Annotated in this window: 50 protein-coding genes and 1 other RNA gene (2 of these 51 only partly in view); 31 read left to right on the top strand and 20 right to left on the bottom strand. The window is 39.8% G+C overall.

Annotation, left to right across the window (positions count from 1 at the left end):
• The 7 genes from F984_RS13980 to F984_RS13950 form a co-directional block, all read left to right on the top strand.
• Nucleotides 1-1,246, top strand: partial view of a phosphomannomutase/phosphoglucomutase gene (locus tag F984_RS13980; RefSeq protein ID WP_004710232.1) — the 3' portion only. The gene continues 173 nt to the left of window position 1, outside the view; only the last 1,246 of its 1,419 coding nucleotides appear in the window; the start codon falls outside the window, past its left edge; its stop codon occupies nucleotides 1,244-1,246.
• 14 nt (nucleotides 1,247-1,260) lie between these two features.
• Complete coding sequence (gene argB / locus F984_RS13975) at nucleotides 1,261-2,169, top strand: acetylglutamate kinase (RefSeq protein ID WP_002052003.1); 909 nt, start codon at nucleotides 1,261-1,263, stop codon at nucleotides 2,167-2,169.
• Nucleotides 2,170-2,287: 118 nt separating this feature from the next.
• Nucleotides 2,288-3,070, top strand: a complete 783-nt coding sequence (locus F984_RS13970) for a GNAT family N-acetyltransferase (RefSeq protein ID WP_004710230.1) — start codon at nucleotides 2,288-2,290, stop codon at nucleotides 3,068-3,070.
• Between the two features lie 108 nt (nucleotides 3,071-3,178).
• Nucleotides 3,179-4,027 (top strand): class II glutamine amidotransferase, encoded by an 849-nt coding sequence (locus F984_RS13965; RefSeq protein WP_009505210.1) that lies wholly within the window; start codon nucleotides 3,179-3,181, stop codon nucleotides 4,025-4,027.
• Nucleotides 4,028-4,279: 252 nt separating this feature from the next.
• Nucleotides 4,280-4,735 carry a bacteriohemerythrin gene (locus tag F984_RS13960; RefSeq protein WP_004710228.1) on the top strand — a complete coding sequence of 152 codons (456 nt, stop codon included), beginning with the start codon at nucleotides 4,280-4,282 and terminating at the stop codon, nucleotides 4,733-4,735.
• 152 nt (nucleotides 4,736-4,887) lie between these two features.
• On the top strand, nucleotides 4,888-5,955 hold the full coding sequence (locus F984_RS13955) for an SLC5/6 family protein (RefSeq protein WP_004710227.1): 1,068 nt from the start codon (nucleotides 4,888-4,890) through the stop codon (nucleotides 5,953-5,955).
• The gene (locus F984_RS13950; protein ID WP_002052062.1) at nucleotides 5,955-6,278 is read left to right on the top strand and encodes an RnfH family protein; all 324 of its coding nucleotides are present in this window, start codon (nucleotides 5,955-5,957) and stop codon (nucleotides 6,276-6,278) included. Before F984_RS13955 ends, F984_RS13950 begins: the two co-directional genes overlap by 1 nt.
• A 55-nt stretch (nucleotides 6,279-6,333) precedes the next feature.
• On the opposite strand, the gene F984_RS13945 is transcribed toward F984_RS13950, so the two are convergent.
• Nucleotides 6,334-6,732 (bottom strand): outer membrane protein assembly factor BamE, encoded by a 399-nt coding sequence (locus F984_RS13945; RefSeq protein WP_001170994.1) that lies wholly within the window; start codon nucleotides 6,730-6,732, stop codon nucleotides 6,334-6,336.
• A 111-nt stretch (nucleotides 6,733-6,843) separates the two neighbouring features.
• Between F984_RS13945 and fur the strand changes: the two genes are divergently transcribed.
• Nucleotides 6,844-7,281, top strand: coding sequence for a ferric iron uptake transcriptional regulator (gene fur, locus F984_RS13940; protein ID WP_002052029.1), 438 nt, complete (start codon nucleotides 6,844-6,846; stop codon nucleotides 7,279-7,281).
• 69 nt (nucleotides 7,282-7,350) lie between these two features.
• Here the strand turns inward: fur and F984_RS13935 are convergent, their stop codons facing one another.
• Both F984_RS13935 and F984_RS13930 read right to left on the bottom strand, forming a co-directional pair.
• Nucleotides 7,351-8,469: a PilT/PilU family type 4a pilus ATPase gene (locus F984_RS13935; protein WP_002052019.1), complete on the bottom strand. Its 1,119-nt coding sequence runs from the start codon at nucleotides 8,467-8,469 to the stop codon at nucleotides 7,351-7,353.
• Nucleotides 8,470-8,496: 27 nt separating this feature from the next.
• Nucleotides 8,497-9,534, bottom strand: a complete 1,038-nt coding sequence (locus tag F984_RS13930) for a type IV pilus twitching motility protein PilT (protein ID WP_006581387.1) — start codon at nucleotides 9,532-9,534, stop codon at nucleotides 8,497-8,499.
• Nucleotides 9,535-9,660: 126 nt separating this feature from the next.
• Here F984_RS13930 and F984_RS13925 point away from each other — a divergent pair, with 126 nt between their 5' ends.
• Entirely contained in the window at nucleotides 9,661-10,353 is a 693-nt protein-coding gene (locus F984_RS13925; RefSeq protein ID WP_004710226.1) for a YggS family pyridoxal phosphate-dependent enzyme, read from the top strand.
• 107 nt (nucleotides 10,354-10,460) lie between these two features.
• Complete coding sequence (locus F984_RS13920; protein ID WP_004710225.1) at nucleotides 10,461-11,303, top strand: undecaprenyl-diphosphate phosphatase; 843 nt, start codon at nucleotides 10,461-10,463, stop codon at nucleotides 11,301-11,303.
• A 121-nt stretch (nucleotides 11,304-11,424) separates the two neighbouring features.
• On the opposite strand, the gene F984_RS13915 is transcribed toward F984_RS13920, so the two are convergent.
• Together F984_RS13915 and F984_RS13910 are read right to left on the bottom strand one after the other, a co-directional pair.
• Nucleotides 11,425-15,021: an AAA family ATPase gene (locus tag F984_RS13915; protein ID WP_004710224.1), complete on the bottom strand. Its 3,597-nt coding sequence runs from the start codon at nucleotides 15,019-15,021 to the stop codon at nucleotides 11,425-11,427.
• Between the two features lie 9 nt (nucleotides 15,022-15,030).
• Nucleotides 15,031-16,299 (bottom strand): exonuclease SbcCD subunit D, encoded by a 1,269-nt coding sequence (locus tag F984_RS13910; RefSeq protein ID WP_004710223.1) that lies wholly within the window; start codon nucleotides 16,297-16,299, stop codon nucleotides 15,031-15,033.
• A gap of 164 nt (nucleotides 16,300-16,463) precedes the next feature.
• On the opposite strand from F984_RS13910, the gene F984_RS13905 reads away from it, so the two are divergent.
• A complete protein-coding gene (locus tag F984_RS13905; protein ID WP_025469336.1) occupies nucleotides 16,464-16,937 on the top strand; it encodes an OsmC family protein in 474 nt (157 codons plus the stop codon).
• A gap of 74 nt (nucleotides 16,938-17,011) precedes the next feature.
• Here the strand turns inward: F984_RS13905 and F984_RS13900 are convergent, their stop codons facing one another.
• Nucleotides 17,012-17,389 (bottom strand): VOC family protein, encoded by a 378-nt coding sequence (locus F984_RS13900; RefSeq protein ID WP_001059437.1) that lies wholly within the window; start codon nucleotides 17,387-17,389, stop codon nucleotides 17,012-17,014.
• A gap of 379 nt (nucleotides 17,390-17,768) precedes the next feature.
• Between F984_RS13900 and F984_RS13895 the strand changes: the two genes are divergently transcribed.
• Together F984_RS13895 and F984_RS13890 are read left to right on the top strand one after the other, a co-directional pair.
• A complete protein-coding gene (locus F984_RS13895; RefSeq protein ID WP_002052009.1) occupies nucleotides 17,769-18,221 on the top strand; it encodes an ABZJ_00895 family protein in 453 nt (150 codons plus the stop codon).
• An 83-nt stretch (nucleotides 18,222-18,304) separates the two neighbouring features.
• Nucleotides 18,305-19,210, top strand: a complete 906-nt coding sequence (locus F984_RS13890) for a TIGR01777 family oxidoreductase (RefSeq protein WP_004710219.1) — start codon at nucleotides 18,305-18,307, stop codon at nucleotides 19,208-19,210.
• Here the strand turns inward: F984_RS13890 and F984_RS13885 are convergent.
• Together F984_RS13885 and hemB are read right to left on the bottom strand one after the other, a co-directional pair.
• A complete protein-coding gene (locus tag F984_RS13885; RefSeq protein WP_004710217.1) occupies nucleotides 19,202-20,317 on the bottom strand; it encodes an NAD(P)/FAD-dependent oxidoreductase in 1,116 nt (371 codons plus the stop codon). The genes F984_RS13890 and F984_RS13885 overlap by 9 nt on opposite strands.
• A 25-nt stretch (nucleotides 20,318-20,342) precedes the next feature.
• The gene (gene hemB, locus F984_RS13880) at nucleotides 20,343-21,356 is read right to left on the bottom strand and encodes a porphobilinogen synthase (protein ID WP_025469335.1); all 1,014 of its coding nucleotides are present in this window, start codon (nucleotides 21,354-21,356) and stop codon (nucleotides 20,343-20,345) included.
• Between the two features lie 142 nt (nucleotides 21,357-21,498).
• Between hemB and F984_RS13875 the strand changes: the two genes are divergently transcribed.
• The 11 genes from F984_RS13875 (at nucleotide 21,499) to qatD (ending at nucleotide 34,180) form a co-directional block, all read left to right on the top strand.
• Entirely contained in the window at nucleotides 21,499-21,996 is a 498-nt protein-coding gene (locus F984_RS13875; protein WP_004710212.1) for a thioesterase family protein, read from the top strand.
• 267 nt (nucleotides 21,997-22,263) lie between these two features.
• The gene (locus tag F984_RS13870) at nucleotides 22,264-23,415 is read left to right on the top strand and encodes an EmrA/EmrK family multidrug efflux transporter periplasmic adaptor subunit (protein ID WP_004710210.1); all 1,152 of its coding nucleotides are present in this window, start codon (nucleotides 22,264-22,266) and stop codon (nucleotides 23,413-23,415) included.
• A gap of 6 nt (nucleotides 23,416-23,421) precedes the next feature.
• Nucleotides 23,422-24,945, top strand: coding sequence for a DHA2 family efflux MFS transporter permease subunit (locus F984_RS13865; RefSeq protein WP_004710206.1), 1,524 nt, complete (start codon nucleotides 23,422-23,424; stop codon nucleotides 24,943-24,945).
• Nucleotides 24,946-25,248: 303 nt separating this feature from the next.
• Nucleotides 25,249-27,234, top strand: coding sequence for a gamma-glutamyltransferase (gene ggt, locus F984_RS13860; protein WP_004710204.1), 1,986 nt, complete (start codon nucleotides 25,249-25,251; stop codon nucleotides 27,232-27,234).
• A gap of 162 nt (nucleotides 27,235-27,396) precedes the next feature.
• Nucleotides 27,397-27,756, top strand: a transfer-messenger RNA (tmRNA) gene (gene ssrA / locus F984_RS22540).
• Nucleotides 27,757-27,952: 196 nt separating this feature from the next.
• Nucleotides 27,953-29,371 carry a DUF6035 family protein gene (locus F984_RS13855; RefSeq protein WP_004710202.1) on the top strand — a complete coding sequence of 473 codons (1,419 nt, stop codon included), beginning with the start codon at nucleotides 27,953-27,955 and terminating at the stop codon, nucleotides 29,369-29,371.
• A gap of 98 nt (nucleotides 29,372-29,469) precedes the next feature.
• On the top strand, nucleotides 29,470-29,613 hold the full coding sequence (locus tag F984_RS22830; protein WP_004710201.1) for a hypothetical protein: 144 nt from the start codon (nucleotides 29,470-29,472) through the stop codon (nucleotides 29,611-29,613).
• A gap of 5 nt (nucleotides 29,614-29,618) precedes the next feature.
• A complete protein-coding gene (locus F984_RS13850; protein WP_050560550.1) occupies nucleotides 29,619-31,334 on the top strand; it encodes a KAP family P-loop NTPase fold protein in 1,716 nt (571 codons plus the stop codon).
• Nucleotides 31,335-31,342: 8 nt separating this feature from the next.
• Entirely contained in the window at nucleotides 31,343-32,170 is an 828-nt protein-coding gene (qatB, locus tag F984_RS13845; RefSeq protein WP_004710197.1) for a Qat anti-phage system associated protein QatB, read from the top strand.
• The gene (qatC, locus tag F984_RS13840; RefSeq protein ID WP_004710195.1) at nucleotides 32,170-33,453 is read left to right on the top strand and encodes a Qat anti-phage system QueC-like protein QatC; all 1,284 of its coding nucleotides are present in this window, start codon (nucleotides 32,170-32,172) and stop codon (nucleotides 33,451-33,453) included. Before qatB ends, qatC begins: the two co-directional genes overlap by 1 nt.
• A gap of 1 nt (nucleotide 33,454) precedes the next feature.
• Nucleotides 33,455-34,180 carry a Qat anti-phage system TatD family nuclease QatD gene (gene qatD / locus F984_RS13835; RefSeq protein WP_004710194.1) on the top strand — a complete coding sequence of 242 codons (726 nt, stop codon included), beginning with the start codon at nucleotides 33,455-33,457 and terminating at the stop codon, nucleotides 34,178-34,180.
• A 133-nt stretch (nucleotides 34,181-34,313) separates the two neighbouring features.
• On the opposite strand, the gene F984_RS13830 is transcribed toward qatD, so the two are convergent.
• The 4 genes from F984_RS13830 to F984_RS13815 form a co-directional block, all read right to left on the bottom strand.
• Nucleotides 34,314-34,598 (bottom strand): hypothetical protein, encoded by a 285-nt coding sequence (locus tag F984_RS13830; protein WP_000675263.1) that lies wholly within the window; start codon nucleotides 34,596-34,598, stop codon nucleotides 34,314-34,316.
• A gap of 651 nt (nucleotides 34,599-35,249) precedes the next feature.
• Nucleotides 35,250-36,596 carry an OprD family outer membrane porin gene (locus F984_RS13825; protein ID WP_004710192.1) on the bottom strand — a complete coding sequence of 449 codons (1,347 nt, stop codon included), beginning with the start codon at nucleotides 36,594-36,596 and terminating at the stop codon, nucleotides 35,250-35,252.
• A gap of 77 nt (nucleotides 36,597-36,673) precedes the next feature.
• Nucleotides 36,674-38,059, bottom strand: a complete 1,386-nt coding sequence (locus F984_RS13820; protein WP_004710189.1) for an MFS transporter — start codon at nucleotides 38,057-38,059, stop codon at nucleotides 36,674-36,676.
• 172 nt (nucleotides 38,060-38,231) lie between these two features.
• Nucleotides 38,232-39,176: a dihydrodipicolinate synthase family protein gene (locus tag F984_RS13815; RefSeq protein WP_000050871.1), complete on the bottom strand. Its 945-nt coding sequence runs from the start codon at nucleotides 39,174-39,176 to the stop codon at nucleotides 38,232-38,234.
• 185 nt (nucleotides 39,177-39,361) lie between these two features.
• Here F984_RS13815 and F984_RS13810 point away from each other — a divergent pair, with 185 nt between their 5' ends.
• Nucleotides 39,362-40,252, top strand: a complete 891-nt coding sequence (locus F984_RS13810; protein ID WP_004710187.1) for a LysR family transcriptional regulator — start codon at nucleotides 39,362-39,364, stop codon at nucleotides 40,250-40,252.
• Between the two features lie 13 nt (nucleotides 40,253-40,265).
• Here the strand turns inward: F984_RS13810 and F984_RS13805 are convergent, their stop codons facing one another.
• Nucleotides 40,266-40,541 carry a hypothetical protein gene (locus tag F984_RS13805; RefSeq protein WP_004710184.1) on the bottom strand — a complete coding sequence of 92 codons (276 nt, stop codon included), beginning with the start codon at nucleotides 40,539-40,541 and terminating at the stop codon, nucleotides 40,266-40,268.
• Between the two features lie 316 nt (nucleotides 40,542-40,857).
• On the opposite strand from F984_RS13805, the gene F984_RS13800 reads away from it, so the two are divergent.
• Together F984_RS13800 and F984_RS13795 are read left to right on the top strand one after the other, a co-directional pair.
• Nucleotides 40,858-41,565: a YoaK family protein gene (locus F984_RS13800; RefSeq protein WP_004710183.1), complete on the top strand. Its 708-nt coding sequence runs from the start codon at nucleotides 40,858-40,860 to the stop codon at nucleotides 41,563-41,565.
• A 148-nt stretch (nucleotides 41,566-41,713) separates the two neighbouring features.
• Nucleotides 41,714-43,627: a lipase family alpha/beta hydrolase gene (locus F984_RS13795; protein ID WP_004710180.1), complete on the top strand. Its 1,914-nt coding sequence runs from the start codon at nucleotides 41,714-41,716 to the stop codon at nucleotides 43,625-43,627.
• A 51-nt stretch (nucleotides 43,628-43,678) separates the two neighbouring features.
• On the opposite strand, the gene F984_RS13790 is transcribed toward F984_RS13795, so the two are convergent.
• The 7 genes from F984_RS13790 to betI form a co-directional block, all read right to left on the bottom strand.
• On the bottom strand, nucleotides 43,679-45,013 hold the full coding sequence (locus tag F984_RS13790) for a basic amino acid/polyamine antiporter (protein ID WP_004710179.1): 1,335 nt from the start codon (nucleotides 45,011-45,013) through the stop codon (nucleotides 43,679-43,681).
• Nucleotides 45,014-45,018: 5 nt separating this feature from the next.
• Nucleotides 45,019-45,897, bottom strand: coding sequence for a homocysteine S-methyltransferase family protein (locus tag F984_RS13785; RefSeq protein ID WP_004710177.1), 879 nt, complete (start codon nucleotides 45,895-45,897; stop codon nucleotides 45,019-45,021).
• Between the two features lie 213 nt (nucleotides 45,898-46,110).
• On the bottom strand, nucleotides 46,111-46,581 hold the full coding sequence (locus F984_RS13780) for a hypothetical protein (RefSeq protein ID WP_004710174.1): 471 nt from the start codon (nucleotides 46,579-46,581) through the stop codon (nucleotides 46,111-46,113).
• Nucleotides 46,582-46,672: 91 nt separating this feature from the next.
• Complete coding sequence (gene mqo, locus F984_RS13775) at nucleotides 46,673-48,313, bottom strand: malate dehydrogenase (quinone) (protein ID WP_002054430.1); 1,641 nt, start codon at nucleotides 48,311-48,313, stop codon at nucleotides 46,673-46,675.
• Between the two features lie 510 nt (nucleotides 48,314-48,823).
• Nucleotides 48,824-50,482, bottom strand: a complete 1,659-nt coding sequence (gene betA, locus F984_RS13770) for a choline dehydrogenase (RefSeq protein WP_004710172.1) — start codon at nucleotides 50,480-50,482, stop codon at nucleotides 48,824-48,826.
• A gap of 95 nt (nucleotides 50,483-50,577) precedes the next feature.
• Nucleotides 50,578-52,050 (bottom strand): betaine-aldehyde dehydrogenase, encoded by a 1,473-nt coding sequence (gene betB, locus F984_RS13765; RefSeq protein ID WP_002054363.1) that lies wholly within the window; start codon nucleotides 52,048-52,050, stop codon nucleotides 50,578-50,580.
• On the bottom strand, nucleotides 52,043-52,666 hold the full coding sequence (gene betI / locus F984_RS13760) for a transcriptional regulator BetI (RefSeq protein ID WP_000166965.1): 624 nt from the start codon (nucleotides 52,664-52,666) through the stop codon (nucleotides 52,043-52,045). The genes betB and betI overlap by 8 nt, the downstream gene beginning before the upstream one ends.
• A gap of 264 nt (nucleotides 52,667-52,930) precedes the next feature.
• On the opposite strand from betI, the gene F984_RS13755 reads away from it, so the two are divergent.
• The 4 genes from F984_RS13755 to F984_RS13740 form a co-directional block, all read left to right on the top strand.
• Nucleotides 52,931-54,553, top strand: coding sequence for a BCCT family transporter (locus F984_RS13755; RefSeq protein WP_004710169.1), 1,623 nt, complete (start codon nucleotides 52,931-52,933; stop codon nucleotides 54,551-54,553).
• Between the two features lie 117 nt (nucleotides 54,554-54,670).
• The gene (locus tag F984_RS13750) at nucleotides 54,671-56,737 is read left to right on the top strand and encodes a choline transporter (protein WP_002054451.1); all 2,067 of its coding nucleotides are present in this window, start codon (nucleotides 54,671-54,673) and stop codon (nucleotides 56,735-56,737) included.
• 11 nt (nucleotides 56,738-56,748) lie between these two features.
• The gene (locus tag F984_RS13745) at nucleotides 56,749-57,363 is read left to right on the top strand and encodes a MarC family protein (protein WP_002054351.1); all 615 of its coding nucleotides are present in this window, start codon (nucleotides 56,749-56,751) and stop codon (nucleotides 57,361-57,363) included.
• 261 nt (nucleotides 57,364-57,624) lie between these two features.
• Nucleotides 57,625-57,671, top strand: the 5' portion of a protein-coding gene (locus F984_RS13740; RefSeq protein WP_002054353.1) for an acyl-CoA thioesterase. 469 nt of this gene lie beyond the right edge of the window; only the first 47 of its 516 coding nucleotides appear in the window; its start codon is at nucleotides 57,625-57,627; its stop codon lies beyond the right edge, outside the window.

Raw genomic sequence — 57,671 nt, 5'->3', positions numbered from 1 at the left:
CCCAGCTTATGCGCATTTAATTGAAGAGATATTAGTAGAGCAGGGCCTCACAGTTACAAACATTGGTTGTTGCTCAACTCCGATGATGTATTACATTGCACGTGAGTTTGGTGGTAATGGAATTATGGTGACAGCTAGCCATAATCCAAAATCAGATAATGGTATTAAGTGGATTTTAAGAAGCGAACCTCCATCTCCAGAAATGATTCAGCAAGTAGGTGAGTTCGCGCAAACTTATGTTCCTACTCATCCGATTTCATTATTAGAATTATCAACCCCTCAATTTAAATCAGAATTTTGCAAAAAATATCAGCAAGCCATCTTTGACGACATCCAACTGAAACGTCCATTAAAAGTAGTGCTGGATGGTTTACATGGTTCGGCAGGGCACTGTGCGAAACTGGTACTCGAAAAGATGGGCTGTGAGGTTATTGCCTTACGTACGACGCCAAATGGTGAATTCCCTGATCATGCGCCAGACCCTTCACATGCTGCACATTTGAAAGAGTTGCGTAAAACAATTGTCGAACAAAGTGCAGATATTGGTATTGCGCTTGATGGTGATGGTGACCGCGTCGTATTACTCGATGAAAAAGCCAACATACTTACAGCTGATCGGTTACTGTCGCTATTTGCACAAATGTGTCTTGAACAGCAGTCCGATAAAGAAATTGTATTTGATGTGAAATGTTCGCTTATGGTTCAAAGAACCGTAGAGCGACTCGGTGGTAAACCGAAAATGATTCGTACGGGTAGCAGTTTCCTCCGTTCATATTTGTCTAAGTCCAAAGGCCTAGCCATTTTTGGTGGCGAATATGCTGGCCACTATGTGTTTAATGACGGACGTGGTTTTGGGTATGACGATGGTATATATGCTGCACTGCGTGTAATGGAATATTTCACCGAGTCTAGTGCCGCAACAGTTTCGGATTTATTTTCTATTTATCCTGAAAGATGCTGTACCGAAGATACCTATATCAGTACTCACCAATCAGATCCTAAGCATGTACTGCAAGACATTGAAATTTTGAGCCATCGTTTAGGCGCTCATATTAGTAAAATTGATGGCGTACGTCTTGATTTTGATGATGGTTTTGGCATTATTCGAGCATCAAATACGGGTGAGTATTTTACCGTAAGATTTGACGCTGATAGTCCTTTGCGTTTAAAGGAAATCCAGCAAAAATTTATTGATATGTTGCAAGAGCGTTACCCGCAAATTGCACAAGAACTTTCTGAAGCCTAATAAGGAGAGGCGCAATGCCACAAGATCAGCATCTCGGCGTCGACAAAGCAAAAATCTTGATTGAAGCTTTGCCATATATTCAACGTTTTTCTGGTAAGACGCTGGTGGTGAAATACGGTGGTAATGCGATGACTGATCCGGAATTGGAAAGTTCATTTGCTCGCGATATCGTTTTACTTAAAACTGTGGGCTTAAACCCGGTTGTTGTACATGGTGGTGGCCCACAAGTTGACTCCTTCTTGAAACAATTAGGTCGTGAATCTGACCGTATTGACGGTATGCGTGTAACCGATGAAGCCACTATGGAAGTGGTTGAAATGGTATTAGGCGGTAGCGTAAACAAATCCATTGTCAATTTAATTAATAAACATGGTGGACGTGCGATTGGCCTCACGGGTCAAGACGGCAATCTTTTACGTGCCCGTAAATTATTAATGGAAAAGCACGAAGAAGACGGTTCTATCAAACATATCGACTTAGGTATGGTGGGTGAAGTGACTGGGGTAAAAACAGACGTATTGGAGATGTTTACTCAAAGTGACTTTATTCCTGTTATTGCTCCTTTAGGCGTTGATGAAAAAGGTAATACTTACAACATTAATGCTGACTTAGTAGCTGGTAAGGTTGCTGAAGCACTGGGCGCAGAAAAATTAATTCTGCTTACGAATATTACCGGTGTATTAGATGAAAATAAAAATCTCTTAACCGGATTAACAACACAAGAAGTTGACCGTTTAATTGAGACAGGTGTGATTTACGGTGGAATGATTCCTAAAGTAGGTTGTGCACTAGACGCTGTAAAAGGCGGTGTCGTGAGCGCTCATATTGTTGATGGCCGTGTACCGCACGCGACATTGCTTGAAATCTTTACAGATCATGGTGTAGGTACGCTTATTTCTAACCGTACTCATTCAGCCCACTAATATTATTATTTTCATTAAAAGATCACGCTAAGTGGTCTTTTTTTATGCCATTTAATTTTAGTCATTTTTTTGTCATGAGCTTTGACTAGTGTAGGGGGTGTCACTAGGAGCGTTCATTATGCTGGAAAAATTTAATCAATATCGCCAAACGTGGACTTTACCTCTAAATCGCCATAAGGCTACGAATCAAACACAATTTCGCTTTGAATGGGTTGATAATTTAAAAGAATTACAAGATGTACAACGGTTTCGTGCACAACAATTTAGTAAACAATTCGGTATTCATTTTGAAGATAACTTAGATCAAGATATTTACGACTTTAGCTGTGAGCATGCAGTATTACGTGAGAAATGGACGGGAGAGATTGTAGCTTATACACGCCTCAAACTCTTTCAGGGCCATGAAATTGCACAAAGCTATAGTGCTCATGAATTTGATATTGTTCCCCACTTATCACATTTGCCAAATGTATTAGAAATAGGGCGTACCTGTGTACATCCACGTTTCCGTAATGGAAAGGCCCTTTCAACATTATGGTTGAATCTTGCACCTAAAGTGTTGTGGTCAATGCGCGCTAAATATTTAATGGGCTGTGTCAGTATTCATCTGCAAGATAACTTGGCCAGAGCGTACTATACGCACCGTCAGATTCAGCAATTACCAGACAGTAAAACCATCGATATTCGTTCTAAAAAAATTTATGAACCTGAATATCCTGAGTTTAGCTTTCCTCAAGATGAGCGCATGCCAAAACTGTTTCAAATGTATTTGAGTATGCAGTCTAAACTATCTAAAGATGCCTTTTTTGATGCTGAATTTAACTGTCTCGACTATTTTGTATTTTTGGAAGTGAATAAAATCGCAACTTCTTTTGTAATGAACAAAATGGCTCAGCGATAAAGATATCTTATATTTTGTAATAGCGAGCGCATATTGGGATTTACAAGCTATTTTACTCTCATGCACAATAGTATGTATGAGGTAATGAAGCGAAAAGTTTAAAACAATATGTGCCAGCTATTAGGAATGAATTGTGCAACACCAACGGATATCACTTTTTCTTTCCGTGGTTTTTCACAGCGCGCAGGAATTACCTCTGACCATAGTGATGGTTTTGGTATAGCCTTTTTTGAAGACAAGGCATGCCGATTATTTGTAGACAACCAGTCTGCAGTTGAATCACCAATTGCTGATCTTATACGTAATTATCCTATCAAATCACGTAATGTAATCGCGCATATTCGTAAGGCAACCCAAGGCAAAATTACACTTGAGAACTCACATCCTTTTATTCGTGAGCTATGGGGACGTCACTGGATTTTTGCTCATAATGGCGATTTACATGATTTTAATCCACCCTTGAGTGGGCGTTTTACACCAGTAGGAAATACTGATAGTGAAAGAGCATTTTGTTATTTATTAGACCAGCTTGTAGAAGTATTTGGCTATGAAGAACCAAGTCTTGAACAGATATTTGAAGTGCTAGAGAAAATTTCTCCACAAATTGCAGAATATGGCACATTTAATTTCTGTTTATCTAATGGCAAAGCTTTATTTAGTTATGCAATTACTAAATTGCATTGGCTCGTTCGTGAATATCCATTTAATAATGCGCATTTAATCGATTTAGATGTCGAAGTCGATTTTAGTCAAGTAACGACTCCTGAAGATCGAGTTGCAGTAATAACTACTGAGCCTTTAACACATAATGAGACTTGGACAGCATATCAACCTGGTGAAATGATTTTATTTCAACATGGCCAGCCTATAAAAAAAGCAATAACACATGTTGAAAGATTAATACGTGAAGAAAAAAATCCTGAACTTAAACGTATTACTCGTGCAGATCAATATTAAATTTTTAGTAAAAATAAATGTAATTGCTTGACTAATATATATTTCACTTAATTAACAATAAAGTATTTTGTTTAAAAAATACTTTATTGTTTTAGTTGGTTAATATTATTAAATATTTTATAAATCAAAAACTTAATTAATTATTTATTTTTATTTATATAAAGCCGACAAAATAGGTTTGTTTTTATTTATACCCTTTAAAGATAAGATGCGTTTTATGCAACAGTCATTGAACATCATTGGGGGTGGTGTATGAAAATGAAATGGGCTTCAGAATATAATACGGGTATTGATGTTATTGATGAGCAACATAAACGAATACTCGATTATATTAATGAGATTGATGATGTAAAAGATGATGAAGATAGACGTCGTATTAAAGATGTTTTAGACAATATTATCGATTATACACAGTCACATTTTACCTTTGAAGAAAGTTTGCAAGAAGAAGCTGATTATAAATATAGAATACCTCATAAACGCGTACATGATTTGTTTATTAAAAAAATAGAGTTATATCGTGAGCGTTTTGAAATGGGGCATACTATAGAAGCTGAATTACAAGAAATTTTGGCTAAATGGTTAATTAATCATATTCAACATGATGATGCTGATTATGTAGGGGCAGTAAAAGAAAATATGATGGGGATTATTAGAGAAAAAGAAAAGAAGAAAGGAAAGAACTGGTTCGCCCGTTTTTTCTCATAAATTTAACTCGAAAAACTCTAATATACAGTTAGCGCGGCAAACTATCGTTTCGGTGGTTTGCTTTTTTTATTGTGCAGACTTTGATTTTCATGCATGAGACGGGCAAAATATCTAAAGACTTTTTCAAGGAATGCATAATGCAGGACATACCTATGTCACGTTGGTTATCGCCTCTTATGGCGTTTTGCTTATCTTTTGTCATCATGGCCACTTTGGCACCAACCATGGGCATCCAGATTGATCGTCAGCTCGATTTCTGGTTATTGTGGTTTGGCACAATGTTGTTATTGGCATTACCAGTTTGTTATTTGGAAATTGCTTTAGCAAAACGATCTAAAACAACCGCTTTAAATGCGTTATCGAGTTTAACTCGTGAAGCAGATAGTTCACCTAAATGGCGCGTGGTTGGCTGGCTTGCTGTTGTTTTTATTCCTTTCTTGGCGGGTAATGTGCTGAGTACTGCAAGCAATATATTAGTTGCGCAGTTTGCCCCAGGCGTTTCCGGTCAAATCATTTTTGCGGGCCTTGCAGTTGCTGCCTTGGTCTTATCATTTATTCCTCGTCAAATTCTTGTTTTGTTAATGACCATAGGGGTAATCGCTTCTATTGTGTTGGCAAATATGATGGGTACCACGTTACAGCCTTGGCATTGGACTAATGTAGAGTTTAAAGAGTGGGGTAATGCAACCGTACTTGCACTTGTAGCGAGCGGGTTAGGTTTAGGACTTTACTGGCAAAATAGTGTTGGTACTGTTCAGACTCAAGAAGGTGCAACTAAAACTGTTCTTCCAATTTGGTTGGCTCAGCTCATTGCTGTAATTGCTTTTGGTTTCTTCTCGCTTCAAGCTCAATTACCCGTCCTTACGTGGATATTTACTGGCGTGATGACATCAGCATTATTTGTGCAGTTAGCAAGAGAACAACTTGCTCAGCGTCAGCTTATGCCTGTTTTACAATGGGTGATTCTTATTGTTGCGATTGCAGTTTGGGCTGTGCCTGAACTTCATAACTTATTTACGCTGATTCTTATGCTTTGGGGCTTACTCATTAGTTTGATCTATGCAATTTTTGCAGGTTGGATTATGAAAATTAGTCACTTACGTAAATCGATGAATTTTAGCAATGAGCTTTTTTATAACCTATGGCGTATTGCTGTACGTATTGTGTTGCCACTTTCAATTATTGTGGCAATGATTGCTGTAATTGGGCAAAGTATCTAATGGAACGCATTCAACAAGTTTGGGTTGCGTTTGCAGCGCCAGAGCAACAGTTTCTAATCTCTGTTCCATTTGAAGAGGGAATGACTGCTTCACAGGCAGTTCAAGTCAGTGGTTTATCAAGTCAAGTTGACTTGCCTGAACCACTTCAGCTCGGCGTTTTTGGAGTAAAAGTAGAAGCTGATGCCGTACTACATGCAGGTGATCGAGTTGAGGTTTATAGACCTTTAACGATTAATCCAAAAGATATTCGTAGAAAACGTGCCGCGAAGAACCCTGTAGGCAGATACATTAAAGGCAATCGCTTTAAGCAATCAGCTCAATAAGCAAAACCCCTCAAGTTTTTTCACTTGAGGGGTTTCTTTTTATTAGAAAAAACGATTATAGTGGTGGGGCAGTTAAAATTGCTTCTTTAGAAGCAGGTAAACCTGGTTGCGATTCTGGAATAGTCTCTAAACCTTCAATTTTAGTTACAGTTCCAGTTCCATCAAAGTAAATTTTTAAATGCTGACCATGTGCTGCGGGGATTTTCGCTTTTTTAGCATATGTTCCCGGGATATAGTTGTAGATATAGTCCCAACGTTGTGGATTGAGGGGATCAGTCACTGTTGGGCTACCAAGCAAAAAGCGCACTTGCTGGAAATTCATGCCGACCTGTACTTGAGAGGCTTGAGCTTTAGTCAATGGAGTCCCTTGAGGAATATCAACCTTATATACACCAAAGATTGAACAACCAGCTAGGAGTGAAGTGACGAATAACGTCAGCACGAGTTTTTGCATTTTGCTACACTATCCCAATAAATTATGATGCATTTGATCAAAGGATAGATCATACTTCATATAAATTCTATTGCCTATTCCAACTTGAGATTTGTTGAGAGACCTTTTTTCATGCCTATTTCCAATCAAGATTTGCGCAAAGCTGGACTTAAAGTTACCCTTCCACGAATTAAGATTTTGGAATTATTAGAAAATTCAAAACAACATCATCTTAGCGCTGAAGATATTTACAAGACTTTGTTAGAGCAAGGGGAAGATGTCGGACTTGCGACAGTTTACCGTGTGTTAACACAATTTGAAGCTGCGGGTATTATTCAACGTCATCATTTTGAAAATAATCATTCTGTTTTCGAAATTATGCAAGAAGACCACCATGATCACTTGGTTTGCCAAAACTGCAATAAAGTTATTGAATTTACTAATGATGTTATCGAGAAAGAACAGCATTCTGTAGCAGAACAACATGGGTTTACCTTAACGGGTCACTCATTAAATCTCTATGGTTACTGTAATGAACCTGAATGTCAGGATGCATTGCGCAAGAAATAATCGTTTTCACACAAAGAAAACAAATAAAAAAGGAAGGTTACGTTTAACCTTCCTTTTTTTATGAAGAAATTACTGACGATCAAAAGTTAAATGCTGTTTTTCGTCTGTTATTTGATCAGGACCTTCATTTGCAAGTTTAATCGTTAAACGTAAATCGTTTGGTGAGTCGGCATGTTTAAGCGCATCTTTATAAGTAATTTGGCCGGCTTTGTATAAGTCGAATAAAGCTTGGTCAAAGGTCTGCATACCAAGCTCACGTGAGCGTTTCATCAAGTCCTTAATTTCATGAATTTCACCTTTACGGATATAGTCTGAAATTAATGGTGAGTTAATTAAGATCTCAATCGCTGCACGGCGTGAATTACCATCTGGTGTTGGAATAAGCTGTTGTGCAATCATGGCTTTTAAGTTAAGAGACAAGTCCATGTAGAGCTGGCTATGACGGTCACTTTCAAAGAAGTGAATAATACGGTCGAGTGCTTGGTTGGCATTGTTGGCATGCATTGTAGCTAATACAAGGTGTCCTGTTTCAGCAAAGCCAATTGCGTAGTCCATGACTTCACGAGAGCGGATTTCACCAATTAAGATCACATCTGGCGCTTGTCGTAACGTGTTTTTTAACGCAATTTCGAATGAGTCCGTATCAATACCGACTTCACGTTGAGTAATAATGCAGCCCGCATGTTCGTGAATAAACTCAATCGGGTCCTCAATGGTAATGATATGGCCTTTAGAGTTATGGTTACGATGGCTGATCATTGAAGCCAATGAAGTCGATTTACCTGTACCTGTTGCACCTACGAAAATAATAATGCCGCGTTTGGTCATCGATAAATCTTTAAGCACAGTCGGCAACTGTAAGTCATCAATTGAAGGAATTTTCGTTTCAATTCGACGTAGTACCATACCCGGCATGTCACGTTGCTGAAAAGCACTGACACGAAAACGCGCCGTTTTATCGCGGTTCATGATGGCAAAGTTACATTCACGAGTCTCTGCAAATTCTTTACGCTGTTTTTCACTCATGATGGAATGTAAGAGTTGACCAATTACTTCACCTGAAAGGCTATTTTTTGAAATTGGAACAATTTGCCCATTAATCTTCATTGATGGTGCAACACCATCTGTAATAAACAGATCGGATGATTTTTTTTCAACCATCAGATTGAGCAAGTCATTAAAATCCATAATTGTACTCTCGCTATTTTATTGTTTTTATAGGAATGATTCAGGCTGTTTCGCCGCTGTACGGGCTGTTTGTGGACTAATTACACCACGTGAAACCAAACCTTTTAGGCTTTGGTCGAGGGTTGTCATACCATGGTTAGCACCAGTCTGAATAGCTGAATACATTTGTGCGACTTTGTTTTCACGAATTAAGTTACGAATAGCCGGAATACCAATCATAATTTCATGTGCCGCAACACGACCACCACCATTCTTTTTAAGCAGGGTTTGTGAAATAACGGCTTGTAAAGATTCAGACAGCATGGCACGAACCATGTCTTTTTCTTCGGCAGGGAATACGTCAATCACACGGTCAATGGTTTTTGCAGCCGATGTGGTGTGAAGCGTACCAAATACTAAGTGACCTGTTTCGGCAGCAGTAAGTGCTAATCGAATCGTTTCAAGGTCACGCATCTCACCGACTAAAATAATATCTGGGTCTTCACGTAGTGCTGAGCGAAGGGCTTCATTAAAGCCATGTGTATCACGATGCACTTCACGTTGGTTAATCAGACATTTCTTGGACTGATGTACAAATTCGATTGGATCTTCCACCGTTAAAATATGGTCATAGCGGTTTTCATTAATATAATCGAGCATTGCTGCAAGCGTAGTTGATTTACCCGAACCTGTTGGACCTGTGACCAGTACAATCCCGCGAGGATAGTCGCAAATATCTTTAAAGATTTGACCTAAGCCTAAATCTTCCATGGTGAGGACTTTAGATGGAATGGTACGAAATACTGCACCAGCACCACGGTTTTGGTTAAATGCGTTTACACGGAAACGCGCAACATTCGGTACTTCAAAAGAAAAGTCAGTTTCGAGTTTTTCTTCATAGTCACGGCGCTGTTTATCATTCATGATGTCATAAACGAGGCGGTGGACATCTTTATGTTCTAAGGCTGGCAAGTTAATACGACGAACTTCACCATCGACACGAATCATTGGTGGCATACCAGCTGATAAGTGCAAATCGGATGCGCCATTTTTCACAGAGAAGGCGAGTAGCTCTGTAATATCCATAATTTCCCCAAGTAAATCAAAATATGTCATTATTTTGTAGAATAATATACGGCTTTCACCGAGGCTTACCAACACCTCGCTTTAGGTGAAAAGCAAAAAAGTTTTTTGAAAATGAGAACCTTGTCAATGAATTACCTGCAAGATGCGCGGCAGCACGTATTACAGCAAATCAGAACTGCTTGTGAACATGCTCAGCGTGCGCCTGAAACTGTGCAACTTTTAGCCGTATCTAAAACACATCCGAGTGAAAGGTTGCGTGAAATGTATGCAGCGGGACAAAGAGCATTCGGCGAAAATTATTTACAAGAAGCTTTGGATAAAATAGAAGCTCTGTATGACTTGGATATTGAATGGCATTTTATTGGACATGTTCAACGTAATAAAACCAAGCATTTGGCTGAAAAGTTTGACTGGGTACATGGAGTAGATCGTTTAATTATTGCAGAGCGCTTGTCTAACCAACGTGGTGATGATCAAGCTGCACTTAATATTTGTTTGCAAGTCAATATTGATGGGCAAGACACTAAAGATGGCTGCGCACCAGAAGAAGTTGCCGAATTGGTTGCTCAAATAAGTCAACTGCCGAAAATCAAGCTGCGTGGCTTAATGGTAATTCCGGCACCAGACAATATTGCTGCTTTTGCAGATGCTAAAAAACTATTTGATGAGGTGAAAGAGCAACATGCCCACGCGCAAGACTGGGACACGTTAAGTATGGGGATGTCAGGCGATTTGGATGCTGCAATTGTTGCAGGTTCAACTATGGTTCGTGTGGGAACTGCTTTGTTTGGAAAACGTGATCCTGTTGTAAAAAAATAACTTTTAAGGTTTAGTTAAATATTTTGTGGCGAAACTGTAATCGGTTAATTTAAATTTAATTTTCCTCATTTATAAACCAGATATTTTAATATTTGAGTGTGTAATGTATGGATTTGTTGCATGTTTTCATTCTGGCAATTATTCAGGGCTTTGCTGAATTATTGCCGGTTTCTAGTTCCGCACACGTTATTTTAGCTGAAAAGTTAATGGGGTATGATCCATCTGCACCTGACATGACCTTCTTACTTGTGATGTTGCACACAGGTACGATGTTTGCCGTGATCGTTTACTTTTGGAAATCTTGGAAAAAGACTTATTTTTCTTCTTGGGAAAGTTTTAAAAAACAAGCCTTCTATATTATTTTGGCAACCTTCATTACAGGCGTGCTCGGTTTAGCGCTCCAATCTATTATTAAACATGTATTCTTCGGCGGCGCGAGCAGTTTCGAAATTGAGCATTTGTTTAGTAACTCGAAATTAATGGCGGCTGCACTGATTTCGGCAGGTGTCCTGATTATTTTATCTTCGCGTTTAGATCGCGGACAATCAGGTGAAATCAGTTTGCGTAGTGCTTCTATTATTGGGGCAGTACAGGCGTTATGTTTACCTTTCCGTGGCTTTTCACGTTCTGGCGCTACAATTTCTACAGGATTATTTTTAGGGGTATCTCGCCAAAAAGCTGAAGAGTTCAGTTTTGCATTGGCTGTGGTATTAACGCCAGCAGTAATCCTAAAAGAATTATATCGTTTAGTTCACGCTCAAGGCTTACAAACCGTAGCTCATGGACAAGTATTCCATTCGATAGTTCCAAGCTTATTAGGGATGTGCTTTAGCTTTGGTGCTGGCCTTTTGGCATTAAAATGGTTGTCTTCATGGTTAGAACATGGCCGTTGGCATTTGTTCGGTCTGTACTGTATTGGTTTCGCAATTGTCGTACTCTGCGTGAATTAATTTTTTGATGTTTAAAAAATAAAAAATTAGTACAAGACCATACAATAAAAGAGGGGCGTAATTCATACGCCCCTTTGTTATATAAGATTCAATCAAATTTAAGATAACTATCTAGATTAAATTAACCTACGACTTCAATAGTGCTCGCGCCAGCGCCAAGTGGTTTCACCTGAATTTGTACTGGAATACGTTCATGCATTTCTTGAATGTGTGAGATGAGAATGACCTGACGTCCCTGATTTTGCAGTTGGTCCAAAGCATTCATCACCATGTGCAAAGAAGAAGCATCTAAAGTACCAAAGCCTTCATCAATAAACAGTGATTCAATTTTCATTGAACCCGACGCCATATTGGCAATTGCTAAAGACAAGGCCAGTGCAGTTAAGAATGACTCTCCACCAGATAAAGAAGCAACTGAGCGGGTTTCTCCATCCATGTCATGATCAATAATGGCAAGGCTTAAGGACTGATCTAGGCGTTTTAGCGTATAACGCTGAGAAAGCATCGCCAGTTGTTGGTTGGCATGTTCAACTAAAATATCTAGGTGATATTGCTGAGCGTAGTCGCGGAACTCTTTACCTTTGGCATCACCGATCAAGCCTGAAATTTTACTCCAGCGGTGTTCTTCTTGCTGAATATTTTGAATTTGCTCAGCGTATTTTTGCTGTTTGGCAAGGTTTTGCTGATGTAATTCAAGTTTCAGCTTTAGCCCGTCACGTACTTCAAGCTGTGCTTTGAGCTTTGCAATATTGTCTTGAATGAGTATAACGAGTTTTTCATATTCAATATCTGGCTGAGTTTGTAAGTGCTCGCTTAATTGCTCTTGCATCGTTTTAAGGGCAGAAGAGGCTTCACTTAATAAACGTTCGGCATGATTAAGACGGTTACGAATGTCTTGCTCTTGTGCAGAATTAATCTGTATGAGCGCCGTAAGATCAGATGCCTGAAAATCAGTATGGGCTTTTAACCAGTTTTGAATTTGCCCATCAATTTGCTGTTGATGTTGTGCAGTGTGTTGATACTGATGTTTAAGTTGATCGAGCACCTGTTTTTGCTGTTCAAAGTGTTGTCTGGTTTGTTCGAAACGCTGTTTAGCCTCATGATACGCTGTTTGTTGGTGCTGACGTTTAGCATCATGCTCAATTAACCATTCATGCGGTTTAATGTCTGTGCGGCCCGTCATTTGCTGAATGAGCGATACTGCTTTTTCATTATTTTGTTGACCTTTAAGCGTAATCTCTTGGAGGTTTTGATCGATCTCATCAATTTGCTTGACCATTTGTTCAAGACTAGCAGTCAACATTTTAAGTTCTTGCTGCTGTTGTTCAAAACGCTGTGAAAACTGTTCTTGTTGTTCAAGTTGCTTAGCACGTGCATCCAGAATAGCCCAAGTCTGCTTAGCTGTTTGGCTACTTGCTTGCTGCCATGCCTGCTGTTCGGTTTCCGACAAACACTCGACAATATGTTGAACTTGTTGTTGCCATTGCTGTGCCGTATTGAGCAAGCTTTCATTACGCTGAATCGTTTGAACAAGCTGATTGTGTTGTTTAATGGCTTGGGTTAAACGCACATTTTCTGAATCAAATGAACTTATGGCAGTTTGTGTCGCTTGTCTCAGCTCATTAAGTGTTTGTAAGATTTGTTCAGGTGCTTGATTAAGCTCAATGTGTAATTGATTGAGGTTAAACCCTTGCTCAAGTTCTTGCTGTAAGTGCGTTTGTTTTACTTGCAGTTGAGCTAGGTATTTCTGAACTTGTTCAAGCTCGGCACGGCACTGAGTAAGTACATGTTGCTGGGTTTGCCATGCATTAAACTTAGTTTGCTCGAGTGCAATAGCTTGTTGCTCTTGCTGTTGCTGCAAATCGAACAAGGCTTTGGAGACCGCACTGTCATCAACACGGTAGGGGTGATGGGTACTTCCACACACTAAACATGCTTCACCTTCTTTAAGATTGGCCCGTAACTGCTCAATATTTTCGGTGTGTAGTAAACGCTGCTGTTGCAGGATATGTTGTAGCTTTTCACGTTCAGTTTTTGCTGTTTGGTAGTCTTGTTCAGCTAACTGGTAAACGGTTTTAAGCTGCTCTTCTTGCGCGGAGGCTTGAGTATGTTTTTCAGAAAATTGCTGAAGCTCAGCATATAGCTCATGATAAATTTTTATTTTCTGTTGAATCAGATCTAACTGCGTGACTTGAGCAAGTTTCTGATCTTTATCTTTTCGCTGTTGTTCAAGCTCTAACTCAATCTGTTCAACGGTGCCTAGTGAATCTGTGAGTTGTTCGAGTTCACTTTTAGCTTCCGATAGCTTTTGGCGAGCAAGGGTAGGGTTTCCAATCTGTTGTTCAATCGTTTGGTAATTTTGAATAAATTGCCCAAGCTGATGTAGATGTGCTGAAAGACCCTTATCTAATACAGCATATTGCTGAGTCTGGATCAGCTGCTGTTGTAAATGAATTTTGTTCTGCTCAAGCTGTGCAATCTGCTGTTGTACAGCGTTTTGCTGTTGTTGCAATGGGCTTAGCTTTTGCTCAAGTACATGTCTTTTTTCTTTGCACTTTTTATATTCATCGGCAATAAAAGCGCGTTCTTGAATGGACTGTCGAACTTGATTTAAAGCTTGTTGATGCTGTTGCTCAAAATCGAGGGTTTGTTTGAGCTGTTGTTCTGCAAATTGATATTGTTTTTGTTCCGTTTCAAAAATTTGTAGCAGGTCATTAAACTTAGTTTGAGCTTGCTGAATTTGCGGCTCAAGTTGTTGTAGTGTTTGTAAATTTTGAGCTTGTTGAAAAACTTGTGGGCGTATTTCGGAGAAAACTTCAAGACGTTTTAATTGCTCACGCTCACTAGCCAGTTGTTGATAGTGATTTTGCTGAGTTTGAAACTGTTGCTGTTTCGCTTGAACTTCTTGTTCAAGTTTTGCTTTGCGTTCAAACCATTGTTGCTGTTTGTCTAAGACATGTTTTTGTTGTTCTAACTGTTGATAGTTTTGTTCGGCTTGCTGGTATTGCTCGGTAAATGCAGCAATCTCTTCATCAGACAAAATTTCAATATGACCTAAAAATTCTTCCAGTTGTTTACGCTGTTTTGCAATATCGGCTGTTTTACGAAAAGCCAGTTCACCAATTTTAGCAAAAATACTGGAGTTGGTTAGGTACTCAAGTAATTCACCGCGTTCGCTGTCTCGTGCTTTTAAAAATGCAGTGACTTCTGACTGAGCAAGTAATACGGCACGCGTAAACTGTTCAAAAGAAAGCTGAGTAATTTGTTTAACTTTTTCATCAACCGCTTTGGCTTTGTCAGCAAGTACCACCCCATCGGTTAGACATTTTAAGTGACGCTGCACACTTTGTAATTTGCCATTTGGGTTTTCACGTGCACGTTTAATTTCCCAACGAGCCAAATAACGTTTTTGATCTTGAGCAATAAAGCAAAGCTCAGCAAAACCATGTCCTGTACCACGACGTAAGACAGTTAAAGGTGAGTTAGTGAGTAACTCGGAACCATCAACATCTTTTAATTTACCGTCGCTGTCTTTAAGACGTGGAACCCGATTAAATAAGGCTAGACACATCGCGTCTAAAATGGTCGATTTACCTGCGCCAGTTTTCCCCACAATTGCAATAAGACCTGCATGGGCCAGAGGTGCGCTTTCAAAATCAATAAAATGTTCATCAGCAAGCGATGCCAGATTTTTTATTCGAATGGATAAAATTTTCATGACATATCCTTAATGGCTTGCATCATTTTCAAGATGTTTTTGTGCTTCTTGTACTAGGCTCAGAAAATCTTTTAAGACCGCATCATCGGCGCTGTAACCTTGTTTTTCCCAGATGTTTTGAAAGAGTTTTTCTGGTGTTGGCGGTTCAAGTGCAATGTGCTGGGTAGTATTTGAATTAGTGGTGTCTTTATTGACATATTGACGTGAAATACGCACTAAACGATAGCGGTCAGGTGGCAGGGCTGCTTCAAACTGCTGACGTAAATTGGGTTGTGGCGGCGTTAAACTATAATATTCAATATCGACATATTCACGGTGGTCAATATTTTCAATCACGCCGTGTGGTAAGGCTTTGAGTTGTTGCAGTACTTCGTTTAGCTCACCACGAATACGGTGCAATTGTATGCAGCGCGGAATTTCGATAGCTTCAAATTGCAAACGGCTATCTGTCTCTTGAGAAGGGTCAATTTTGACCTCAACTACTTGGTGTTTATAGTTAATTTCACTAAAAGAAAGTGGAATGGGTGAACCACTATAACGAATGTGCGGCTGGCCTACTTTTTGTGGTTTATGTAAGTGCCCTAAAGCGACATAGTCGACCGCATCTTCAAATAATGTCGTTGAAAGCGCCTCTTCATTACCAATAATAATTGGGCGTTCAGAGTCGGATGTCTCGCCACCTTGCATATGGGCATGTGACATCAAAATAAGCGCTTGATCCGGTGTCTTGCGACGTTTGGCTTCGGCAATGAGTTGCTGGTGCAAATAGGCAATCGCATTTTTGCTATTGGTGGTATATTCGTTAAAGCCCGTAATTTCGGCTGAGCGTAAAAAAGGCAGGGCAAGGCACCACGCCACAATATCTTGATTTTGATTATAAATAGGTAAAAGTAGTCGATCGAGATCTAGAGTTTTATCTTCATTCCAGCGAACTACGCCCACGGTTTTTGCATTGTATTTTTCTAAAAGTGGTTCGACCTGTTCAATACGGTAGCCTGAGTCATGGTTACCCGCAATCATGAGTGTTTGCATGTGTGGTGCAATGCGGTGCGCATCTGCTAAAAATTGGTAGAGTTGTTTTTGTGCCTGAGAACCCGGATTAATAACATCAAAAATATCGCCAGCAATAAGCAGAGCATGCGGTTGTTTTTCTTGAATTTGAGTGAGCAACCAGCTTAAAAATTGTTGGTGTTCGTAATGTCGTGAGTGATTATAAAAAAACTGCCCCAAATGCCAGTCAGAAGTATGTAGAAAATGTACGGACATAGAAACAGACATCAAGCCAAAATAAACACAGATACGTTAGCATAAATTGGCAGCAGATTTTATCAAGACATTTTAAAGTGCTCGTTATTTAAGCCCATAGTAAAACTTGAATTAAATTTTTCACTTTAAACTCTGCTTTGTTACTATCAGGTCAAACCATGAACTTTGAGAATAAAATGACTATTCATAAATACGAAGTAAAAATACAGTGGGAAGGCAATACGGGTACAGGCACTTCATCTTATCGTTCATATAAACGAGACTTTAGTATTCAGCATCCTCAAAAGACGACTATTCTTGGTTCATCAGACCCTGCCTATTTAGGCGATGTGACTAGATGGAACCCAGAAGATTTATTAGTCGCGTCAGCTTCTGCTTGTCATAAGCTTTGGTATTTACACCTTTGTGCAGTCAATCATATTCATGTCGTGAGTTATGTTGACCATGCACTTGGGTTTATGGAAGATACAGATCCGGTCAAACGTGGTCACTTTACTCAAATTATTTTAAGGCCCGAGGTTGTGTTAGAAAAAGGTGCTGACCCAGAGCTTGCAGCAAAATTGCATGAAGAAGCACATCACGAATGCATGATTGCCAATTCGGTAAATTTTCCAATTACATGTGAAGCCAGCTTTAGCTTTGTTGAATAATTAAAATAAAATAGCCACCGATAAAAAGCGGTGGCTATACATTAAAAATAAATTAGAGTTGTTAAATAAAATCTTTAAGCTGCATTTTCATCGACTTGGAAAATACCAAAAACGTTGTGGTCTAAATCGACAAAATAGCCATGCCAAGCGCGGCCCGGAATAGCGAATTTATCCATTGCGACAATACCACCTTGCGCTAAAATTTTTGCAGCTACCTCATCGAAATTTTCCACCTGAACCGAACAAGTAAATGCATTAGTGCCATATTCCATTGGCGGTGTTTGAGCAGGGCGTTTTAATAGACCACCCATAATTGAAGGTGTCTCTATGCGGTAATATTCAATAGGTAAGCTTTCATCGAGTTTAAATTGCCAGCCAAACACAGCTTGATAAAACTGCGCATCGCGGGCAGGGTTTGAAGACTGGATTTCAAAATAGGCAATATTGTTCATATTATTTAAATCGTATTTTTATGGTGTAAAAAGTATACGCATAGCCCTTATAGCCACGAAAGCACTATTGTGTATGGTGAGCGTAAAATAAATGAAAGTGCTAGAAAATAAAAACCGACGATTCGAGTGATGAGAGAATCGTCGGTCAAAGACTTCATCAAGGGTTTTGGCTGCTAACAAAACCTAATCCGAAGGAAGAAAGAGTCGTAATGAAAGGTCACCGAAACAATTTTGCGGATGCCGTGCAAAGGAAGTATTCGGTTGCTGCGACCTTGTTACCCTATATAACGTCAAGAGATCAGGATTGGTTGACAGAAAAATGAAAAAAAATCGAAAAAAATTTATAATTATTTTTTGAACCCATAAATTAGGCAAAAACATGACCAAATTACGCTCTTACTTTCTCTGGTTTTTTGCTTTGTGCCTCGTGCTTACCTTAATTGTAGGCGTGATTGCAGCACTATTACCAGCGAGTGTAGGCGGTATTTTAACAGCCGTTCCATATTTAGGCGCAATGATTTTTGTCTTATTTAGATTTTTAAAGAAAGAACGCCGTGCACCGACTGTACCAGAAAAAAAGAAATTTACTTTAGGCTTTACCCTCATATTTTGGGGCTATAACTTGTGTGGTGTTTTGTTCGGTCTGTTTTTATTTTCAAGAAAAGACCCTGAGATTTTGCAAAACTTTATGCTTTACCTCAAGCAGCCTCAGTTCTTAAGTATTATGGTCATTATGATTTTAATGTTGGCTATTCCGCTGTATTTAATTACTTACTGGTTTTATGGCAAACAGGCACAGCGTATGGCAGACAAAATGTTCAATGTGCAATAGATCACTACGAAAACTCATACGATTAAATATAAATGAGTCTTATACAATAAAATAAAACTTGAATCCTCAGCTTAGGAGGAAATATGAATAAGAATGTATTAATCACTGGTGCCAGTGGTTTTATCGGAACGCATTTAATTAGGTTCCTATTACAAAAAAATTATAACGTGATTGCGGTGACACGGCAGGCTGGAAGGGAATCTGACCATCTTGCCTTGCAGTGGGTACAAAAGTTCGAAGATATCTCGACCCGTCAAATTGATTATGTGGTGAATTTGGCAGGTGCCAATATTGGTGAGAAACGCTGGACCGAGTCACGTAAAAAACAACTCATTGAAAGCCGGGTAAATACGACCCGAAAACTTTATGCGTGGCTCAAGCAATCTCAAATTTTTCCCGAAGTGATTGTCTCTGGTTCTGCAATTGGTTATTACGGCATAGATGCTCAAGAAAAGTGGACAGAGGTATGCACTGAACAAAGCTCGCCACAACCTATTTTTATGTCCGAGCTTTGCCAAGAGTGGGAGCGCGCAGCGTTAGCAGACGCTCAGCAAAATACTAAAATTATTCGTTTAGGCGTAGTGTTCGGGCAGGGTGGTGGTATCTTGCCTAAAATGTTATTTCCTATACGACTTAATTTAGTCGGTCAAATTGGTCACGGGCGCCAGCCTGTGGTTTGGGTACATATTGAAGATGTGTTAAATGCCATCGAGTTTATATTTCAGCATCCTCAATCTGCTCAAATTCACAATGTCGTGGCACCAGAAAATGTGACCCAACAAGCTTTTGTTGAACAAGCTGCACAAGTTTTAAATAAGAAACCAATGTTGTCGGCGCCGAGCACAGTTTTCCGCTGTTTGTTAGGAGAGCAGTCGCAATTGATTTTGAATGGTCAATACGTTAAACCCGCTGCTTTACAAGCAGAAGGATTTGAGTTTGCTTATCCTCAATTAAAAATGGCTTTAGAGAATATATTGGCGTCAGGCTAAGATTTTATTTTGCAAACGCTCTGGTGAATATGCTTTGGCATCAACTAATGTTGGTTGACCCAGCATAAGCTGACGAAGCAATTGTGCAGAACCTGCGCCCATACACAAACCATTTCTAAAATGACCAAAGTTTGCCCACAGGTTATCCATTTCAGGCATTTTGCCAATATATGGAACACCGTTTGGTGAACTTGGTCTGAGTCCTGCCCAGCGATGTACAATCGGGAAATTGGCTAGTTCAGGCACCATTTCTAAACAAGCTTCTAAAATATTGTGCTGGGTGGTTTCGTCGGTAGAGGTGTCAAAGCCACGATGTGCCATGCTAGACCCACACACAATATGACCGTCCATACGTGGAATCAAATACATGACTCGATTCATACACATGGTCGGTAGCCAGTGAGCAGGGGTTTTAAATAACAGCATTTGACCTTGCACAGGTTCGACTGGAATTTCGAGCTGTAATTGAGAGTTCCAGTAATGGCTCCAAGCGCCCGAAGTTATTACAAAATGGTCTGCTGTATGTTTGCGGCCATCTTCAGTTTGGAGCGCTTGTATGGCATCACCTTGTTGAATCAGTTTTTTAACAGGAGTGTGTTCAAAAAACTCAACATTTGGATGTTGTTTTAAATAGCGAATCAGCGACTGTAATACGCGTGGGTTGCGAATATTAGATAGTTCAGGGAAATAAATCGCTTCTTGAAACTGATCGGAAATATGCGGATTGACTTGCTCTAGCGCATCTCGCTGTAAATATTCACAGCGCTGCATTGGCTCTTGATGCTGCTCGGCGTAGGAAAGCCCGACGTCAAAATCTTCTTCATCAAAAATCAGCATGCCTGTGTCATGAATTTCAAAATCAATCCCTGTAATAGGGTAGAGCTTTTGGTTCCATGCTTGATAAGAGGCTTTGCCAAATTGGGCGAGTTGGTTCACTGCATGCACATAGCGCCACGGGTACATCGGAGAGAGAATACCTCCGCCAGCCCAAGAGGCTGCTTGTCCCGCTTGTTGTTGATCAAAAATACTGATGGTACAGCCTTGTTCAACCAACTCCAGCGCAGACATTAATCCACTTATGCCCGCGCCAATGATTGCAATATGCATGCAGTGTTATCCTTTCTCTGCGAACTTAGTTCATTTCCTTGAGTTTTTCAGCAGCGGTTTCTGCAAAGTAAGTCCAGATTCCGTCTGCACCAGCGCGGCGGCAGCACATGAGTGATTCTAAAATCACTGAGTCTGATAACCAGCCATTTTGAATTGCGCCCGCTAACATGGCATATTCGCCACTCACTTGATAAATGAATGTTGGAATACCAAAGGTATCTTTCACTTCACGTACCACATCCAGATATGGCATGCCCGGTTTTACAATCACCATGTCGGCGCCTTCTTGAATATCAAGCGCAACTTCGTGTAATGCTTCGGCACGGTTACCAAAGTCCATCTGGTAGTTATATTTATTACCACCTTTTAGGTTGGTTGCAGAGCCAACAGCATCACGGAACGGACCATAGAAGCTAGATGCATATTTCGCAGAGTAGGCCATGATATTGGTATAGATGTGACCATTGGCTTCTAAAGCTTGACGAATTGCGCCAATGCGGCCATCCATCATGTCACTTGGTGCAACGACATCGGCGCCTGCTTCAGCGTGACTCAATGCTTGTTTAATCAAGCATTCTACAGTCTCGTCATTGAGCACATAGCCTGTTTCATCAATAATGCCGTCTTGACCATGAGTGGTGTACGGGTCGAGTGCACCATCAGTGATTAATACCATTTCTGGCAATTCTTTTTTAAGCAAACGACAAGTGGTTTGAACTAAACCATCTGCACGCCATGCAGCTTCTGCGGTAAGGCTTTTATCTTCTTGAGGTGTTACAGGGAAAAGAGCCAGTTTTGATACACCTAATTCCAGAAGTCTTTCAGCTTTTTTCAGTAATAAATCTGCCGACAAACGCTGAATGTTTGGCATACTTGGAATATCTTGGGTCTGATTTTGTCCTGGTAATACAAATACTGGATAAATCAAGTGATTGGTAGTGAGCTGTGTTTCGCTGACCATCGCACGCAACTGGTCATTTTTACGGATACGGCGCATGCGAGTAGCTGGAAATGCAGGACGATTGAACGTATAAGTCATAACAATCTCGATGTTCGGTATTACACTAGGATAGGTTGGCGGATATTCCATTACTGTCAACCGACTGCTGTATTGTAGACCCATAATGCTAGATTTGTACAAAATTATGGGTATTTATCATGCTTTTAAATTTAGGCAACGTATGAGTGATGAAAAGAAAAATTGGACGGGGAACATACAATTAGGCGCTAAAACTGACCTAAATGTGGTTCTCAACCAATTGTGTAAAGCGTTTAATAATTGTCCTTTTTTTAAGCATAGTGGAATGATTATGCGTGTGGTAGATGGGCATATTGAAGGCTATGTTGAAATGAAACCTGATCTCATTGGCAATTTGGCTTTTCAGGTTTTGCATGGTGGTGTGGCTGCAACTTTGCTCGATAGCATTGGTGGAATTGTGGCAATGGAACATCTCTATCGCCGCTCAACGCCGGAAACCCTGCCTGAAACCATTAAACAAGTTACACGCTTGGCAACCGTCGATATGCGTGTAGATTATTTGGCGCCGGGACGCGGTAAGTATTTTATTGCGCGTGCAGAAGTGTTACGTTTAGGTCGTAAAGGCTGCACTATGCGTATGACGATGGTGAATGATGAAGATAAACCCATCGCTGCGGGGATCGCTTCATATGCCTATTAGGCGATGAATTGAACACTTTAAAAGCGCCATGTGCGCTTTTTTTAGTGCTTGAAAAGCTAGAATTTTCATAAAAATCTTGAGATAAACATTAATTTAATTAGAACGAACGCATGAGTTATATTTTTTTATTCTCACATCATGAGGTTTTAGCGTTAAAATTGACTGCTTTGACAATGCGATATGTCTTGTTTATAGAATAATAAAAACTCTATAACAAGGTGTAGTGCAAGATTGATGGCAAAGCCAACTCATCTTTAGGAACATACCATGACTGATGCACAAAGCAATGTACAAGAAACAGTGCCAACAACATCTGCCTCGGATGACAACAACCAAAACAAGCGCAAAAAATTTCTTGGTTTTTTTGCGCTGATTTTATTGATCGCCGCTATTTTATATGCAATTTGGGCATTATTTTTAAATCACTCGGTGAGTACAGATAATGCTTATGTCGGTGCAGAAACCGCGCAAATTACCTCAATGGTGAGTGGTCAGGTCGCTCAGGTTTTGGTAAATGATACTCAAACAGTACATCGGGGTGATGTGCTGGTTCGTATTGATGACCGTGATGCCAAAATTGCATTGGCACAAGCCGAGGCAGAACTTGCCAAAGCAAAACGCCAATACAAACAGACTGCGGCAAACAGTAGCTCATTAAACTCTCAAGTTGTGGTTCGTGCTGACGAAATTAACAGTGCCAAAGCACAAGTTGCCCAAGCACAGGCCGACTATGACAAAGCTGCTTTAGAGCTTAATCGCCGTGCGCAGCTTGCTGCTTCTGGTGCGGTATCTAAAGAAGAACTCACCAAAGCACAAAGTGCGGTTGAAACTGCTAAAGCAGGGTTAGAGCTTGCTAAAGCTGGCTTGGCACAAGCGACTTCTAGCCGTAAAGCTGCCGAAAGTACTTTAGCTGCTAACGAAGCGTTAATTCAGGGTGTAAGCGAAACATCGACTCCGGATGTACAAGTTGCACAAGCACATGTGGAACAAGCTCAGCTTGACTTGGAACGTACCGTGATTCGTGCACCAGTTGATGGTGTCATTACACGTCGTAATATTCAGGTTGGACAACGTGTGGCACCGGGTAGCAGTATGATGATGATTGTGCCGCTGAACGAGTTATATGTAGACGCTAACTTCAAAGAAAGTCAGTTGAAAAAAGTTCGCCCAGGTCAGCCAGTGACATTAACGTCAGATTTATATGGCGATGATGTTGAATACCACGGCAAAGTGGTGGGCTTCTCTGGTGGTACAGGCTCTGCCTTTGCCTTAATTCCGGCTCAAAATGCAACAGGTAACTGGATTAAAGTAGTTCAACGCTTACCAGTTCGTATTGCACTTGACCCGAAAGAACTTGCTGAACACCCACTACGTGTTGGCTTGTCGATGGAAGCAAAAGTCGACTTATCTGCGAAGTAAACGCTTATGAAAACGCAAACACCTTTTGCCGAGTTAAGCGGTGGACGTTTACTACTGGCAGCGTTTGTTATTGCCTTGTCGAACTTTATGGTCGTACTTGATACGACCATTGCCAACGTCTCTGTACCGCATATTACCGGTAACCTTGCTGTTTCAAGCACACAAGGAACATGGGTCGTTACTTCATATGCAGTTGCAGAAGCGATTTGTGTACCTTTAACGGGCTGGCTGGCAGGTCGCTTTGGAACGGTGCGGGTCTTTATCTTTGGTTTAATTGGCTTTACGATTTTTTCTTTCCTGTGCGGTTTGGCAACATCGTTAGAAATGTTGGTGTTTTTCCGTATTGGGCAGGGCCTTTGTGGTGGTCCACTTATGCCACTCAGCCAAACCTTGCTTATGCGTATTTTCCCTCAAGAAAAGCATGCGCAGGCAATGGGCCTATGGGCAATGACCACAGTCGTTGGACCAATTTTAGGGCCAATTTTAGGTGGTCTGATTAGTGATAACCTGTCTTGGCACTGGATTTTCTTTATTAACTTACCGGTTGGTATTGTCTGTGTATTAGCAGCAATGCGCTTGTTAAGAGTAGCCGAAACAGAAACTATTTCTTTACGAATCGACACGGTTGGTTTAGGCCTGTTAATTCTCTGGATTGGTGCGTTACAGCTTATGCTCGACTTGGGGCATGAACGCGACTGGTTTAATAGCACGAGCATTGTGGTTTTAGGCTTAACTGCCGCTATTGGCTTTGTGGTGTTCCTGATATGGGAACTCACCGATAAACATCCCGTGGTGGATGTCAAAGTCTTTAGGCATAGGGGCTTTGCAATTTCGGTACTGGCCTTGTCGCTTGGCTTTGGCGCATTCTTTGGCAGTATTGTATTGATACCGCAATGGCTGCAAATGAACCTTTCCTATACCGCGACGTGGGCCGGATATTTAACTGCAACCATGGGCTTTGGTAGTTTGACCATGTCACCGATTGTGGCAAAACTTTCGACCAAACATGACCCGCGTGCGCTGGCGAGCTTTGGTTTAATTTTGCTGGGCATTGTGACTTTAATGCGGGCATTTTGGACCACAGATGCCGACTTTATGGCATTGGCTTGGCCACAAATCCTGCAAGGTTTTGCAGTACCGTTCTTCTTTATTCCACTGTCTAACATTGCACTTGGTTCAGTGCTCCAGCAAGAGATTGCATCTGCTGCGGGTCTCATGAACTTTCTAAGAACTATGGCAGGGGCGATTGGTGCTTCAATTGCTGTAACGGTATGGGACGACCATGCCAAAGTTGCCCGTAGTGAAATGGTATCAAACCTGAACCCAACCGAAGTACAAAATAACCTTCTGCAAAATGGTTTTACGACTGACTCGACCTTAGGAATTATTTCTAACCTTGTCGATAAAGAAGCCATTACCATGTCGGCAAACCATGTGTTTTTGTTATTTGCGATTGTGTTTGTCTTTGCGGGGCTGGTCATTTGGCTGTGTCCAAAACCCAAACAGGTCAGTGGTATGCCTTCTCACTAAACATCAAAAAGCATCTCTTCGGAGGTGCTTTTTTTAGGCCTGCTACAAAATGAGCGAGTTTATGAATAGCAGATTTTGCCTGTATTTAAAGAAATAAAACATGCCAGAGTTGAGCAAATCAGTTATAAAAGAGTGTGATATCAAGCGAGGAGGCATAACACAGGGCACAGGATTAATGCCCTTAATCATTTAATATTATTAAAACTTTATTTTTATCAAAGATTAAAAAACTGAAGACCTGAAAACAAAGAAGCTTGCATGGCAATTGCATGGATAGGCAGGCGTATATATTGGAGTTATCACGTGAATAAAAGATATTCATTTTTGTTCAGTAGTTTATTAGCAGTCGGTTTATTACAAGGATGTGGAGATGACTCCTCGTCAGATCAGCCCAAGGATGATTCAAATACAACCCCGCCCAATTTAATTGTTGATAATGACCCGACCAGTTGTAGCAAGCTGGCCCAAGACGGTTCAAGCGTGGTGGTCGGTTCAAACCAAAATGGTGACCCCGCCGCGCCAGAGGGTGCATCGGGTTATAGACTCGGTAACACGGTTAAATACGCAGATAAATATATGGTGGTGGCAAACACGCCACTTGCGGTAAAAGCAGGTTGCGATGTGTTAAAAGCAGGCGGTAGTGCAGTCGATGCAGCCGTAGCAGTACAAGCCGTGCTTGGTTTGGTCGAGCCACAGTCGAGTACCATCGCCGGTAGTGGTTTTATGATGTATTACGATGCCAAAACCAAGCAAGTCACTGCCTATGATGGCCGTGAAACCGCTCCAGCGGCAGCCAACGAATATTATTTAATTCGCCAAAATATATATGACCCAAATTCACCTGCACCTGTACCAAGTGCGCGCCGTAGTGGTCGCTCGATTGGTGTGCCGGGTGTGATGCGTTTATTGGAACAAGCACAAAAAGAGCATGGCAAACTTAAGTGGAACCAACTTTTTGGTGAAGCGATTGGTTTGGCTGACAATGGTTTCCGCATACCGGGGCGTTTGGCAGATGCCATTGCAAGTAATGCAAGCAATTTAGCACTCGATGCAAATGCAATGGCAACCTATTTCTACCCAGATGGATCACCACGCAAAGTCGGTGAGACCATGACCAATAAAGCCTATGCAAAAACCCTAGAAGCACTTGCCACGCAAGGCGCAAATGCGCTGCATACGGGCCCAATTGCTCAAGCGATTGTGGCAAAAGCAGGCCAAACACTAGGGGATGACCCAGCAAAAACTCCAATTACCCCAAGCTTAATGACCTTGCAGGATTTATCGAACTATCAGGTTAAAAAACGCGACCCGATTTGTACGACGTATCGTGACCGTTACTATGTTTGTACCATGCCACCTCCATCTTCGGGAGGGATTGCGGTTGCGCAAACGCTGGGTATTTTAGAAAACTTTGATATGTCGCTTTACCCACCTAAAAACCCTGAAAATGAAGGCGGTGTGCCCGATGTCATGGGCGTGCATTTAGTGTCTGAGGCAGAGCGTTTGGCCTATGCCGACCGCGACAAATACGTGGCAGATACCGACTTTGTTCGTTTGCCGGCACAGGGTATTCCAAGTTTTATTGATAAAAACTACTTGAAGCAGCGTGCAGCACTGATTAACCCGAACCAAAGTATGGGCGTAGCACCAGCAGGTAATTTCAATACAGCGGCAGGTGTAGATACCACTGTTGAACATGGCACAACTCAGTTCACCATTGTAGATGCCTATGGCAATGTGGTTTCAATGACATCGACAGTTGAATCGAGCATGGGTTCATTCCACATGGTGGATGGTTTCTTGCTGTCAAACCAGTTAACTGACTTTAGCGCAAACCCTTATGACAGCACTGGGGCACCAGTTGCCAACCGCGTAGAAGGCGGCAAACGCCCACGTAGTACTATGGCGCCCACCTTAGTGTTTAAGGGCATCACGCCAGATGAATTTTATATGGCAACAGGTTCACCAGGTGGCGGTACCATCATTCAATATGTAGTTAAAACCTTGGTGGGTGCATTGGACTGGAACTTAAATGCACAGCAGGCCACTTCGCTTGTAAACTTTGGCGCAACCAATAGCAAAAACACCAATATTGATAGCTCGAATGTACAGCTTTCCTTAGTTGACCTAATTGAAGGCTTAAAAGCAAAAGGGCATGGCATTTCTAACACTGCGCAAACCAGTGGTATTTCAACGATTATGAAAGTAAATATAAATAATCAAAGCAAATACGCAGGTGGGGTAGACCCACGCCGTGAAGGGATTGTGTTAGGCAATGGTGCTTTATAGGCCAAACTTTAAAAAAAGCTGTCATTTTTGGCAGCTTTTTTTATAAGGGGCCTTGAAAAAAACAAAAGGCACTCAATTATGTAAGTATGTTCATCAGTGGCAGACTGTTGATAAAATGCACAGCATTTTATTTTAGTTATGCTATGATGTGCAGACATTCATGGGGATGTTATTGGCTTCGACGCCGGTGATGAAACTCATAGATGCATGCCGAGAGCGCATTTTCTCTCGTAAATAAAATTTGCATTTAAATAGTCGCAAACGACGAAACTTACGCTCTAGCTGCCTAAGGGCCGCTTGTCCGCTTCCTAGAATACTTGTGGTCTGGGAACCCGACTGAAGCGCACGCACACAAGTCCGTATAGAGTCAAGCCTCGGGGCTTTATACCAAACTTAGAGGATCGCACCTTGTACCCTGTTCGTCGGGTCACTTGGTGTTAAAACAATAGACGATATCTAAGCATGTAGTATTCTCGAGCGTAGTGCTGGCGGACGCGGGTTCAACTCCCGCCATCTCCACCAAGATTCGTGAAAAGCCCTGAAACGAAAGTTTCGGGGTTTTTTCTTTTTAAGATTTAAATTAAATAATAAAAATCTAATTCTTTAGTATAGAAATTAATAAAAATCTAAATTTTTCTATATTATAAATAGAAGAAATATAATTTAAAGAAACTTATTTTTTAATTAAAGATGTAATAAATTACTTGTGGGGTATGCAATGAAATTGGAATATATTTTTGATAATGTTAAAAAAATAAGGATTGATATAGATCTCTTTTTTCAACAGTCAGAGATGGAATTAACAAAATGGAGAACCCAAATTAGAGAGATATATAAACGTGATAAAAATAATCCTCGTTTTACTTGCTTGTTTTGTGAATCTCCAGTAACTCTTGCTCGTCGTATGGATCATATGAGTTTGCAGAACTCACCAACATTCTTCTTTAAACATTTTCCAGAATTTGAGAATAATCCACAATTTTTTTGTCCAGTTAAAGATATAAATAAGTTGTCAGCACAAGAAAAAAATATTTTAAAGTATAAAATGGCTAAGGAGAGCCAAGAACATAAATCACTTAAATATAATATTGAAAATAGTCTTAAAGCCGATAAAGATTTTGATAATATCAGAGTTGAAAGTGTATGTAAGAGTATTGACTTATCTGAATGGCGTAAACCCGATGTTTCTGCTTTATATTTAAATAAGCTAATAGTATTTGAAGGGCAGCTTTCAACTACTTTTTTAAACGTTATAATAGATAGGAAAGTTTTTTATCAGGATAATAATGCTTGTCTGATATGGGTTTTTGATCAATTTAAACCTACTGAAAAAGTTATGAAACAGTCTATTCAAGATATTTATTATAATAATAATGCTAACGCATTTGTGGTGGATAATTTCACATTATTGGAATCAATTAAAGAAAAAAAGTTTATATTAGAGTGTAATTATTTAAAGCCGGAAGTAAAAAATAATAAAATAGTAAATAAATGGGAAAAGAAATTTATTAGTTTTAAAGATTTAACCTTAAATAAGGAAACTAGTCAAATTTATTACTTTGACTATGAGTCAGAATACTTTGCGCTTAAGAAAAAACTAGGTTTACGGATAGATTATTTAGAAGAAGATAGAGAAATAAATTTAAAAGATAAAAACGAATTGCTTAGAGATTTTATTGATTTATGGTGTAATACTCGATATCTTTCAGAAGCACAATTTAATGCTAAATGGTTTTTAATTTATAGTGACTTGGAAAAGTTAAATATTAATGTGCCAAAAAATATCTTAAGGTCTCCTTTTAAAACAGTGGTTAACTCGATTTTAAGTGCAAAATTAGGATATGTTATAGGTTATCATATAACAGACTTGGTTGGTGTTGCTCAAAATTTAATGGAACATCATCCTGAGTATATAAAACATTTTTTACTTACTTTGAAAGTAACTGGAAAGTTAAATTTACTCGAAAATAATTTAGTTAAATTTGAAAAATGGAGTAGTAGGTATTCTGAGTATATTCAACAGCCTGATAGTTTGAAAATTTATAATCATGACTTAAATGATTTTATAGAATTTTTAGTTCCTGAGTTTGAGGGACGTTTGAAGGAATGGGGTTGTAAAAATCGAAGTTCAAATTAATTTATATTGCGATATAATATGATTTTTAGTATTTTTATATTAATGAATTAAAAATAAACAATTTTTTAATACTTTGAATTATTGCTTAGGGTGAAATAATGTGGGCCGATACTGAAACTGAAGTTGATATGTTGAACTTTGCTGTGGTGGCAAATACTGCGGCGGAATTAATTAAAGAATCAAATGATGAGCCGCTTTCTATAGGGGTTTCTGGTGGGTGGGGGTCGGTAAATCATCTTTAGTCAAAATGATTAAGGCCTCGCTTTTAGAGGCCGAAAAAGATATTGATGATAAACATAAAAAATATATTTTTATTGATTTTAATGCTTGGTTGTATCAGGGATACGAAGAAGCCAAAATAGCATTACTTCAAGTTGTGGCAGATAAACTCTTAGAGGAAGCTAAAAAGAGACAAACTGTTGTAGATAAAGCAGTAGACTTTTTTAAAAGAATAAAGTGGCTGAAAGCAATTCAATATTTATATCCAATGGGGCGTAATGCTGCTATTGGAGCAGCTGTTGGTGGACCAGCAGGAGCATTGATTGGTGCTGGTATAGGTGTTTTTGAAACTAGGGAGCTTCCATCTGCTGAAGGATTTAAAGAAGCTACAGGAAATATAGAAGCATTGGGTAAAGAGTTAGGCAATTTAGTTTCTCAAACCGAAGAATCAACTTTACCAAAAGAAATTGATACTTTGAGAAAGACTTTTTCTGAAATTTTGACTGATTTAGATATTAGGTTAGTAGTTTTTGTAGATGATTTAGATAGATGTTTACCACACACCGCAATTTCAACTTTAGAAGCAATGCGTCTATTACTATTTATGCCACGATCTTCATTTATTATTGCAGCTGATGAAGAGATGATTAGAAGTGCTGTGAGAGTTCATTTCGAAGGGCTTGAAATTACAAATAGCTTGGTAACTAGTTATTTTGACAAACTTATTCAAGTACCTTTAAGAGTCCCTAGGCTTGGTACCAATGAAGTGAAAGCCTATCTCGCTCTTCTATTTGGAGATTTATCCAAAAGAAAAGGACAGTTAACGTCAACAGAATATAACAACGCAAAAGATTTCATTCTCAGTAAGTTAAAGAAACCATGGGAAGGAGGCTTAAGTTATGAAGATCTTAAAACTGCATATGCTAATAAAGAGGAATTGTTATCAAGGCTAAATCTTGCTGAGGATATTTCTAAATTCTTAACAAGTGAAGATGAAATAGCAGGGAATCCACGTTTAATTAAACGATTCATGAATAATTTAATTATTAGAGAAAAAATAGCATCAGCACAAGGGATAGGAATAGATTTCGAATTATTAGTAAAAATTCAATTGTTTGAAAGATGTGCATTACCAAATGAGTTTGAATATTTAAATAAAATTGTTCTTAGTTCGGATGATGGTATTTCAGAAATAATTATAGAAATTGAAGACCAGATAGCAAGTGGTGGGGAAGTTAAGTATCCGACTGAATTTAATAGTGACTTTTGTAAAAAATGGTTTGAAATTAATCCTAAACTTGGAGGTGTAAATCTAAAGCCATATTTATATTTAAGCCAAGATCGATCTATAGATATTGTCCAAGGTCAAGAGTTATCAAATGAAAGCCTTCAAATATTGGCAGCAATTATTGGTGCAAAAAGTTATATGGATCCTTTAAAGACACAAATAAAAAGTTTAAATGCTTATGATGCCAAAGCAATTCTTAAAAGATTAATAAGAAATGCAAAATTAGCGCAATTTACTAAAGAAAGTTTAGCTTGCTGTTTAAATATAACTCGTCATTTTCCTGAGCTTTCACCAGATTTGGCAAATTTTCTTAAAAATTTACCTAGCCAAAAAATTGTAGCGCCATTAGTACCTACGTTTAGAAATGAAAATTGGATTAAAGAAGTATTTGATGCTTGGAATAAAAATCCAGACGTAGAACAACGAGTCAAAACTGCAATAGCACAAAATGGATGAATAATTAAATGGGTACTTCAACTTCTAGTAAAGGGCCACAAGGTGGAATTTCGTTTGATCCTCCATGGTTGGATCAAATTCCAACCAGTGGAGGGCCTGATATAGATACTAATAATAATGTTAATCAAGATGCTAATGATGAACAAAATACTCAAGTAGGCGGAATTTCTCCACCTAGACGTTTTGCTCCCTCCAGAACTCCTATGAGAGAGTTTCTAAAACACGGTGGTCAACAAAATTTTAGAAAAGTTGCCGGAAACTATTCTAAAACTGGAATGGGTGGAGCAAAACAACTTTCTTCTAGAATGAGAGTTGCTACCACAGTTGGCTCAAATTTATTTGGTCTAATACAAAATATAGAAAACATACCCAGTATTCAAAAGTGGTTATCGAGTTTAAATGGTGCAACTCCTAATTTTAGAGAGTTAGAAAACCAAATCATTAATATACTTATACCTGATGGTGGAAGCGTTGATGAGGATTCATGCAGAGATTCTTTATCTAAAGCAATGAGTGAACTTTATGAGACTAACCCAGATATAGACTTACAAAATATTCAACAAAATGAAATATGGTTTTTAATTGAACGTTTTTTAGCAAGTGAGTGTCTAAATCGTTTATGTCATGATATTGGTCAAGTTATGGAAAGCTCAGAATTTAAACCTGAAGTTATTGTGCACAGAATGGATGAGATGAGAAGCTATCTTGAAGCAGATTTAAAAAGTAACTTAGAGGTTTTGAAAACTCATTTAGTTAATCCCTCAAATAGAGAAATTAAAAAAGTTCTTGAAAAAAGTTTAGAAAATACTTTCTCTCTTTATGAGGGTGAAATTTAATGAAAGTTATATGTAAAGATAAATGTGATTTTCTGACACAGTTAGAAAATAATACTTTTAATTTTTGTTTTTTTGACAATAGTGGTCATTCTAATATAGGTACGATTGGTTTAAAGCTGTTAAAAGATTTCAAGAAAAAAGGAATTACGCCTAGTACTGTAGTTTTTGACTTTCTCAGAATTGGTTTAGCTATTAATGCAGCTGATCAAGTGTGTGATAGATCACATAGTCCTGATGGATGGACTAGACAAATAGATTTAGAAGTTTCTTTGTGTGATCCGCAGAAATGGGAAGATAATAAGGAAGATTTGATTAAGCTTTTAAGAAAGCTTACAGGTGATTTTTGGACTCTAAATTTCATTCAATCTACTAAAGAATTTAAATGGGATACACCACATCCATCCAAATTAAAACTGTATCAAGATGCCACCTGTGTATCCTTATTATCAGGGGGGATGGATAGTTTAATTGGTGGAATTGATCTGTGTGAGGAAGGAGAAAAACCTCTCTTTGTCTCACAAGTAGTTAAAGGGGATAGACAAAAACAAATTCAATACGCAAAAGTACTTAAATCCTCAAATCAACATTTTCAATGGAGTCATGCAACTGGTTTAAGATCAAGAGGTGAACGATCTTCAAGAGCTAGGTCAATAGTATTTTATGCATTTGCATTGGTTGCTTCTGAATTATTAAACTCTAATACAACAAAAAAAATTATCGTACCTGAAAATGGGTTTATTAGTTTAAATATCCCTCTCAATCTAGGCCGTTTTGGTAGTTTGAGTACGAAAACAACACATCCAATTGTATTGGAAATATTAGAAAATATATGGAAAAAAGTTGGATTAGATGTGCAACTAGTCAATCCATATCAGTTTATGACAAAAGGTGAAATGATTAAAAATTGTAAGAATCTTGCGCTCTTAAAAAGGCATATATCAACAACTACAAGTTGTAGTCGTTATCTGACTTATGGTTATAAGCATTGTGGTCGCTGTGTACCATGTCTTGTTAGACGCGCAGCATTTAAAGCTGGAGGAATTCCAGACAAAACTAAAGAATACTCTATCAAAAAAATTGCAAAAGGCGGTATTGAAAAAGATGCTAATGATATTGCAGCTGTTGCAATGGCTTGCTTAATGAGACAGAAGAAAGGGGTAAAATACTTTAGTGGGGCTTTAGCATTTGCTGATGCAGAAAATTATACTCGATATGAAAAAGTTGTAGATACAGGTATCCTTGAATTACAGGCTCTACTACAACAACATAAAGTGATTTCATAATATGGATTTGCATTGTCACTTAGATTTGTATCCCAATTCTTTAGAGTTAGCTCACAAAGTTAATGAACGATGTGAGTTTACTTTACTAGTTACAACTAGTCCCAGAGCTTGGATTGCAACTTCGAAAAGAATGAAAATCTTTAATAATATTAAGGTAGCTTTAGGGCTTCATCCTGAAATTGCTCATCTAAAGTATGATGAATTATCTCTATTTCTTGATAACATCAAAAATACTCGTTTTATTGGCGAGATTGGTTTAGATGGTAGTCCAAAATATAAAGATACTTTTGAATTGCAAGCTCAGATTTTTGATAAAGTTATGGCTGAATGTAATTTACACGGCAATAAAGTTATTAGCATCCATTCTAGAGGAGCAGTCAAAGAAGTTTTAAATATCTTACTGAAATACCCTAAATGTGGTAAGCCAATTTTACATTGGTATACTGGTAGTTTAAAAGACCTTCAAATTGCTATTAAATTAGGGTGTAGATTTAGTATTGGATTACAAATGTTAAAAACTAAAAAAGGAATAGAAATTATAAATAATATTCCTAAAGAATTGATTCTTTTAGAAACGGATGGTCCTTTTGTCAGTCTTGATAACAATTTTACATATCCTTGGGACACCGAGAAAATAATTCCTTATTTAAGTGAGGTTTGGGGGGTAAATAAGGACATATGTTGTAATCAGTTAAGAGATAACTTAAATAAATTATTAAAAATTTAAAATAACTAAGTTTATTGGCCTACAAGAGTTCTACCGCGCAAGGCCCCCGTGCCACAACAGAACTTTAATTTTTTGCGCTGATTTAAAGTCATCCACCATTGCGACACAGAGATAAGGGAGCTAAGCCAAATGCTTAGCCCATGTCATTTTTATCGCACCGCCGCATTACACTAAAAAAAGTAGGGGCAAAGTCCTGTGGGAGAGCAGGACTTTGCAAACTGACATGTTCTAGACGTTGCATAAGCTGAGGCGAATACACTTGTTCGAGCCGTTGGTAAATACAGTCGCAACTGGCTTGAGTGTGCCCACCCGACAGGCAAATTTTTTCAAACTCCTGCTGAGTGTGTATGTCACAACCCGAAACGCTGTAATCGCCGACAACGAGGCCTAAAACTAAAATAGTTTTATAAAATTTCATATTATTCTCGTGATGATTTGGGGATATCTCAATGAGAAAAAATAAACCGCTATATTTTAAGTTTTAAAATCATTTTTAAAGGCAATAGTTAACCCGCCTATAAAAGCAATAAAATAAAATGACTTAAATTTTAAAATAAAAATAATTTATAGATTTAAAACTTTAGATAATAGAAAATCTAAATTTTAAATAAATAAAAATTTTATAAGGGAGAGGGGATAACTATATATAGTGGCATGGTCAACTCCTTAAAATATATGGAGTTCTACCACCAAAAATCACCGTCAATTGATTAGGGTGGTAGAACGAAAGAGGGTTGACAGACCGGACATACAGAACCAGCACACCCGAAGGTGTCCCCCTTCCGCCCTACCGCAACGTGAGGGGGACGGTGGTTTTTACACACAGATCTTCCCCTCAGAAGGAGCAAATCTGATGCGCTGTATGTATAGCGGTCTGTCAAAACCGACTGGCAATGTAGGCCAGCGGGACCATAATAATCATAAGTTTTTAACAGGTCAATTCAATTTAAATAAAATATTATAAAAATTTTAAATATAAATTTATATTTTAATTAAACTCAAAAGTTAATCGATTTAAATCGTAAAATTAATAAAAATAATAAAGCTAAACTAAACGTTTAGCCTGCTCTTAAAATGTATAACGGTAATTAATAAATACTCGGTGCTGGTCCCAATCTTTACGCGTCATTCCATTTATTTTTTCACCTAGGTTTGCATTTTCAAACTTTGACTCATAATGCAAAAATGAATAGCGCACATCTAAGTTTTTTACCCACGGCAAGGCATAACTCACCGTAAAGTCAAAGTAACGTTCTTTACCTTCAATATCACTGCTAATGTTACTTTGGTGAGCGCCAAAGCCATAAATATACTTCGCCTCGGTTTTTAAACCTTTCACATAGTCTTTCCAGTTATATTTCAACCGAAGGGCAACGGCGGTTTCATCATTATTGGTAAAGTCGGGGCCAATGGTTGCAGAGGTCGGAAACGGGTTGGTGCCGTGATCTTGCGTTAAAATCGAGTTGCGGGCAGAGTGCACGGCAAAGTTATCTTCAATCCAAAAACCATCAAACTTTGAAACGGCAATGCCACCTTCGAGATTATTCTTGGCCACATTTACATCGACAAAATAACCATTACCGCGGTTGTTAATGTCTTGGCCTTTGACACAATCCAGCTCGGTTTCGGCACCGCATTTAAACAGCTTGCCATCATCACGCGAGAAAAAAGCACCTGTGTTAAATGTCCACACCAAGCCATGCAAGGGAAATTTATATTGAGCAATCGCCCCGTACTTTTTTAAATAATCTTTGCTGTTTAAATACTCGGCATTCACACTCCAGTTTTTGTATTGATACTTGGCACCGAGCAAACCGACATAATCAATGCGCTCGTCATTTTCAGTCACCAGTTTTTCAAATGAGTCCATGCTGCGCGGTTTCCAGCGGTCATAGTAGGCCATGTAAGTCTGTAGCTGATCATTCAGTTGAAACTGCCCACTCGCACCCGAAAAAGTGTCGGGCACCGCGCGGTTATTGGTGCTTTTAAGCAAGAGTGAATCGTGCAATTGGCGACCTAATTTAATTTCGCCTTTGTCGCCGAGTTTTGCCTTGATATAGAGCTGACCTAAAGTGGCAAAGTTTTGATCAAGCTTGCCGTTATTTTCGACCTCTAAAAGCTGAGCGCTTGGCTTACCTGAGTCAAATAACTTGGTGACTGCATAGAGTGAACTATCTACTCCAAGCCAGTCCCACAAGTAAGGTGACTGATAATTTAACTCAAGCCCTAAAGCACTTTGTTCATATTCACTCGACGAAGGCGAAGGGTTGGCAAGCGTGGGGTGGGCAGTGCCTTCATCGTTCCAGTAACGGGTGTTAAGTTTTAATTCTAACTTGCCAAATTGTTGAGGAAGCTCTGCATAAGCATTGCTCACGCTGCCTAAACCAATACAGCCCCATAGCAAATATTTATTCATTTTAAATTCCTTTTTTAAGCATGAATAAGCCCTTTGCCTAACGCTGGGTTAGGCAAGCTTTTTATGAAATGGATGAATTAAGGAGAGAGTTTTTCGAGCACTTGGCCTTTGGTTTCAATGGCGAACAAGAAGGTCACAAGCCCACCAATGAGCGCCACAACGGCAAGCACACTAAACACATATTGAATGCCATAGCCACCAACAACCAGACCCACCATCACAGGCCCAATTGCAGAGCCGGCACGTAGCCAAGCAGTACTAAACCCAATGCCCATCGCACGTAGGCGAGTAGGGTAAAGTTCGGCAGCGTAAAGGTATAAAGAGAATGAAATGGTTTGCAAAATGGCATAGCTCAGCGTTGCTAAAATCACAACTTGCATCGCCGATTTTGCACCTAAAATCGAGAGGCTCATGAGTGGAATAATCGCCAAGAAAAACGCTGCACTGTACCAAGGACGGCGGCCGACTTTATCAATCATTAAGGCACAGATAATAGAGGCAATCACACCCACACCTGAAGTAATCCAGCCATAACCTAAACTGGTTTGCAGCGACAGACCAAAATGTTGTTTGTAAAGAGATGGCAGCCAAGTCACCATGGCATTGTTCACCATATACACGCAAAACCACATGCCCCACAGGGTAAAGGTACGTTTACGGTAAATGCCACGGAACAGCTCGCGCCAGTCGGTTTTTGCCATGCCTTGCGGGTTAATTTCTTTAACCATAGGTTCAGCCAAAGTTTTACCGCTTTTAATGGCACCATCTTCAAAGCTTTTAACCACTTGATCTGCTTCTTTAAAACGGCCTTTTGAAGCAAGCCAGCGTGGTGATTCAGGCAAGAAAAACCGTAAAGGAATCACCAGTAAAGATGGAATTAAGCCTACAATAAACATGACTTTCCAGCCGTAAATTGGCATCAGGAAAAATGCAGCCATGCCTGCAAACATAAGACCGAGCGGGAACAAAACTTCATAGAGCAAGAAAAACTTACCGCGCTTTTCTGCACCAATAAACTCATTAATATAGGCACTTGCAACAGGCACTTCACCACCTGTTCCAACACCTTGCAAGAAACGGAAAATTAACAGCGACATTCCGCTCCAAGCAAACAGACAAGAAATGTCCATTGCCACAAACAGTAAAATGGTAAAAGACAGCACTTTTAAACGACCGACTTTTTCGGCAAGAGAACCAAAGAAGATCGCACCAACCAGTTGCCCGACATAGCCCGCGGCAATGATTGCGCCGACATAGGCAGGCGTTAGGTGCCATTCGGTAATGAGTTGGGGTAAAGCAAAGGCAATCGCAAGAACAGTATAAGCGTCAAAAAAGGTCGCGATACCGATGGTAATTCGCATAAATTGCAATCGACCAGTGACGGGTAGCCGTTCGAGTCTTGCAATAATTTCCGCATTTTTTTGATGATGACTAATTTGTTCTACATCCGCTAGATTTGTCATCTTATATCTCCTTATCACTACATTCCTCGTAGTTTTGTTGTTCTATTTCGCACTACCTGTTCACCACAGTTTGCATGCTTTTTATTATTGTTTTTAAGAGACATGCCCGATGTTTGGCCTCAGGCAGCGTACAGGAAAAAAAGGCTAGCGTATATGCTAGCCCGAATGGAATTTAAGCAACGGCTTGGGTTAAATCGACCTTGCCAATTCCGGCTTGACGCATTGCATCATGAATTTCTTGCTCAGCACCATCAGCGAGTGGAAGCAGAGGCGAACGCACAGTGGCATGGTCCAAAATTCCGCGAGCAACCAATGCATGTTTAAGCGCGACCGTGCCTTCCATGTGTGAACCGCGGTGATAAACATTGCGAGTCACTGGTAATAATTGGTCGTGAATCGCTCGTGCTTTAGCGTAATCTTTGGCTTTACCTGCTTTAATCATTTCAATTAAAAGTTCAGGGGCAATATTGCCATAGCCCACTAAAGCGCCGTCTACATCAAACATGGTGTGAAGCAAATATTCATCGTGGCACGTCAACACCTGTAAGTCTGGACGTTCACGGCGAATAATCGGAATTTCGACATCCCAGCGGCGCATATTACGCACACCATTTTTCATGGCAAACACGCCTGGCTGTGCAGAAATATCGAGTAGAGTGTCTAGGTCGTAAGTGGCCTTCGTTGCATCTGGATATTGGAATAGAATAGATGGCAAACCACTTTCTTCGTAAATTGCTTTATAGCGATCTTGTGGTGCGCCTTTTTGATAGCCAAAACGCAACCAGCCATGTGAAGGGTAAATTAAACCTGCCGAAGCACCCGCGCTGACTGCACGTTTTGCTTCTTCTGCTGCAACCGAAGTACCTTCGAGTGTAATCCCTGCGATTACCGGAATTTTGTCATCTACAGATTTAACAAAGCTTTCGATGACCTGCATCTGTTCTTTTTGCGACAAGAATGTTCCTTCACCTGCATGCCCAAGAACAACCAAGCCTTTCACACCATCAATACTGCCTAACCATGAACCTAAACGTTGAATTGCATCATGGTCTACTTGTCCGTCACGGGTAAAAGGAGTCACAGGTGCTGGGGTTAATCCACGTAAATCTAAACTCATAATCGTACTTCCTATACAGTGTAATTAAATATTCTCTGGTTCTTAATCTGACTTAAATCGTGTTGTAGAGAACATGATTGGAGTATAGAAATAGGTGAGCTATGTAGGAATTACCAATTCTTGAATTTCAGTTATACTGAAAATGTATGGCTCAAAAATGCCTATTTACGATTTAGGAAGAATCGATGAATTATGAATTATGGAAAATATTTTTAGACGCGGTGGAACTCGGTAGCTTAAGTAAAGTCGCGATGCTGCATAATACCAACCAACCGCAAATCAGTCGGCAAATGAACGAGCTTGAAGCGCAATGTGGTGGACGTTTGTTTAACCGAACTGGACGCGGCGTCGAACTCACCGACTTAGGTCAGCATTTACTTCCTAAAATTCGTTCCTGGCTGAACGTGACCGACCAACTGAATAATGAAATTTTGCACTCGACCGACACCCCAATTGGTACGGTGCGCATAGCCAGCTTACCGTCTACAGCACATCCGTTGTTATCGACTTTGTATAAAGTGCTTCAAGAGAAATATCCCCTAATTAAACTTTCAGTACGTGAAGGGCAAGGCGTGCATTTAGAAAAATGGCTAGAAGATGGCAGCGTCGATTTAGCCATACTCTATAGCTTTAACCCAACGCCTAAACAGGGCGATGTTTACCTTACCCAAGCCGATACCTATTTGGTCGGCTGTGAAGGAGATGCACTCACTCAGGCAAATGAAGTCGAATTTAAAGCAGTAAGTGAGTTACCGCTGGTCACGTTTTGCAGGCCAAGTAACTGGCGCAATTTTTTAGACCACATGGCTTATGAAAATGGGGTAGAGCTGAATATTGTTTTTGAAGCCGACTCGATTAGTTTACAAACTCATTTGGTTTCCGAGTCTCGCATGTATACCATGCTGGGGCCTCAAGCTTTAAAAAAAGCCAGCCAATACACTCCAATTCAAGCAGCAAAAATTATTAATCCCGCGCTCAAGCGCTATATTTCTTTGTCTATTTCTAAACATGGCTATTTAACGCCTGCGTGTAAGGCAGTGATGGAAGAAATTAGAAATTTGGCTGATTTGCTTTGAAGAACTTATAACTTTATGACTGGCACTGCTGCATGGTACGCAGCATGGTTTTTACAAAATCACGTGGTACTTCTGGGCTTTGTAGACTTAAACTTCCAAGCTTCTGCATGAGTTTTGGGGAGTATTGACGTTCTAAACGATGATAAATACATGAACAAGCTGCACGGCTATGTCCGGCTGCGACACACTTTGAGTAAAAGTCACGGTGCGCATAATTTTTATAGCCAGCAGAGGCAAACGATACAAATAATAATCCACCTAAAAAAACTAAAAAATTATAAAAAGACATATTCCTTCTCGTCGTTGTTGTTTTCTTTATTCACCACCACAACAGCTACTTGTGCAAAATATTGGCGAAACTCGCGGCCCCATCATAGTGAGAACGATTTTAGAGGTCAAATTGATTTGAAAATGAAAAACATTTTGTGGCCTAAAAAGAGACAAATTGCATTGTTGCTATTTTGAAGACAGTGTTGCGACATTAAACAGTCTATGTTTTTACATGCTTTTTTGTTTTGATAAATACTTTAGCTTTGATTTGTTTTTAAATATTTAAAACATCTTTGTACTGAATTTAATGACTTTAAAATAACAGGATGCTGCTTATGCCAGAGACTTCAATTCAACAAGAAACACAAAGTACATGGGCGCTATGTCGAGATCCTGTTTTACTGACTATGGTCGGTGGGGCAATTGATACCATTGGCTTTATTGCGTTATTTGGTTTTTTTACCGCGCACGTAACGGGTAACTTGGTACTGGCAGGAGCGGCTTTAGTGAAGGGCGGTACAGGTGTCTGGATTAAACTTGCGGCTATTCCATTGTTTATTGTGACGGTGGTGATTACCAAACTGTTAATTGACCGTAGTCAGGCTAAACACAAAACGCTGTCTTATTTATTTTTATTTGAGGCTATTTTTCTCTTTGCCTTTATGGTTGCTGGGCTTTATTTCGAGCCATTTAAAAATGCCGATGCGATTACGGTTGCAATCACAGGTGGTCTCGGTTTAATTGCCTTAGCTATTCGTAATACTTCAAGTAAAACACTCATTAAAAATATTAGCCCAAGTACCATGATGACAGGCAACACCACCCAGCTTGGGATTGATATTGCCAACTTGCTTAAAAATAATAATGAGGCCAATCGGACAAGTCTGTTTAAAAGTGCCAGTATTGTCATTGGCTTTGTTATAGGCGCTTTGATGGGGGCGGTACTGTATGTCTATTTTGACTTTTGGAGTGTAGCGCCGTTTATTTTACCTATCCTTTATTTTTCTTATTTGGCTTCACAGCAGAAGTTTAAACAAGCTTAAACAGTGCGATTGAAAGAGCCTGAATTTAAATAAATTCAGGCTTTTATTATTTCAATAAAGCACCATTGGAGCTGAGCTGAAATTGTTCGGGCACTGCTTTACGGGCATAATGATGAGTGGGGAAATACATTCGCGAAAGGAATGCACAATGACAAAATCCGGCCATTATTTAGTGCTTACTATAATGGGACTGCTGAGCGGTTGTCAGGTCATTCATTTAAAAGAAAGTAATTTAAGCAGTGCTTTAAAAAGTAAAAATGAAAGTATTTTGACTGACAATACTTTAAGTCATCAAACCCAAAACCTGCTGTATTTGGTCAAAGAAAATGAGACGTCTTGCCTGCAAAATTTTAATGTCTGTTTAAATAAAATTCAGGGGTTGTCTGAAAATAGCAGCCGAGAAGAACGCTATGCTGCGCTCAGTGAAATTTATTTGGCAAAAGCTTTAGATGTTGGGCGTAGTAGCCAGTGTAATGTCACTCTTAAAAGTAACAGTTGTGTCGAGCAAGAGCTGGCATTGTTTGATAAAAGCTTGCGCTATAGCTATGTCTATTTGTTTGATTCTGAAGAGTCACCTTTTGATCGGGTATTTGACCATCGACAAAATCAAGTGCGTATTTTTTATAACGTGGCTTTATCAAAACTCATGACCACGTATTTTAATCATTTAAATACGCTTCATTTTCCACCTTTACTAAAAGCAGATGGGCATGAGTACCAAGTCAACTTTGATCATGCCGTAGATGTACAAAATATTGAAGTCGATACCTTTCGCTCTAGCTATAACATGAACTTTTCAGGGTTTAATACCGTCAACCGTAAGGATGGTTTAGGTGCTGAATTTATTGTGGGGCGTAAGGAGCATGATGTAAATCATGGTTTTATTTTAGACCCCGACGCTTTTTATGCTCACCAGAGTAATCCGAATATACATTTACCACGCTTCTTTCCAGTCACGGCTATTGCTTACCCAAAACAAAAGGCCACAGCCGATCAGGTCATTGCTGGGGCAGATTTGGAAATTGCCATGTTTGACCCATACCGACAGGACCGCGTAAAAGTTGAAGGCGTGGACTATCCGCTCACTGCCAACTATTCGGCACCTTATGGGCTTTGGCTATCAAAATATAATCTAGGTGCAGCAGGCTATTGGTCTTTAATTAATAAAGAAGCCAATTTAATCATGCCGCATTTATATATGCTGGAACCCTTTAACCCCAATAAGAAAATTATTGTGTTTATACATGGTCTGGCAAGCAGCCCAGAGGCGTGGGTGAGCCTAACCAATGACATTATGGGCGATGCCGAATTAAGACAAAACTACCAAGTTTGGCAGGTGTTTTATTCAACCAATATGCCAATTTTTGAAAGTCGTTTTCAGATTTACTCTTTGCTGAATCAAGCTTTTCAAAACGTTGCTAAAGACAGTTACGCTGCGCACGATGCAGTGTTGGTTGGGCATAGTATGGGCGGAGTGATTAGCCGCCTATTGGTAAGCGATGCTGATGTTTCAGAGCAAGCCATGCAAAAAATGAATGAAGCACAGCTAAAGCGTTTAAAAGAAAATCCGGTTATTCGAGAGCGTTTTCAGTTCAAAGCCTTGCCTTATTTTAAGCGGGTTGTTTTTGTTTCGGCGCCGCATCATGGTACTGACTACGCTGACCGATGGTTTACCCAAATTGCTCGCCGTATTATTCGTTTACCTGCCGACTTTTTTATTGCGGTTGAAATGAGAGATGAGAAAAATACAAAACTCAGAAAAGGCTTAATTGAAAACGGAGCAAGTAATTTAAGTCGTTCTTCTAACTTTATGCAGTTGACCCAAGCCATTCAGCCATCGTCCAACGTGGTCTATCACTCGATTATGGGCAACATAAATGGCACCACAGATAAGTCAAAAATGAGTGATGGAATTGTGCCTTATCAAAGTTCACATTTAGGTGGGGAGCAGTCGGAGCTGATTATTAAAGGTGGGCATTCGATTCAAACTAGCCCTGAGGCAATTTTAGAATTACGTCGTATTTTAAGATTGCATTTAAAGCAGTCGCAGCCTTCAAAATAGAATTTTTTTTTAGAAACCACTGCTGAAATAGCTCAACAGTGGTTGAAGTGATTAATTAAGCTGGTTTTGTTTGAGCGATTTTTTATGGTCAAAGTAGCTGATTGAAAAAATAACCAAGCCGACCAAATACAGCACACCAGACAACAGAAGTAAGTCTAAACCTGCTGCATAGAGCAACCAAAGTGCATAGATTGAAGCGACACTTGCAATGGCAATATGCGGCGTGCGTTTATGGCGAATGGATTCTTTAAGATAAAACGCCGATACCAGAAAATAAGGCAGCAAAATCATCACAGATGAAATCAATAAAAGCTGGGTGTAGTTTTTATTGAAAAAATACACGGCAATGAGGGAGCCTTGCACCACAATAGTGGTCAGCCATAGTGATGAAATCGGTACATTGTTCTGATTATTTTTTAAAAATAATTTAGGGAATGCACCATTTTTTGCAGCTAGATATGGAATTTCGGTCGCAAATAACGTCCAGCTTAAATAAGACGAAGAAACTGAAATAATCAAGCCGATAGTAATAATGATGGTACCTGGTAGACCGATGAGTTGCTGCAAAATGGTCGCCATAGATGGGTTATGCATGCCAGCAAGGGCTTCACGGCTCACCACACCATAAGCCAATACTGTGACCATCACGTAAAAACTTAATGCCAGTAACACACCTAAAATGGTTGCTTTGCCAATGTCATGACGGTTTTTGGCACGTGATGATAAAACCACCGCACCTTCAATACCGGTAAATACCCAAAGGGTAATCAGCATTAGGTCTTTGACTTGCTGCCAAAGCGGAACTTTTAAAGAGAAGTCATTTAAGTTGAGTTTGAATAAATCAAACTTAAAGGCAATGAAGGTAAAGAAGATGAACACCACCATTGGAATAATTTTGGCAATGGTTGCCAGTAAATTCACAATCGCAGCTTCTTTAATACCTCGGCTTACTAACCAGTGCACCAGCCATACAAAAATGCTTGAGCCAATCAGAGAGTAGAGTGTATTACCTTCACCAAAAATAATGTGGTCTTTGCTGTCGGTAAACATGCCAACGCCTGAAAAGGCAATCACCACATAACCGACAATACCAATGGTGGTACATAACCAATAGCCCCACGCCGAGCAAAAACCGATGAGGTCTCCAAAGCCTTCGCGTGCATAGTTATAAATACCACCATCTAGGTCTGGTCGTTGACGGGTTAAGTGCAACAATGAGAGAGCCAAGAAAATAATGCCGACTCCGGTAATGAGCCATGCAATAAGAAGGGCAGAGCCGTTGGCGACTTGAGCCATATTTTGGGGAAGGCTAAATACGCCTGACCCCACCATAGAGCTAAATACCAGCGCTGTAAGAGACAACAATCCAATTTTGGCAGCAGACATGGTATTTATTCTTTAAAAAATTGAGAAAGTTCAGCAATGTGTTCTGGTCCAATACCGCAGCAACCGCCCACTAAACTTGCACCTGCTTGCTGCCATTGCTTGGCAAAACCTAAATAAGCAGGCGCATCTAGGTCTTTACGAATTTCATCCAGACCATCGTTAGCAGTAGCGCTTTCATCTTGCGGTGGGAAAGCGTTGGCATAAGCACCAATTTGCACAGACTCAGGTATGAGTTCTTTAATTTCATTAATCGCTTGCAAGATCACTTCAGGTTGGCAGCAGTTAAATAACACCGCTTTAGCATTTGACTGCTTTATAAAGTCAGCCACTTGCTGCATATTTTCGCCTGAACGAAGGAGTGCTTGTTCTTGTTTAATTTCATCTTGCAGCGTAAATGACACCCAATAGTCTTTACCATCTTGTGGCAATAACGCGTGTACTGTTTCAACTTCTTTTAAGCAAGATTGAGTTTCAGCGAGCCAAAAATCAACTTCTGGTGCCAATGTGTTAATGATTGGCTCAGCAAGGTTTTTAGCCTGTTCAGGTTGGAACAAGTCAGCGCGATAAGAACCAAATAACGGTGGTAAGCAGCCTGCAATTTTGACATTTTTGCCGCTTTCTTTAACTGCGTTTTTTGCTTGTTCGATGGCAACTTTAATTAAACGTACGCCGTCAGTTTCAAAGCGTTCTTGCCCAATATGAAATGGCACAACTGCATAGTTATTGGTGGTAATGACTTCTGCACCAGCGTTGATAAAGTCGAGATGGACTTCTTTTACTGTTTCAGGTGCTTCAATGAGTGCAAGAGCAGACCATTCTGGTTGACGAAACGGAGCGCCACGGCGGGCCAATTCACGGCCTAAACCGCCATCTAAAATTTTCATAAATATAACGTAAAGGGAGAAAAATAATTCAGCTAATCTAGCGTGTAGATGAATGCTATTCAATCGCTAATATGCTCGTTATATTTCTAAATAAATTAGATTGTTATGAATATTTTTTCTTAAAAGGAATTCTGTAAATGCTGTTCAGTTTTACTGATGAACTTCATGTGAAAATGGAAATATTTTCATTTAGAAATATAGAACCAAATAATCTTATAACGCGCCGTATTGCTGCCAACTTTCACCAGTATGCTGTGTTTTATAATAGGCTTGAAGTTGTTCGAGCTGCGTAAAATGTACGCCTGACCACACCAATAAACTAATGAATATAAGTACTTTAGATAAACTGCGAGCTTTACTTAGGCGAGTAAAAGCCAACACAACAAAAAATAAGGCAGGTAAAAATATAAAGAACTGAATAGGGGAGAAAAATAGATGAGCGGTGCTGAAATATAACGCGACTGCGCTCACGAACACATTTAGAACAGCACATAGTTTTTGATATTTACCGAGCTTAAATGCATAAGCTGTTATGGCAAGTAACACGGCTGAGCTGACATAAATTGCTGTACCGCCAATCATCCACATATAAAACCCGCTTAACAAAAGATAAGCCAGTAGCCAAACAAGTACGAGCTTAAAACAAAACGTTAAGAGGCGAGGTGATGATTTTAAAAGCGTCATGGCAAGTCTAAATATCTCAACTGAGGTCTAAAAAAACAAAAGGACGAATCGAAATTCATCCTTTTGATATTTTACTTATACATCATCAAACTTAGTTTGCTTTTGCAACAGGGGCAGCAGCAGTTTCATCGTTTGCAGCTTTGAACGGAGATGTATAGTTCAAGCCAAGCGTAGAGCTTGTGTACTGACGAACTTTGTCGAGTAACACAGGATCTTTGCTCAAGTCTTGCTTATAAGAAACCACAATTTCATGAAGCTTCTGGTTCCACTTACCTTCAGTTTGCTCTGGGAAAGCTTTTTCAAGTAAGTTAAGCATGATGTATGGAGAAGTCGAAGCACCCGGAGATGCACCTAACAATGCAGTTACAGCACCATCTTTAGAGGCAAAGATTTCTGTACCGAATTGAAGTGTTGCAGGTTTACCTGGTTCTTTCTTGATGATCTGAACACGTTGACCACCTTGGCTTAAGCGCCAGTCTTCAGCTTTCGCATCTGGGTAGTACTTACGAAGTTCATTTAGGCGGTCCTTGTCCGACATCATCACTTGGCTTACCAAGTACTTAACAAGATCAAGGTTTTCTAAACCAACAGTCGTCATTGGTAAGACGTTGTTTTTGTTTGTTGATGCAAGCAAGTCAAGCTGAGAACCATTTTTCAGGAACTTATTTGAATACGTTGCAAATGGACCAAACAATACATATTTTTTACCATCGATATAACGTGTATCAATATGTGGTACAGACATTGGAGGCGCACCAAGTTCAGCACGGCCATATACTTTCGCAGTGTGCTGAGAAGTAATTGCAGGGTTGTCAGTAATTAAGAACTCACCACCTACAGGGAAGCCAGCATATTGTTTTGCTTCTGGTAAACCAGTAAGTTGCAATAATTTAACTGCTGCACCGCCTGCACCGATAAACACAAAACGTGTTTTAACGTGGTCTGTTTTACCAGTTTTCAAATCTTTGAAAGACACCGTCCAAGTTTTGTCATCATTTTGGCTGATGCCAGTCACTTCAGTTGAAGTCTGTAATTTGAAGTTCGGGTTTTGGCTTAAGTGTTTCACTAACTGATTCGTGATTGAACCGTAGTTTACGTCTGAACCAACTTCCATACGCGTCGCTGCAACTTTTTGAGTTGGATCACGATCGTTCATCACTAAAGGTGCCCATTGTTTAATTACAGCTGGGTCTTCAGTAAATTTCATACCTTTGAAAAGCGGGCTTTGAATCATGGCAGCATAACGTTTTTCTAAGAACTGAACGTTATCGCCCCAAACAAAAGCAATGTGTGGAACTGGGTTAATGAATGTTTTCGGTTCAGCTAAAACACCTTGTTTTACCTGATATGACCAGAACTGTTTAGCGACTTCAAACTGAGAAGCAACTTTTTCAGCTTTGGCAATTTCCATCTTACCGTTTTTCTCTTCGGTATAGTTCATTTCCATAAAGCCAGAGTGGCCTGTTCCGGCATTGTTAAAGCCGTTTGAACTTTCTTGAGCAACTTGGTCAAGACGTTCATACATACGAATTTGCCAATTCGGTTCAAGCTCAGTGAAATAAGTACCGAGAGTGGCACTCATGATGCCGCCGCCAACAAGAACGGCATCAACAACTGGCTCATCTTTTGCAGTTTGTACCTGTTTTGACGCAATTGGTCTAAACAAGAAAACAATACCTGCAATTAAAATAAGAATGATTAATACCAGAAGGTATTTCAAAAACTTTTTCATGCAAGGGGAACCTTAAAATAAGTTATTTGAGTCACTTAAGGTGTGAGGAAACCTAGACAGCGTATCCAGACAAAACGGATATAAATGCGAAAATAAAATTCTCCAAAACAGAGAACTTTGAAAAAAGAAAAATTACTTGGGATTATCGCAAACACTCTATATTTTAGACTAATTTTGCATTGACAAGACAATTTTTATAATAAATGGGTTCTATTAAAATCATAAATATGATTTATATTTGATCAAATTAGGCTTTTATAAGATTATTTTTAGATTTTATTTTAATTTAAATAATTGAAATTTAATAAATAAAATAATATTGATTAAACTTAAATCACTTAATAGTAATATGCCTATAAAAATAAATTAATTTTTATTTCATACCCGATTTATGTAAATGTTCACCTTATAGTCGATTATTTTTTGTCATACATAGTTCTTATTAATGCTTCTGCGTTACGTATTAAATTTAGGGCATATTCCTATATAAGAAATATGCCCTAAATGGTTTTATGAAGCTACATAGAAAGGTGCAGTTGAACGTGGTAATGCTTCACGTCCACGAATTTGGTCTGCAATTTTCTCAGCTATCATAATGGTGGTTGCATTTAAGTTACCGGTAATAATGAGCGGCATGATTGAGGCATCAACCACACGCAAACCATTCATACCGTGTACGCGGCCTTGACCATCTACAACAGCCATTTCGTCTTCGCCCATCTTACAGCTACAAGACGGGTGGTAAGCTGTTTCTGCATGGTTACGAACAAAGTCATCAAGCTCTGCATCTGTCTGCAAATGTTTGCCCGGACTAATTTCATCACCACGATATGGATCAAGCGCAGGTTGCTGCATGATTTCACGCGTAATACGGATTGCATCACGGAACTCACGCCAGTCTTGTTCAGTCGACATGTAGTTAAACAAGATACTTGGGTGCGCAAATGGGTCTTTCGATTTAAGTTTGATACGACCGCGTGAAGGCGAACGCATTGAACCCACGTGTGCTTGGAAGCCATGTTCTTTTACAGCATTACTACCGTTGTAGTTAATAGCTACGGGTAAGAAATGGTATTGAATGTTTGGCCACTTAAACTCATCCGAACTACGGATAAATCCACCCGCTTCAAACTGGTTACTTGCGCCAATACCTGTACCATTAAATAACCACTCGGCACCAATGGCAGGTTGGTTATACCATTTTAAAGCAGGGTATAAAGAAATGGGTTGCTTACATTTATACTGTAAGTACATTTCCAAGTGATCTTGCAAGTTTTCACCCACGCCCGGCAAATCATGAACCACATCAATGTCCATTGATTTTAAGAAGGTACTTTGACCTACGCCTGAGCGCTGTAAAATTTGCGGTGACGCAATTGCGCCTGCACAAAGTAATACTTCGCGTTTAACCAAGGCGCGTTGCAAGTTGTTTTGGTCGGCACCAATAATATATTCAACACCAATCGCTTGCTTTTGATTAAACAAGATTTTGTTGGTCGTTGCATGAGTTAAAATAGTCAGGTTTGGGCGACCTTTCGCCATATCCAAATAACCACGTGCGGTACTTGAACGACGGCCGTTAGGCGTAACCGTACGGTCCATTGGACCAAAACCTTCTTGCTGATAACCATTTAAGTCATCAGTACGTGGGTAACCTGCCTGTACACCTGCTTCAACCATGGCATGGAACAGCACGTTGTTGCCATTTTTTGGTGTAGCCACTGATACAGGACCGCTATCACCATGGTAGTCATTGCCACCAATGTCACGAGTTTCGGCTTTTTTGTAGTAAGGTAAACAATCGGCATAAGTCCAGTTTTCAAGGCCTTTATGGGTCGCCCATTGTTCTAAATCCATTGCGTTACCGCGGATATAGCACATACCATTAATTAAAGATGAGCCACCTAAGCCTTTACCACGACCACATTCCATACGACGGTTATTCATATGTGGCTCTGGATCAGTTAAATAAGCCCAGTTATAGCGACGACCTTGAAGAGGGTAGGCCAAAGCTGCCGGCATTTGTGTACGGAAATCCAAGCGATAATCTGGTCCACCTGCTTCTAGCAGTAAAACGGTGGTATCTTTGTCTTCAGTAAGACGCGCAGCGAGTACATTTCCGGCAGATCCTGCGCCAATAATAATGTAATCATATTCTTTAATATTCATAACTATCCTTTTTTTACTAACAGTTTGCCTGAGCAATCTATAAAGACTGCTCGGCATATGTGATTTAGGTTGAAGTGTTTAGAGCGATTGAGGCATTAAAAAATGCTTTGATAATCGCCAAGTTCAACTTGAATAGATTTGATACGGGTATAGTGCCCAAGCGTGGTTAAGCCATTTTCGCGGCCTACACCAGATTGCTTGTAGCCACCGACTGGCATTTCGGCAGGTGATTCACCCCAAGTGTTAATCCAGCAAATACCAGCTTCAATTTGGTGAATAATGCGATGAGCGCGGCTAATATCTTGAGTGACTACGCCAGCAGCTAAACCAAAGGTCGTGTCGTTGGCACGTTGAATCACTTCTTCTTCGGTTTCATAGCTTAAGATGCTCATAACCGGTCCAAAAATTTCTTCTTGAACAATCGCCATCTGGTCAGTGCAGTCGCTAAATACCGTTGGTAGTACATAAGCGCCTTTGGCAAGTTCGCCTTCGGTCGCACGACCACCACCAATTAATACTTTAGCGCCTTGTTGTTTGCCCGACTCAATGAAAGACAACACTTTTTCCATATGAGGGAAGCTAGTGAGCGGGCCGAAGTTTGTGTCTTCAGCCATTGGATCACCAATGCGAATGCGTTTTACACGCTCTACAACCGCTTTTTCAAAGTCGGCTAAACGTGATTTTGGAACAAATACACGTGTACCGTTGGTACATACTTGACCTGAGCTAAAGAAGTTCGCCATAACCGCAATGTCTGCGGCACGGTTAAGGTCAGCATCTTCACAAATAATGAGTGGTGACTTACCACCAAGCTCCATAGTCACTTCTTTAAGGGTAGAGCCAGCAGCGCTTGCCATCACTTTTTTGCCAGTTTCTACGCCACCCGTGAATGAGATTTTTTCAATCACAGGATGTTCAGTGAGCCATTGACCAATTTCACGACCAGCACCTTGTACCACGTTGAATACGCCGTCTGGTAAGCCAGCTTCTGTATAGATTTCTGCAAGTTTTAATGCAGTAAGTGGAGTTGTTTCGCTTGGCTTGAAAATCATGGCATTGCCGGCAGCAAGAGCAGGGGCAGATTTCCATAAAGCGATTTGGATTGGATAGTTCCACGCACCAATACCTGCAACCACGCCTAAAGGTTCACGGCGTGTATAAAAGAAACTTGATTCGCGAAGTGGGACTTGTTCACCCTGAATAGCTGTTGCAAGTCCGGCGTAGTATTCGAGTACATCTGCACCAGTCACAATATCGACGGTAGATGTTTCGCTATAGGCTTTACCGGTGTCGAGTGTTTCAAGACGGGCAAGCTCATCATTACGTTCACGGAGAATATCGACAGCACGGCGTAAAATACGTGAACGCTCCATAGCGGTCATGGCTGCCCAGATTTTTTGTCCTTGTTGAGCACTTTTTACAGCAGCTTCAATATCTTGTTCAGATGCCTGTTGAAGAGTCGCGATTGTTTCGCCGTTGGCAGGGTTAATACTATTAAATGTTTTACCACTGGTTGCTTCAACGTAGCGTCCATGGATATACAGTTGATAAACTTGTACATCACTCATTTTGTCTCTCCTGCAAAGGCTTGTTCGCAAATTGCAATTGCGTTTTTACATAATCGTAAGCAATGGAACGGGCCAGTTCGCTGTCAAATTCGTTGTGACGGCTTAAACTGCCACGTAGCCATAATCCATCAATCAATGCTGCCAGACCTCTTGCGGCAACACTGGCCTGTTGTTCATCCATTAACTTGAGAAAATAAAACTTCAAGTTGGAATACAGGCGTTGATCATTAATCTTTTGCAAACGGCTCAGGTCCGGTACATGCATACTTGCAGACCAAAAGTCTAACCAGACCCGCATTGCTTTTTCATTTACCTGACTAATGTCAAAGTTAGAGTCAATAATTGCCTTAATCTGGCTTTCCGGATGCGAATCTGCTTCTGCTCTGTACTGTTCGGTTTTCCGACGCAACACATTGAGCATTTCTTGCATACAGGTATTTATTAACCCTTGTTTGTCGCCAAAATAATGGCTGACAATACCGGTCGACAACTCGGCTTTTTTTGCAATTTGTGCAATGGTGGTATTGGATAACCCCACTTCATAAATTACGTCGAGTGCAGCGTTCATAATCTCTTCACGGCGCACATGCTCTGGTTTTACTCTGCGTTTTGTCATGATTTTCCACATCAGCACTTTTAGGGGTGCTTTAAATTCAGCATGTTAACTTGCAGAGCATCATAGCACTTTTTTATCATACTTGTTATTGATTGAACGTTCAATCAATAACAAGTATGATGTGTAAAAATCAATGAATTTTTGAATCTGACTTCGGGGAAGAAGAGGTAGAATCAGAAGTTCTTACGGATAGGATGATGCGCATAAGTCCGGTACTTATCACGTTATTTTGGAAAAAATACACCGATTGCAAGGAGCAATAAGATGGTGTTGAAAAGTGATGGATATTCTTCAGACCATATTCGGTTAAATCGTTTTGTATTTTGGAGTTCGGCAGTCAGTATCGGCATTTTTGGCCTATTATTTGTACTGTTTCCAGAAAAAAGTCAGTTTTGGCTGACCTATGTGCAAGAGCAGGTAAACCACTTTTTCGGGTGGTATTACATGTTGGTGATTGTGCTGTGTTTAGGCTTTGTGGCTTGGCTCGCCTTCTCAAAAGTGGGACAGATTCCTTTAGGAAAAGACCACGACAAACCTGAGTTTGGCTATTTGGCTTGGACCTCAATGCTGTTTTCGGCAGGTATTGGTATCGCGCTACTTTATTATGGTGTTGCTGAACCTGTTGACCATTTTCTAAGACCACCAGAAGGTGAGGCAGGTACTGTTCAGGCCGCCCGTAATGCTATGACCTATAGCTTTTTGCACTGGGGAATTCATGGCTGGGTACTTTATGCCTTGCTAGGTGTGACATTAGGTTATTTTGCCTTTAGACAAGATTTACCACTCGCACTACGCTCGGCGCTCTATCCAATTTTTGGAGAGCGAGTACATGGTCTAGTTGGCGATTTTGTTGATGGCTTTGGTATTTTAGCAACTGTCATTTCATTAGTGACCAACTTAGGTATTGGTGCTTTGGTGTTGGTTTCAGGTATTTGTTATTTAATTCCTGAAATACCGCATAGCTCTGCAACTTTAATCACTGCAGTTTTAATCATGATGTTTGTGGCGACAGTCACTACAGTGATCGGGATTGAAAAAGGCTTGGCATGGTTATCGCGTATTAATTTACGTTTACTCTATGCTTTGCTTTTATTTGTATTTTTAACCGGACCGACTAACCATTTGTTAAATGGTCTTGTACAAAATACGGGCGATTACCTTAATAATTTTATGGGTAAAAGTTTTGATATGTATTTATACAATCAAAAAGCCAGTGGCTGGTTGGGTTCATGGACTGTGTTTTATTGGGCATGGTGGATTGCTTGGGCACCTTTTGTAGGAATGTTTATTGCCCGAATTTCCAAAGGTCGAACCATTCGTGAAGTGGTTTTAGGTGTATGCCTCATTCCATTAGGTTTTACCTTGGCTTGGATCTCGATTTTTGGAAATACTGCAATTCATTTTATTCTTAACCAGAAACAGAAAGTTTTAGGTGATATGGTTTTAAGTGACCCTGCGTTGTCATTATTCAAATTACTCGAATATCTCCCGTTTAATCCGTATATTGCCGGGATTGTTGTTGTAATTTGTTTCGTTTTATTTTTGACACCGGTTGGGTCTGGTACACTAATGATCGCCAATTTGTCCTCGAAAGGGGGCACCAGTGATAGTGATTCACCGATCTGGTTACGCATCTTTTGGTCTGTGGTCATTACCATTGTAAGTATCGGCTTATTATTAGCAGGTAGTTTTAACTCCATGCAAAGTGCAGTGGTGTTATGTGGCTTACCATTTTCTGTGATTATTTTGCTTTATATGTTTGGCCTAGCCAAAGCCCTAAAGCAAGATGATTTTGACCCGAATGTTGCGAAAAAGCAGTTAGCTATTTCAAAAGACATTTCTATTCCATCGAATTGTGACCAGAACAAAGTGACCGAGGTTTTATAACCTTGGTTCATCACATTTATTTATATTTTTTGCGTTCAAAGCAGTCTTTTCATTATTGTTAAATAGTGAAAAGACTAAATTGAATATTTTATTTTTCTTCTATTCCTTGAGGATTGTATGGCAACAGATAATCCAAGAGCAGTTGATGATTTAACATTATCTAAATCTAAAAAAGACCCGCTTAACCGTGTGGTTTTTTATATTTCAGCTCTAATCATTTTAATCTTTTCTCTCGTTACTTTTTTATTTAACGATTTCGCAAATCGAACCATTAACACCGTTCTTGCGTGGGTAACGTCAACCTTTGGCTGGTATTATTTACTGGCTGCTACGCTGTATATGGTGTTTGTAATTTTCATTGCCTGCTCACGGTATGGTGAGATTAAACTTGGCCCTAAACACTCAAAGCCTGAGTTTAGTTTACTGAGTTGGTCTGCCATGCTGTTTTCGGCAGGTATTGGTATCGATTTAATGTTCTTCTCGGTGGCCGAGCCATTATCTCATTATATGCAGCCACCTGTTGGCGTAGGCCAGACCTATGAAGCGGCACGCCAAAGTATGGTGTGGACGCTGTTTCACTATGGTTTGACCGGATGGTGTATGTATGCCTTGATTGGTATGGCACTCGGTTATTTCAGTTATCGCTATAACTTACCGCTTACCATTCGTTCTGCACTTTACCCAATTTTCGGGAACAGAATTAATGGGGCAATTGGCCATAGTGTAGATACTGCTGCCGTCATTGGGACAATTTTTGGTATTGCGACCACCTGTGGGATTGGCGTGGTACAGCTGAATTATGGTTTACATGTTTTATTAGGACTGCCAGAGAATATCTGGATGCAGTTTGCACTGATTGCCATTGCGGTCGGTATTAGTATTATTTCAGTGACATCCGGGGTGAATAAAGGCCTTCGGATTTTGTCTGAAATCAACATTTATGTATCGATTGGTCTTTTACTGTTTATTTTGTTCTTGGGCAATACCGAGTTTTTACTCAATGCGCTGGTACAAAATATTGGTGATTATTTAACTCGCTTCCCAACCTTAGCCTTACAAAGTTTTGCTTTTGAGCAACCTAAAGATTGGATGAGCAGTTGGACTTTGTTCTTCTGGGCATGGTGGATTGCTTGGTCGCCATTTGTAGGGTTGTTTTTGGCTCGTATTTCTAGAGGCCGTACTATTCGCGAGTTCGTGTGCGGGACTTTAATTATTCCTCTGCTATTTACCTTAACGTGGTTATCCATTTTTGGTAATAGCGCATTGCACAGCGTTATTTTTGAAGGCAACCAAACTTTAGCTGCAACGGTATTATCTAATCCGGCACATGGTTTTTATGACCTGTTAGCGCAGTACCCGGGCTTTACCTTCATTGCTTCAGTCGCAACAGTGACTGGCCTTTTATTCTATGTAACTTCTGCCGATTCGGGGGCACTTGTTTTAGGTAACTTCACGACCAAGCTTACCCATATTGATAATGATGCGCCGCGTTGGTTAAGCGTGTTTTGGGCAATTGCGATTGGGTTATTAACGCTTGCTATGCTGATGACCAACGGGATTACCGCTTTGCAAAATGCGACCATTATTATGGGACTGCCGTTTAGTTTCGTGATGTTCTTAGTGATGGCGGGGCTTTATAAGTCACTTAGACTTGAAGACTACAGGCATGCAAGCCGAAGTATGAACGCAGCACCTGTGGTGGGTAACGTCGACATTCTCAATTGGAAACAGCGTTTGACTCGGGTTATGCATCATCCGGGAACCTCCGAAACCAGACGTATGCTCGATACAGTTTGCAAACCTGCTGTTCAGGCCGTAGCTGACGAACTCATTAAACAAGGTATGAACGTAGATGTGCAGCAAACCCCACTTGAAGATGAAGAGGCGCTATATCACCTCGATATCACCATTCATTTGGAAGAAGAGCAAAACTTCGTGTATCAGATTTGGCCAGTCCGTTATAGCGCGCCTAACTTTAGTCAGCGTGTAAAACGAGGCAAACAGTTCTATTACCGTCTCGAAACCTATCTTTATGAAGGTTCTCAAGACAACGACCTTGTGGGTTACAGTAAAGAACAGGTTATTAATGACATTTTAGATAAGTATGAAAGACATATGACGTTCTTGCATATTAATCGTATTAGCCCTGGGAATCGTCCATTATTCCCAGATCCACAAGCTTAAGGGGAATATGCATGGTTTCACCATATCTGCATTCTTTTGCTTTATTTTTCTCTTTGCTCAATCCTTTTTTAATGAGCATTTATATGATTGGCCTCATCCGCCATTCAGAAACCAAGGTATTTAACAAAGCCTTAATTCAGGGGAGCTTGATTGCTTATATCGTCTTTATGTTATTTGCATGGGGCGGTGAAGCAATCTTTAGTAAATACCTGAATGTACGCTTTGAGGCTTTCCAGATTTTTGGTGGTCTTATCTTTTTGGTGATTGGCTATCGCTACGTGTTTCAGGGAGCCGACACCATTGGTGAAATGCGCGGTGCTCCTGAGCATTTAGCTGGAACCATCGCGATGCCTTTTATGATTGGGCCGGGTACCATTAGTGCGGCTGTGGTGACAGGTATTGAAATGTCGATTGGTGCTGCGGCACTTGTGATCGGATTTACCATGTTTTTAACATGCAGTATTTTGATTTTGATGAAATTTTCACATGATCATTTACGCTACAAACATGCAAAATACATCGATCGCTATTTTGATATAGTCGGGCGTTTATCTGCTTTATTAATCGGTACGATTGCTGTTGATATGATTATTAATGGTATTACCGGACTGATCCATAAAGTATAGTCAGGCTCATATAAAACGATGCTATGTCATTTAAAATGGAACAAAATGGCATAGCATCTTTTGATTATTTTTGACCGCTCAATAACTTTTTATTTAAGAAAAACTAAAAAATTATTAAAAATAATAGTTTAAAAAATATTCGTTCAAAAAAAGAATTAACAATATTAAAAAATACGATGCTATGTAGTGGATTTAAGCATGTTTTTTTTGTGAATTATCAACCATAATGTTTTCTGAGCTTGTTTGAGACAGAGTTGAGTCATGCCTACATTAGATGAAATGACAACCGTAACTGATGATCAGTCAGA

It is taken from the genome of Acinetobacter nosocomialis NIPH 2119, from assembly GCF_000368085.1.
Taxonomy (GTDB): Bacteria; Pseudomonadota; Gammaproteobacteria; order Pseudomonadales; family Moraxellaceae; genus Acinetobacter; species Acinetobacter nosocomialis.
Note: the sequence above shows the minus strand (reverse complement) of the source record. Positions and strands in the feature narration are given on the sequence as shown.

Excerpts from the sequence above, each read along its gene's own strand:
- argB (WP_002052003.1), top strand. The coding sequence starts at position 1,261 with ATGCCACAAGATCAGCATCTCGGCGTCGACAAAGCAAAAATCTTGATT.
- F984_RS13970 (WP_004710230.1), top strand. The coding sequence starts at position 2,288 with ATGCTGGAAAAATTTAATCAATATCGCCAAACGTGGACTTTACCTCTA.
- F984_RS13965 (WP_009505210.1), top strand. The coding sequence starts at position 3,179 with ATGTGCCAGCTATTAGGAATGAATTGTGCAACACCAACGGATATCACT.
- F984_RS13960 (WP_004710228.1), top strand. The coding sequence starts at position 4,280 with ATGAAAATGAAATGGGCTTCAGAATATAATACGGGTATTGATGTTATT.
- F984_RS13955 (WP_004710227.1), top strand. The coding sequence starts at position 4,888 with ATGTCACGTTGGTTATCGCCTCTTATGGCGTTTTGCTTATCTTTTGTC.
- F984_RS13950 (WP_002052062.1), top strand. The coding sequence starts at position 5,955 with ATGGAACGCATTCAACAAGTTTGGGTTGCGTTTGCAGCGCCAGAGCAA.
- F984_RS13945 (WP_001170994.1), bottom strand. The coding sequence starts at position 6,732 with ATGCAAAAACTCGTGCTGACGTTATTCGTCACTTCACTCCTAGCTGGT.
- fur (WP_002052029.1), top strand. The coding sequence starts at position 6,844 with ATGCCTATTTCCAATCAAGATTTGCGCAAAGCTGGACTTAAAGTTACC.
- F984_RS13935 (WP_002052019.1), bottom strand. The coding sequence starts at position 8,469 with ATGGATTTTAATGACTTGCTCAATCTGATGGTTGAAAAAAAATCATCC.
- F984_RS13930 (WP_006581387.1), bottom strand. The coding sequence starts at position 9,534 with ATGGATATTACAGAGCTACTCGCCTTCTCTGTGAAAAATGGCGCATCC.
- F984_RS13925 (WP_004710226.1), top strand. The coding sequence starts at position 9,661 with ATGAATTACCTGCAAGATGCGCGGCAGCACGTATTACAGCAAATCAGA.
- F984_RS13920 (WP_004710225.1), top strand. The coding sequence starts at position 10,461 with ATGGATTTGTTGCATGTTTTCATTCTGGCAATTATTCAGGGCTTTGCT.
- F984_RS13915 (WP_004710224.1), bottom strand. The coding sequence starts at position 15,021 with ATGAAAATTTTATCCATTCGAATAAAAAATCTGGCATCGCTTGCTGAT.
- F984_RS13910 (WP_004710223.1), bottom strand. The coding sequence starts at position 16,299 with ATGTCTGTTTCTATGTCCGTACATTTTCTACATACTTCTGACTGGCAT.
- F984_RS13905 (WP_025469336.1), top strand. The coding sequence starts at position 16,464 with ATGACTATTCATAAATACGAAGTAAAAATACAGTGGGAAGGCAATACG.
- F984_RS13900 (WP_001059437.1), bottom strand. The coding sequence starts at position 17,389 with ATGAACAATATTGCCTATTTTGAAATCCAGTCTTCAAACCCTGCCCGC.
- F984_RS13895 (WP_002052009.1), top strand. The coding sequence starts at position 17,769 with ATGACCAAATTACGCTCTTACTTTCTCTGGTTTTTTGCTTTGTGCCTC.
- F984_RS13890 (WP_004710219.1), top strand. The coding sequence starts at position 18,305 with ATGAATAAGAATGTATTAATCACTGGTGCCAGTGGTTTTATCGGAACG.
- F984_RS13885 (WP_004710217.1), bottom strand. The coding sequence starts at position 20,317 with ATGCATATTGCAATCATTGGCGCGGGCATAAGTGGATTAATGTCTGCG.
- hemB (WP_025469335.1), bottom strand. The coding sequence starts at position 21,356 with ATGACTTATACGTTCAATCGTCCTGCATTTCCAGCTACTCGCATGCGC.
- F984_RS13875 (WP_004710212.1), top strand. The coding sequence starts at position 21,499 with ATGAGTGATGAAAAGAAAAATTGGACGGGGAACATACAATTAGGCGCT.
- F984_RS13870 (WP_004710210.1), top strand. The coding sequence starts at position 22,264 with ATGACTGATGCACAAAGCAATGTACAAGAAACAGTGCCAACAACATCT.
- F984_RS13865 (WP_004710206.1), top strand. The coding sequence starts at position 23,422 with ATGAAAACGCAAACACCTTTTGCCGAGTTAAGCGGTGGACGTTTACTA.
- F984_RS13855 (WP_004710202.1), top strand. The coding sequence starts at position 27,953 with ATGAAATTGGAATATATTTTTGATAATGTTAAAAAAATAAGGATTGAT.
- F984_RS22830 (WP_004710201.1), top strand. The coding sequence starts at position 29,470 with ATGTGGGCCGATACTGAAACTGAAGTTGATATGTTGAACTTTGCTGTG.
- F984_RS13850 (WP_050560550.1), top strand. The coding sequence starts at position 29,619 with ATGATTAAGGCCTCGCTTTTAGAGGCCGAAAAAGATATTGATGATAAA.
- qatB (WP_004710197.1), top strand. The coding sequence starts at position 31,343 with ATGGGTACTTCAACTTCTAGTAAAGGGCCACAAGGTGGAATTTCGTTT.
- qatC (WP_004710195.1), top strand. The coding sequence starts at position 32,170 with ATGAAAGTTATATGTAAAGATAAATGTGATTTTCTGACACAGTTAGAA.
- qatD (WP_004710194.1), top strand. The coding sequence starts at position 33,455 with ATGGATTTGCATTGTCACTTAGATTTGTATCCCAATTCTTTAGAGTTA.
- F984_RS13830 (WP_000675263.1), bottom strand. The coding sequence starts at position 34,598 with ATGAAATTTTATAAAACTATTTTAGTTTTAGGCCTCGTTGTCGGCGAT.
- F984_RS13825 (WP_004710192.1), bottom strand. The coding sequence starts at position 36,596 with ATGAATAAATATTTGCTATGGGGCTGTATTGGTTTAGGCAGCGTGAGC.
- F984_RS13820 (WP_004710189.1), bottom strand. The coding sequence starts at position 38,059 with ATGACAAATCTAGCGGATGTAGAACAAATTAGTCATCATCAAAAAAAT.
- F984_RS13815 (WP_000050871.1), bottom strand. The coding sequence starts at position 39,176 with ATGAGTTTAGATTTACGTGGATTAACCCCAGCACCTGTGACTCCTTTT.
- F984_RS13810 (WP_004710187.1), top strand. The coding sequence starts at position 39,362 with ATGAATTATGAATTATGGAAAATATTTTTAGACGCGGTGGAACTCGGT.
- F984_RS13805 (WP_004710184.1), bottom strand. The coding sequence starts at position 40,541 with ATGTCTTTTTATAATTTTTTAGTTTTTTTAGGTGGATTATTATTTGTA.
- F984_RS13800 (WP_004710183.1), top strand. The coding sequence starts at position 40,858 with ATGCCAGAGACTTCAATTCAACAAGAAACACAAAGTACATGGGCGCTA.
- F984_RS13795 (WP_004710180.1), top strand. The coding sequence starts at position 41,714 with ATGACAAAATCCGGCCATTATTTAGTGCTTACTATAATGGGACTGCTG.
- F984_RS13790 (WP_004710179.1), bottom strand. The coding sequence starts at position 45,013 with ATGTCTGCTGCCAAAATTGGATTGTTGTCTCTTACAGCGCTGGTATTT.
- F984_RS13785 (WP_004710177.1), bottom strand. The coding sequence starts at position 45,897 with ATGAAAATTTTAGATGGCGGTTTAGGCCGTGAATTGGCCCGCCGTGGC.
- F984_RS13780 (WP_004710174.1), bottom strand. The coding sequence starts at position 46,581 with ATGACGCTTTTAAAATCATCACCTCGCCTCTTAACGTTTTGTTTTAAG.
- mqo (WP_002054430.1), bottom strand. The coding sequence starts at position 48,313 with ATGAAAAAGTTTTTGAAATACCTTCTGGTATTAATCATTCTTATTTTA.
- betA (WP_004710172.1), bottom strand. The coding sequence starts at position 50,482 with ATGAATATTAAAGAATATGATTACATTATTATTGGCGCAGGATCTGCC.
- betB (WP_002054363.1), bottom strand. The coding sequence starts at position 52,050 with ATGAGTGATGTACAAGTTTATCAACTGTATATCCATGGACGCTACGTT.
- betI (WP_000166965.1), bottom strand. The coding sequence starts at position 52,666 with ATGACAAAACGCAGAGTAAAACCAGAGCATGTGCGCCGTGAAGAGATT.
- F984_RS13755 (WP_004710169.1), top strand. The coding sequence starts at position 52,931 with ATGGTGTTGAAAAGTGATGGATATTCTTCAGACCATATTCGGTTAAAT.
- F984_RS13750 (WP_002054451.1), top strand. The coding sequence starts at position 54,671 with ATGGCAACAGATAATCCAAGAGCAGTTGATGATTTAACATTATCTAAA.
- F984_RS13745 (WP_002054351.1), top strand. The coding sequence starts at position 56,749 with ATGGTTTCACCATATCTGCATTCTTTTGCTTTATTTTTCTCTTTGCTC.